Genomic DNA, 57,671 nt, shown 5'->3' with positions numbered 1-57,671 from the left:
TTGTGTTAACAATACCAAGATTATCTGTAAATCAGTTTGATCAAATTGGTATTGTAGGAAAGAATGGGACCGGTAAGAGTACCTTGCTAAAATTAATGGCAGGTAGGATTCCGACAGAGAAAGGACAAATAAATCGTTTTGTAGATTTCGCTTATTTTGATCAATTAAATTCACCTGAAACAAAGGAAGTTAAGTATGACTTAATCGGAAAACTTTCTATCCCTAAAACGAAAATAGAAAATTTTAGTGGGGAAAGTTAACGAGACTCAAAATAGCAGAGGGTTTCTCCAATTATCGAGAAGGCTTATTGTTAGATGAACCAACAACCCATTTAGATAAGTTAGGCAAACAATTCTTATTGGAAGAATTAGAGTACTATTATGGTGCGCTTATTCTTGTCAGTCATGACCGAAGTTTTCTTGATAAACTAGTGACGAAAATATGGGAAGTTGTGGATGGTATGGTGATTGAATATATTTAGATATTGATTGTATCGAAGCTTTAGAGCGATTTTTAAAAGCCTATGAAGGAACAGTCATTCTTGTTTCACATGATCAAGCATTTATAGAGCGTGTTGCAGATTATATTTATGAAATCGAAAATAAACAATTAGTTTTAAAGAAATTTCAATAGGACTTTAAACCATGATAAAAATTGTGTAAAAGAAATAGAATAGCTCGAAGCCATGTTTAAATAGAACAACAAAGGAGAAGAAGGTATTGAACTGTTCTCCTTTTCCTTTGTCTTATCTAATAGTCTAAATGCTTAAAATACAATAAATATTCTTTTTCGTTATGTTTTTTAATCTTATACTTGCGTAGGTCGTTTTCAAGTTTTTTTTGATCTTTGTTTTTATTACTAAGTTTTAAGACAAGCTGATAAAAAATTTCACTTAAAATGTATATAGTTCCAGCAGAACCTAATTCCAGCCCGAGTGTTTCCGTTTCTGAAAGCTGTGTTTTTGCTAGTTCCTCTATTTCTTTTTTATATTCCTCTTTAATTAAAATATGAGATTCTTTATTTGCAAAGGCCAGTAGTAAATCTTCTGTATTAAATACTTCAAAATAGGCATTTTCTTTTTCTAATTGTAAAAGTTCGTCCAACACTTTTCCTTCTGTTTTTGCAACTGTTTGGGCGATGGCTTGAATGGTTTTTACAGAATAGCTGCTAACTTTTTTTTTATTGACTGCAGAAAGTACTTGTTGGCTTAACCCAGTTTGTTTATAAACATCATAACGCTTTTTTTCATTTTTTTGTAAATAGACATCAAGTAAACTCATTATTAACCCCCTAAAGTACTAAAATATTATTTACTAAATAATATTTTAGTATAAATGGCTAATAATGTAAATGAATAATTGGAAAATTTAAGTTGTATAACCAAATTTTATTGTGATTACAATTTCCTTTGCTAAAATAAACAAATATAGGCATACAAGAAAAGATAACTTAAGAATTTTTTAGTAAAGGGGAATAAGAAGTGAAATTTGTTCTAATATTCGGGCCACAAGCAGTTGGGAAAATGACAGTTGGCCTAGAATTAGCAAAAATAACTGACTTAAAGCTATTCCATAATCATATGACAATCGATTTGGTTAGCACATTTTTCGATTATGGAACTACAGAGGGAAAGAGATTAGTTGAGCTGTTTCGTAATGAAATATTTGAAGCGGTATCAAAAAGTGATTTAGATGGCATCATCTTCACTTACGTATGGGCATTTGATATGAAAGAAGATTGGAATTATGTTAATCATGTATGCGAGCTGTTTGAATCAAGAGGAGGAACCATCTATTTCGTGGAGCTTGAAGCACAGATAGAAGAAAGAATCATACGAAATAAAAGTCCCCAACGATTAGAGCATAAACCAACTAAAAGAGATATCGTTTGGTCTGAAAATAACTTGAAAACTTCGATGGAAAGATACCGTTTAAATTCTTGGCCAGGAGAAATAAATCAAAGTAATTACTTACGAATCAATAATACAAACATAAGTGCTGAAGAGGCGGCAAAGCGGATAAAAGAACGATTTAATTTATGAATGCAATAGCAAAAGATGAGTTTAATAGAAAGAAGGAAATGCTTGGCTATTTTCCATCAATTTGGCATTATTGCCAATTTCGATAAACAAGAAGCATACATTCATTATGCCCCTGATCATTATAAGTGTATTGCAGTAAATGATGATATGATAGAAGAGCTAAAAGAGCAATTAGCGATGATGAAAACATACTTCCATACATATAATAGACCTGCAAATGGTTTAGCATACTGGGGGATAACACTCATTCCCCCTGAATCGTTACCACTTTTTTTAGAAATTGTTTTGTCCAATAAAAACAGAAGAAAATCTAAGGAACATACAGATTTAGCTATAAAAATACTAGAAGCACAAGAAACAAAAAAATACATGATACACTATGGAATTTAAACTATAATGCATCATGTATTTTCGCCGTATTTCTATTTTAATCTTTTTTTGTTTGGGATAATGTGGTGACGTCAAGAAAAGAAAGACCGAATGCAAAGCCAAGAGCTGTAAAAGAGAACGTAAAATCTTTATGCGAGGGAAGAAAAAAATAATTAAATAGATAACTAGTTAAGCTGAATAAGATAAATAGACAAACGAATTGCAATATTTTTCCCCTCAGTAATGACCAGCTAAATTTATTCTTCCACTTGATCGTCGCAATCCATAGTAAGTAAAAGATAAAACATATAATGAAAATAGAGTATCCAATAATAAAGTAATAGGTAAAAGTACTAGTAAAATCTTTATAGAAAATGAACAAAAGGATTCCCGTGCTTGCGAAAAATAAGAAATATAAAAAGACGGTTAACTTACTTGAAAATTTATTCATATTGCACCTTCTGATAGATTGTTTTTATCTTTTTCATTATTATTCATCCTTTTCTACCCAAAAAAATTCATCCAATGTTCAGTTAAGGACATAACAAAGATCAAGACAAAGATTTACTTAAAAAGGCAGAATCACTAAAAGACCCTCCCTTTTTAAGCAGATCTATATTTAGATTGTCTCGATTACTTCTTGCCATGTTGGAATGGAAGAAGCGGCTCCTTTTCGAGTTACTGCAATGGAAGCTGCCTTTGCTGCAATTTGCAAAGATTTTTTTATATCAGTATGCTGCGAAATTTGACTTAAAAAATAACCTAAGAAGGTGTCACCAGCAGCAGTAGTGTCGACTGCATCTACTTTATAGGATGGTTGTCTATGTTCTTGAACACTATCTTTATAAATCACGCCTTCTGTGCCTAAAGTTAACACTATTTTTAGCTGTTTGTTTAATGACAATAGTCTTTGAAAAATCTTGTCATTCATGTTTTCACCTGTAATTGCCTTTGCTTCTATTTCATTTAAAATTAAGTAATCAATTTTAGAAAAGCCTAGTTTGGTAATTGTTTCATTAATTGGAGATGGATTAAGGGCAATTTTTAATCCTTTTTTGTGTGCTTTTTCCACTATGTATTCTAAATCGTTGATTTCGTTTTGCAATAGCAGTAAATCGTCCTGCGAAAAATTCACTAGAACATCGTTAATTTGATCAATTGTTATTTCTTTATTTGCTCCGCCAAATAAAAGAATACAATTTTCCCCACTGGAAGAAACTTGAATAATCGCATGACCTGTTGTGGTCCCAGTTTCTTCAATCCAATCAATATTCACATTCGATTCAGATAAAATGTCTTTCAAGAATAGACCGTCTTTTCCAATCTTTCCCGTGTGGTAGACTTCTGCTCCAGCTTTAGCAAGCGCAATCGATTGATTTAACCCCTTGCCTCCAGGAAATTCTTCATAATTCGTCGAAGACAACGTCTCACCCGCAGAAACGAAATGAGGAACGGAATATACCTTATCAATATTTAAAGATCCAAAGTTTAAAATTTTCAAGCCATTCACCTCTGCATTTTAACTTATCTATAGAATAGCATTGATTTTACTTTATATAAATGGGAGAAGTTTGTTAAAGTTAGAAGTGAAGAGGAATTTTTAGGAAGTAATGTATAGTTCTTTACTTTATATGTATCTAGGAAAAGGAGTAATTATGCGAGTTGTCCGGCAATTTATAATAATAGCATTAATCTTTAGTATGTTAAGTGGATGTGAGACGAAGAAGATTGAATATGCTAGAAATGCTAATGTGATAACCATTAAAAATCAATCAAAAATGGCCGCTGAAACTTCAACCTTCTTATTAAAACGAGAAGAATCCAAGCTTACACTAAAGAGTGCAAATAATAATGTACAAATAGAATTACCCTCTAAGGAGTCTGAAATTAAGAGCGTACAATTATCCTACGATCAAAAATATGCAGCAATGGATATCTGGGATAAAAAAGGACTAAGTGTATATGTAGTTAATCTACAGTCGGGAGAAACACTTAATCTTATCGAAAAAATTGGAGATGAGGATAACTATATGGGGTATGATCCTCCATTTGGGATTGCATGGTCTCCTAATGAAAATATAATTACTATGATAGGTGGCTACCCAGAAAGTGCCAGAGTGTATATGTATCATCTGGAAATGGATGAATGGAAACAGTATTATACTGCTTCACTTATATACGAAAATATATATGGAGTGAAGTGGGGGCAGGATGGACAGAAATTATATTATCTAGTAGATTCTTTAGAAAATAAAAGTGAAAAAACAGTAAATAGTACAGAAATAGAAGTAGATCATACTTTAATTGGTGGAACTATAGAAGAATATGAGCTTAGTAACGAAGAAATTATGAATGATTGGTTAGATACTGAAAGGGAGTACCGATAAACGATTTAAAAGGGGGTAGCAGTGAAATGACGCATGTATTAATTATTGGCGGCACAGGAATGCTTGTTGAGGTATCTAGATGGCTAGCTGAACAAGAAGGCTACAAAACATCTATTGTTGGGAGAAACCCTGTTCCTATGAATAGATTAGTAGATAACTTGAATGCTAAAACGAAAATAACTCCATTATTGGTTGATTATACAAATTCTACTGTATTTAGAGAGATGTTAAGTTGGACCATTCAACAGAATGGGCCAATTGATTTGGTTGTTGCATGGGTTCATTCTATAGGGGAAAATACATTGAATATAGTAAAGGACGAAGTTTCTAAGGATGGACATAAATGGTGTTTATTCCACATTATTGGTAGTAGTTAAGATTTATCGGAAATAAAGAAGGAAATAGCCATTCCAGAAAATTGCAGCTATTATCAGATTCAACTAGGTTTCATTTTGGAAAAAGACCATTCAAGATGGCTAACACATGAAGAGATTTCAGATGGGGTAATCGAAGCCATAAAAAATAAAAGGGAGAGAAAAATAATAGGCGTAATCGACCCATGGGATAAAAGACCATAAAATTTATCCCACTCAAAAAGCTCAGTAAGACCAAACGGCAATCTGGAGAAAATCACTCTCTCGTAATGAATCGTCCGATAAATGCACTAATCATCAGTGGAGGAAGAGGAAAATCCAACTGATGGAAGTTCCGTTATTAAATAATAAACAGGAGGAACCAATATGACAGAAGATTTCTATTGTGACGAGGTTCTTAGCGGAAAAACAACGGTTAGAAAAGTTATGGAAACAGAAAATGTCTTAGCTTATTATCATACAAAACCCTTCTATCCAATCCATATCGTTACTATTCCGAAAAAACATATCGCTTCTCTAATTACTTTAGAAGAAGCGGATAATAATTTACTATTGGAGCTTTTTGGTGTTATAAAACAAGTGGCTGCTACAGTAACTCAAGAGCATGGTGCATGCAGAGTTATTACCAATATCGGGAAGTATCAAGATTCAAAACATTTACATTGGCATATTGTTCATGGTAACCCACTAAAATAAATAGAAAAATCTCAATAAATCTATAGGAAAAGGGCCTTTCTAAAAAGACCCCTTCTTTGTTAATCTAGTGTATAAATTGAATGGAATAGTTGGTGTTAAAAAAGGAGTCTCTTCCTTAAAAAATAAGGAAAAGGTGAATATTAGTGCGAAATAGAGGTTCTGTTGTCATTATAGAAGAGAATAAAGTTTGTTTAATAAAAAGAGTAAGAGAAAGTTCGACTTATTATGTTTTTCCAGGTGGAGGAATCGAAAAAGAATAGAAACCAGAGGAAGCAGCTATACGGGAAGCATTCGAAGAGTTAGGTGTAACGGTTGGAATAAGAGAATGTCTAGCGGAACTAGAGTATCAAGGAACTCAAAATTTTTTCTTAGCGAATGTAGTTAGTGGAACGATTGGATCAGGAAAAGGGGAAGAATTTACTGATCGTAATCAAGATCGCGGTACTTATTTGCCGATGTGGGTAAAAATAGAGGATTTAACGGCTATTGATGTAAAACCAAGAGTGACAGCAAACAAAGTGGAGGATTTATTTGCTAGAAAAAGATTTTTTTTGTAATAATGACCTTTATTTTAGAAGGTCATTATTACTATCAGTATCTTAATTGTTCAATTGGTTTTAAAGAGTTAATGCTATTATTTTTACGAATTTAACGGTGAGGTAATGGTTGACCGAGTCGCTAAAAATAATATACCAGGGCAAAAACTTCTAGTAGATTATGGATTTACTTATGAAGATGTTAGTGAGCCAGATATAGTTTTGGTTAAATTAACAAAAGAAGATTTTATAAAATTATCTATTTAAAATAAAGCAATCAGTAGGTGAATGACATGAAAGTAGAACTGCGTACATTTAAAGAGAAACAAATAAAAGCCAGTGAAGTGATGGAGCTTTATAAAGATGCTGGGTGGTGGAATGAAAGAACGGAGCGAGATATGGAAAAAATGTTATCCCAAGCATTAGCGGTAGGCGCATGGAAAAATAATACGCTTATAGGCTTTGCAAGAGCTATATCAGATGGGATTTTTAGAGCTTATATTGAAGATGTAGTTATTCATAGCTCTTACAATAGAAAAGGAATCGGTACTCAACTTATTGATAAATTATTAAAGGAATTGTCTGATATAGATGTAATTAGTTTATTTTGTGAGGAAGATTTAATTACCTTTTACAGCAAAAATGAGTTTAAGAAAAGCAAGTCACAGTTTGTATTGCATAAAGTTAAGCGATGAAAAGGTATAATTTTATTGTACTTATTCATTATCAGAATAATCGAAATTTTTTTTACAGAGAGCAGGACGGAAGAAATAAAGCATAAGTTATTAATCTATATTAGGAGATATATTAAACATGGACTGTCCAATATTTGATACACTAGATTATTTACGGTTAGGGAACGAAAAGCAACAACATGCCTATTTAGCATTAAAGAAACTAAATATATACGAAATTTTACATCCTTATACGCCTATCCTATGTGGAACGATTCCAATTGGCGTGGATATAGATAGTTCCGACTTAGATATAATCATGGAAGTCCATGAAGTTGAAACTTTTAAACAAATTGTAACCGAGCATTTTGGTAAAATGAGAAATTTCAGCTTAAAAAGTTTAATGATTAGAGAAGTGGAAGTAACAAAAGCAAATTTCTTTTTTGAAGGATTCGAATTTGAATTATTTGGTCAACCAATTCCTGTTAAACAGCAATATGCCTATCTACATATGATAATTGAACATGCGATTTTAAAACTGGATCCGTCAGTAAAAAAGGAAATCCTTTCACTAAAGAAACAGGGATACAAAACAGAACCGGCTTTTTGTAAGGTACTAGGGTTAAAAGGAGATCCTTATCTTTCACTGATCCAGTATGGGAAAGTGAAGAGGTTCATTTAAATATGGGCGAAAAAGGGAAGGGGACATACAGTGGAAAGACAAATGATCGGTGAATATAAGTTTTATGCATCTAGTAATGAACTACAAGATAAAGAGAAAATTGTAATTCTTTATCATGGGTGGGGTGGATCTTCAAAAGGTTACATGGAGTTGGCAGAAGAAATGGCCAAAGAAGGATTTATCGTTTTAATACCTGATATCATCTATCATGATGAAAGAAAACCATTGGAAAATCACTTTGATTCCATCGTTACACGAAAGTACTTTTGGAATACAGTTCTCCAGACTATTGATGAATTTGATGAGTTTGTGAGAGTAGTAGGGTTAAAGAAGAAAAATATTATTTTAGTAGGTAATTCTATGGGTGGGTTCATTGCAAATGGTATCTTTGCAATGAATCCAAACATAAGTGGCTTAGTAAGTATAAATGGATCTGGTTCATTTGTACTTACCGAAAAAACATTTCGCCTGCGGGATAAAAGAGAAGGGATGACTCAAGAAGAAGAGAATCAATTAAAGAAATATGATCCAATGGACAAACCGAGCAGTTTATCGCCTGTTCTTCTTATGCATGGGGATAGTGACACCATTATACCGATCGAGGGACAAGAAAACTACTATAAGTATCTTACTCAAGAAGAAAAACGCACTAATATAGAATGGGAAATTTTTAAGAAGGTAAATCATGAATTTACTCCAGCCATGATGGAGAAATTAATAGGTTGGTTAAAATCAATATAGTTTTTAAAGGAAGAGGGATCCGATGGAATTAATCTTTATACGTCACGGGGAGGCAGAACATACGCTTGATCTACCAACTAGTCTAAAAATGAGAAATCCTTCTCTCACCAAGAAAGGAATGGACCAAGCGAATGTGTTAAAGGAGAACTTTCCTTTAACACATGAGGATATTGTTTTCATTAGTCCTTTGGTACGAACTATGCAAACAGCATTGCTTTGGAGTGAGGGGATTCATTGTAGAAAAATAGTAACTCCTTATATTTCACCAAGAATGTTCCCTATCTTACCTAATAAGCAGACATTACCATGTGATGAAATGATGGGAAAGGAGAGAATAATAGATTTATTTCCTTCCTATGAACTAGATGTCAATGCTCCCTTTTCATTAGAGCATGAGGGATTTAATACTGTAGTAGAAGAAAAATTTAGAAAATATGCAGAAGAATTTTTATCAAATTGCAGCCAGTTACAAAAAGAGAAAATCTATATTGTATCTCATGATGGCACAATAACATCCTATCGCCAGTTACTATTAGGCAGAGAATTAAGCAGAGACGATTTTCCTAAAGAGGCCGGCTGGTTTCGGATAAATTGTTAAAATGGGATGTATGTGAAATGTCGATAAAAAGAAAATTCGGGAACTATAAAGGCGGGGATCGGATACTAGAAAAACAATATGCTCAAGAATTTATAAAAACAGAGGAGTTTACAGGTTATGTATCTTTATTTCACACAATTAAAATAATAGAACCATTACGGAAAAGATATAACCAAAAAGAGGTTTGTATTCTCGGAAATGGCTATATGTGGCTACACCAGTATCCTCTCCATAAAAATCACGCCATCACTATGATGTTTAATAAAGGCTGTTTTCTAAAGGATTGTTGTTTTTTCAATAGGAAAAATGAATTATTTGGAAAAATGGAGCAGCCGGAATACACGAAGACGCCTGTGGGATTAGCGAGACAGTCTGAGATCCAGCAGGCCAAGCGGCTCAGATTCTTGGTAGGAAGAAAAGAAGCATATTGGAGAATGCGGTAATTCCTCAAGGTATGCTAATGAAACCCGTATAACATTACAAGCGTTCTCAAGCTAATCAAGAAATAGGGAGGATGAGTTAAGGTGTCAGTTAATTTGGATACAGAAAAAAAACTGCAACAGTTTTTTTCTGAAATAGAGTATCAAACTATTGTTGACTTGAAAGTTAATTATCTTAAAGAAACTATTTCCCTTAAATTAATAAGTGTTAATAATGCTGAATTAATCAAAATTAATATTATATTTAATCAAGTCATGTCTTATTATATTTATCAAGAACCAGAGTATGATACGTATAGATTAAATGATTTTGATGAAAATTCCAATTTGCTACTAACTGAATCAAGCTATTTTCCACAAGGATTTGGTAAAATTAAGATTGAGAGTCTTAATAGTGAATTAAAAGAAATAGAAACACTTTCATCTACAACAAATTTCTATTTTCAAGTTAATAATAAGGACTACTTCTTTATCGAAGCAAACTCCGTAAGTATAAATGGTAAAGAGTATAGAAACTTGATTGTAGATGATAAAGAATTAAAGAAACCATTAGGTTGAAAAAATTTACCATTACTAGCTAGGAATGTTTAAATGACTCTAGCTTTTTCTCCTGCTAAATAAATGACCAACTTTCTTTTTGGGTTTAATCCAAAAGGAACAGGTTTCAGTATTTACTTGCTTGATCTATGGGTTGAAGATGTTGTAGAAAGAGAACGATATAACTCATTGATGACTTTCAGTTCAATAGCATCAACTTCCCCAGTTATTCGCATCCGCTGAGTTGTATAGGCGATAGCCATGCCTTCATAAAAGCGTTGCTTCTCTGCAGAATCACTGCTTTTTGCATGTTCTTCACAAACGGAAATTAACTGATCTAATTCTGCCAGCAAATCTTGAAAAGAATTATCTGTCATAATAAACACCTCTGTTTCAAATATATGGACGATAATATTTATAGAATGAATACAAGTGTACAAATTATTTAAAACGAACTAAATTCCTTTTTCTTGTTTAAGTTTGTTATTAATTGAGGGATTTCAATTAGTTCATCAATAATAAAATTAGTTTTCGCACCATTCCACTGGTCATTTCTTTTCCAGACTGTCTCCATTCCTGCTTGTTTTGCGGCAATAATATCATTTTTAGGATGGTCACCGATAAAGATACATTCTTTCGGTGTTATATTTAATTTCATCATAGCACGTTGAAATATTTGTTGATCTGGCTTTTTCATCCCTTCCCATTCTGAAATAAGAATCACCTCAAAATAGGATTTGATTCCAAGGGAGAGAATATTATCCATTTGAAATCTGCCATTTCCATTCGAAATAATTGCTAGCTTAAGATGATTTTGTTTTAGTTGCTCTAGCATTTCGACTAGCCTAGGAAAAGGGAGGCAATCTTCTTTAAAATAAGTGAGATAATCTTCAAGAAGGTCTTCTGAAGTTAATCCTTTTATCTGATAGTCTTCAACTAGTTGCGTATAAACTTTATCTTTCCAGACATAGCCATGGTTATCTAATTCAATAAATCGTTCACAATAAGTTCGTTTGGAAATAGGAGAAAGAAACTTCTCCAATCTGTCATATTGTTTTACTATAAACTGTTTTACCGATGCATCTCTATCAAGCATCGTTCCATCCAAATCAAAGAAAGCGGCTTTAATCACTGTTTTCATAACCCACCTTTCATCCTAGATAGTTATATTTTCTTTGAAAAAGAAAGAAAATCCTTCCTAATTAAAGGATTTTCATATGAGAAGGCGAGTTTGAATATATATATTTTAGTTTAGGCTGTTTTCTAAAGGAATGTTGTTTTTTAATAGGAAAAACAATTAGTTGGAAAAATGGAGCAGCCGGAATACACGAATGCTCCTGTTGGATTAGCGAGACAGTCTTAGACCCTGCAGAAATGTAGTGACCCCAAAAAATTAGACATATATTTTTTTGAAAATACTTTTAGTTATATTTTCTTCAAATAAACATAGCTTACTTTTTCATATTCCATCTTCTCTTCATAAAAACGATGGGCATCGATACGTTGTAAACCAGAAGATAAAGACACGATAGGATAGTCATTGTCGATGGCCCACTGTTGAACATAGTCTAATAATATTTTTCCATGACCTTTTGAACGATGTCTGCTATCTGTAATTAATTCACAAACCCATATAAATTTGCCATTGTATAAGGTGATCATGGGCATATATCCACAAAGGGCAACGATTTCCTTTTGATTGCAAAGGGCAATCATACGGTATCCTTCTTTTTGAACCGATTCAGACACTAATGCAAGATATGTGTCCAAATCTAATTGTGTTCTTAATTGCTTCATAACTGGAAATGCTGATTTCCATTCTTCCTCTGTAGTCAATTCTTTCATGAGTAATTGTTCATTTATCATATCTATTCCTCCATTTCTAATCTTTAATGTAATTGGAATTTGGTATAATCTAAAGTATCAGATTTTATCTTTTTAATGGTATCAGTTGAATAGGGGGGATTAGTTAGTGTTAGAATTAACACCCATTTTACAGAAAGATAGTAGGGAGCCGCTTTATATTCAATTAGCTGAATTTATTAAACAAGAAATTATGAATAAACATATTTTACCTAATGAAAAATTACCTTCAAAAAGAAAGTTATCAACTCATTTGCAGCTAAGTTTAAATACAGTTCAAGCAGCCTATGATCAATTATGCGCAGAAGGATATGTAGAAAGTATTCCGCGAAAAGGATTATTTGTTTTGAACATTGATGAAGAATATAGCTATCAACTAGGTAAAGAAATCCCGCATGTGGAAAAGAAGAAAGAACAAATGAAACAAGTTAAAATGGATTTCAACTCAGGTAAGGTGGATACTAAATGTTTTCCTTACAATAACTGGAGAAAACTATCCATGCAATCCATATATGAAGATCAAAATTCATGGTTTGCAAATGGAGATCCACAAGGAGAGCTAAACTTAAGAGAACAAATTGCCAAGCATTTGTATGAGGCAAGAGGGGTGCATTGTTATCCGAATCAAATTGTAATAGGGGCAGGTACGCAAGTATTAATTGGATTACTTGTTTTATTGTTAGGAAGGGATAAAATATTTGCACTTGAAAACCCTGGCTATCACCGAGTTAGAGTGGTTTTACAGGATATGGGGATATCAACAATCCCTATTCCTATTGATGAAAATGGTATGGAGGTTTCTCATCTCAATAAAAGTAAAGCAAATGTCGCCTACGTAACTCCGTCTCATCAATTCCCATATGGAATGATTATGCCAATTACACGCAGATTTGAATTATTAAATTGGGCAGAAAAAAATAATGGCTTTATTATAGAAGATGATTATGACGGAGAATATCGCTATAAAGGAAAGCCAATTCCAGCACTTCAAGGTCTGGATGGAAACAATCGGATTATTTATTTAGGAACCTTCTCAAAATCATTAATCCCTTCCTTGAGAATCAGCTATGCTGTTTTGCCAGAGCCCTTATCTAGTGTATATCAGAATCATTTCACGGTTTATAAGCAAACTGTTTCTCGTATGCATCAAGATACATTGTACCGGTTTATTAAAGAAGGCTATTGGAATAGCCATTTAAACAAAATGAGAACATTATATCGAAAAAAGCGGCAAGTATTACTCCAGGCTATTCATCGATATTTAGATAGAAATGTAGAAGTGATTGGAGAAAATGCTGGACTTCATATTGTTTTAGAAGTGAAGACTGATTGGAGTGAAGCTAGATTAATTGAAAAAGCATTGGATTTTGGAGTGAAAGTATATCCTATGTCTCCGTATTATTTTCAAAATAACTATCCCGGCAATCCTAAAGTAATTATAGGATATGGCGGATTGACAGAATTGGAAATAGAAGCAGGGGTAGAATTGTTAATGAAGGCTTGGGAGTTAGTCTAGAATAAGGAGCAATCTGTGTCTCCCCTAATCAAAGAAGGCTGGGACATAAGTATTTCAGCCCAAGTTAAAACCAAACAATTACACGAAATTTCGTACGATTGTTTGGTTTTTTAATTAACTTGTAAAAGCTGTTTCAGTTGTTATCACCCGCAGCCTGAATACACTCCGCTTTCCGTGGGGCTCGCGCTGAGCCGCTTCGGCCTTTGGCCTGCAGGGTCTCAGGCTTTCTCGCTATTCCTACAGGAGTCTCCGTGTATTCAGGCTGCTCCATATTTCCTACTAATTCATTTTTTTCTTGAAAAAACAATATTTTATTAGGAAATAGGCTTTAAAAACGGAGTGAAATGGAGCGGAAGACACTTGACTCCTGCGGGAAATAGAGGAAAGGCTGAGCCCCCGCAGCGCAGCGAGGAGGCTCAGCTTCCTCCCCGCGGAAAGCGAGTGACTGCAGCGCAATGGAACGAATTATTTTTTAAAACTTGATTATATTTAAAATCATAAATAACTAGTATCAAAACTTAGCCTTTATTTAAGAGCTACATTAGAGATTGTTCGTCTTTATAGAGTGGCTATTTAGTTTTGTCCCAGCCTTAATTACTATTTTTAATAGGATGAACTTTAAGCTTATTCCAAATAGATTGCCAATTCTTATTTCCTATTCGTGCCTCATAAATAGCAACCCGTTCGTTCGCTTCTGTAAAATAAGGAGTAGGTTTTAACACTAAGTTAATTACATCATCAATTCCACAAGGAGCAGTAAGTACTAAATTGTTATCATTATCTAGCATTACTCCAAGAGCGGTTGCCGTTTCTGGGAATTTGGAAATGGCATCTTCAGAGGATCGATAAGGTGGTAAATTATTAACGATATGCATTCTAGCTTGATTTTTGACAGACCAAGGGATTGCAGGCATTAAATAAAATAGCTTCTTCTCTAATTCCTTTTCGTACTTCTCATCTATTCTAGTAGGATCAAAATAAATCACATCTACATCAGGTATACTAGTCCGTTCATTAAAACCATGTAAGAAATCCCATATTTTTGATCGGACAAAACCAGCACATATCCACCAGTCAGGTAAATTTAAAGTACTAGTAGCTTTTATAATCTCCATCATTATTTTATCCTTTTTAATGATATGAAGGATCGATTCTTCACTCTGTAACATGCTAATTCCTCCTCTATTTATTTGCGAACGTATATTCTTATTTTGACATCCGTTTTTGAGAGGAGTTTTACTTTATCCCACACTTAATGGACAGTAAGACTCCCCCCTCAAGCTTATGAGAATACGAGGAAGATAGGTGGAAATCAACTGTCCGTAAAGGTCTTGGGTATGAAAGAAAACCTCCACTGATGGAAGTTTCATTTATGTTGTTTTTATCAAAGATTTTCCTTCTAGATTATTCTCATCATCCCATTCCGATTGTATGTTATAAAGGAGTATGAGTTAACTCTTTCTATCGATAACTATCATGAATAGGCGCAAACAAATCCTCAGCAGCTTCACGAACGATGGAAAAATGATCGACATTATAATGACCGTGTAATATCTTATTATGATGTTCAATGATTTTTTCTGCAGGAAGAATGGTAGAGTCAGTTGTGGAATGTCCGTTACCAACTAATGTTACATCCATCTTGTTTACTGTTGCTGTCCGGACAGCAGTATCAATACAATAAGGTGTTTCACAGCCCATAATAACAAGATGATTTATACTTTTTGATTGCAAATACTCTAATAATCCTGTCCCATAAAAGGCATTAGTAGCATATTTATCAAAGATTTTTGCTTCAACAGGGACATTCAAATCGGAATGAATTTGAAATCCAGGACCTTCCCCTCCAGCAACATCTTTATCTCTTACGAAAATAACTTCTACTTTTGTTTTATTTGCCTTTTCAATAACTAGATTAATTGTCTCTAATAATCCAGTTTTATTATAAATCTCATTTGTTTGCTCATTGCCATCAACAAGCTCTTGTTGCACATCAATAATTAATAATACTTGATTCAATCGAAAAACCCCTTTTTATATAAAATAATGGTAGATAATTTGAACCGCAGTTTCATTCTTAGATGTAGTATTCGTTATTGATGAGGGATTTTCCTTTTTTGGAATAGTAGAGATAGAAGAGTGAACGGCGAAATGGTTTTATAACTTCTTAAAGGTTACAAGCTCTTTATTCCTAATATTAATTTAATCGCATTTCGTTCTTTTTTCCCTTTTTTAAACCCTTCTTTTGAATCGATAATAATCACTGTTTTTCCAATCCAAATTCTAGTATAGAGAGAGTGAAGTTTAATAGGTCTCTTAATTCCTTTTTCTTCAAACTCTAATCCATTCTTTAATTCAGTTTCAGTGCGAATAAGCCATTTGTTGCCAATACCAAATTCGATGTATTTCAAAGAAATTCCTCGTTTCTATTATTCTCGTAAAATAAAGGAGCTTGTATAGACATGATTACTATTTTTCTAAAAGGCTAGGTGGAAATCGTTGTTCATAAGCAGAATAGAATGCCACTTTTTCGAAAGAAGAGGGCAAAACCAGTGTTCATAAACAAGATGAACGCCACTTTTCCGATAGAAGAGGGCAAAACCATCGTTCATGATCAAGATGAACGCCACTTTTTCAAAAGAAGAGGGCAAAACCATCGTTCATAAACAAGATGAACGCCACTTTTCCAAAAGAAGAGGGCAAAACTAGCGTTCATAAACAAGATGAACGCCACTTTTCCAAAAGAAGAGGGCAAAACTGGCGTTCATAAACAAGATGAACACCACTTTTTCAAGAGAAGAGAGTAAAACTAGCGTTCATAAACAAGATGAACACCACTTTTTCAAGAGAAGAGAGTAAAACTAGCGTTCATAAACAAGATGAACGCCACTTTTTCAAGAGAAGAGAGCAAAAGTAGCGTTCATAAATAAATAAATAAAAAACAATATAATTTACTCATCTCGATCTTTATACTAATTATACCAATTATAAGAGACATAACTAAATAGATACTTTGTAAAGACAAACAATCTCTCATTTAGCTAGTAAATAGCGGCTGCTTGCGCATACTTTTTACAAGAGGAAATATAATTAGTTCGGAAAACAGAGCAGCCGGAATATACGAAGACTCCTGTGGGATTAGCGAGACAGTCTGAGACCCTGGAGGCGAAACTGAGGAGGCTTAAGCCTAGCCCAGCGGAAAGCGAAGTTCATTCCGGCTGCGGGGAATTGCACCAAACTTCATGGAAACAACCTTTTAAAAATAATTAAAAAAACCAAACAATTATACGGAACTTTCATTAGTATGTTCGTATAATTGTTCGGATTTATCTTTGGCTGGAATACTTTTGTCCCAGTCTCTTCAAGCAACTTGTTTAGAAATAAACATATATTTTATTAACGATGTGCCTCATAAACCGATGCTTTCGAAACCTTTTGAATAAACGCTAATTCTTCCGCTGTTAATGGGGCACTATTCACGGCATTTGCATTGGCGTGAAGCTGTTCTACAGAGCTTGCACCTGCAATGATACTAGCAACAGCGGGCTGAGCTAAGTTGTATTGAATTGCTGCTTCTGTAAGTGTCCGCTTATCTAAGAATTTTTGTTCTAGTGTTTGCAAAACTTCTTTCAGTTCTTCACCAGAATAATTTAGATAGCCTTTTTCTGTTAGCTTATCACGGTACTTAGGGCTTAAAAGACCTTTTGCAACAGGTCCGCGCGTAACGACACTAATATTGTTTTCAGCGAGTAATGGTAGTACTTCTTCTTCTGGGCGTCTGTCTAAAATGCTAGATTGCATCATAACAGAAACAATAGAAGAACGTTTGACATATTCGCGAATGACATTGGGACGAATCGAAGAAATTCCGTAATAAAGAATAACTCCTTCGTCTTTTAATTCTTCAAATGCCTCAATCGTTTCCTCTATTGGATCTTCCATCGTGCCTCCGTGCAGCTGATATAAATCAATATAATCTGTGCCAAGGCGCTTTAGGCTTTGTTTTACTTGTTCTTTAATATAGGCTTTTCTTGCATCCCAAACCCAGCCTTCTTGTCCTTCTTCCCACTTATTGCCTACCTTTGTAGCAAGAATGACATCTTCGCGATTATTCTTGAAAAACTGACCGAGCAATTGCTCATTTTTTCCTTGATCATATAAATCGGCTGTGTCAAAATAATTAATTCCTTCTTCAAGTGCTGCTTCTAAAATCGGAAAAGCGGTTTTTTCATCGGTACCAAGACTCATACATCCCAGACCTAGTTTAGAAACAAATAAGTTAGAACTGCCTAATTGTGACTTTTGCAAAATGGAACACCTCTCCACTTAAGATATCTCTTATTGTACGAAAGATGAAGTTTATACACAAAGAAAATGGCTTATTTTTTCGAACTGTTCGAATTTGCGTTTATCCAATCTTTTACATAGGTAAATTCAGTTTGGTATTTTTTAAGAATATAGCGGATTTCCCAAGCCTTCCCTGTTAAAACAATTCCCTTTTCGCGAATATATACTTTCAAGCTTCCCCAATCCTTTCCATTGAACAGAAATGAAGTATAATAATCTATATGTGAGAGCTTTTGCTTAATAGAACAGGAGTGGGTTAAATGAGTACATTAGAAGAAAAAACGTTAAAAACAGAGCATATTTTTAGTGGGAGAATTATTCAAGTGCAAGTGGATGAGGTAGAATTGCCAAATGGAAAAACATCCACACGAGAATTAGTGAAGCATCCTGGAGCAGTTGCGGTAATAGCCATAACAGAAGATAACAAACTTGTAATGGTAGAACAATATCGCAAGCCCCTAGAAAAAGTAATTGTCGAAATCCCGGCTGGAAAATTAGAAAAAGGAGAAGAACCAGCTCTTTGTGCAAGAAGAGAATTAGAAGAAGAAACGGGATATGATTGCAAATCTTTAGAATTGGTAAGTTCCTTCTATACTTCACCAGGTTTTGCTGATGAAATCATTCATGTATATGTAGCAAAAGGTTTAACGAAAAAAGAAGATGCAGCTGGACTGGATGAAGATGAGTTTGTGAATGTATTGGAAATCACATTGGATGAAGCATTGGAACTAATCAAGGAGCAACGAATTTTTGATGCAAAAACGATTTTTGGGGTACAATATTTACAAATTGCCCAATTAAAGGAGTAAGAATGAAGTCTTTTTACACTGATTTACATATCCATATTGGTAGAACAAAGAGTGGTAAGCCGGTAAAAATTACAGCATCACGTAATCTTACCTTAACCTCTATCATTGAGTATGCAAGCAAACAAAAGGGGCTTGATATGATTGGCATTATTGACTGTCATTCCCCTGAAGTTATTTTGGAAATGGAAGAGTTAATAGAGCATGGGAAGATGATGGAATTGCCTAACGGTGGGGTTAGGATGGAAGAAATTACGATTATTCTTGGGTCAGAGCTCGAAATATACGATTCTTCTTGCAAGGGGCCAATCCATGTATTATGCTATCTCCCGACTTTAGCTAAAATGAAGGAATTCTCGAATTGGATCGCGCGCCATATGAAAAATGTAACATTAAGTTCTCAACGCCTTTATATCAGCGGAAAAGAACTACAGTCTAAAGTAAAAGAACTAAATGGGCTTTTCATCCCAGCGCATGTATTTACGCCATTTAAAAGTTTATATGGAAGCGGTGTTTATCGATCCTTAAAGGAAGTGTTGGATGAGCAAATGATTGATGGGATCGAGCTTGGTTTGAGCTCCGATACGGAGATGGCTGATCAAATTACAGAATTACACGCTTTTTCTTTTATAACAAATTCAGATGCCCATTCCTTAGAAAAAATTGCACGAGAATATCAAGTAATGGAGATGGAGGAAGCTTCTTTTTCGGAATTCGCAAAAGTCCTTCATCAAGTAGAAGGAAGACGAATCGTTGCGAATTTTGGGCTAGATCCGAAATTGGGTAAGTATCATGAAACAGTTTGTATGAAATGTTACGCTCCTTTTTCAGAAACGAAAGGCATATGTAGTGAATGTGGGAGTCATAAATGGGTGAAGGGGGTAGCTGCAAGAATTACTGATTTAACAGACGCTACTTCTACACCTAATAGACCACCCTATATTCATCAAATACCGTTAGAATATATACCTGGCTTAGGAAAAAAAACGCTACAAAAATTACTGGATTACTTTTCTACAGAAATGCAAATAATCCATGAAGCCCCATATGATAAGTTAGTGGAAATCATCCCAAAGAAAGTAGCAGATTATGTTGTTGCAGCAAGAACGGGAAGGTTAAACTTGCAAGTGGGCGGTGGCGGAAAATACGGCAAAATAAGGGTAGATAAATAGGGCAGATTTATTTTTCAATTAAGTTGTTTTCGTGAATTTAGGCTGCTCCGTATTTCTATATATTAAGTTTGCCTATTGAAAATATAATGTTCTTTTTGAAAACAGCTCTAAATTAAAAATCCCACAATCAAATATTCGTGGGATTTTTGGCATTATGTCAAAGAATATAGACAAATATCTCTTAATTCCAGCGTATCGGCACTAAGTGTTTCATTTTTCAATAGACCATCCAATGAAAAGCCGAGTTTTTCCGGAATAGCTCGGCTTTTTATGTTTGTAGAATCAACGCGAATCTCTATTCGATTAGCCTGAAGTGTTTCTTTTGCAAGCTTAATTAACGCTTTAGTACTTTCTGTAATATAACCATTTCCTGTATGGGCTGAATCGCACCAATAGCCAATTTCAAAAACGCGGACTTTCCAATCAATAGAATGCAGCCCAGTTGAACCGATAAACTCATTGGTTTCCTTTAAATAAATATGTAATCGTAAATCCTCTCTTAAAATATATTTAGCATACGATTCTCGTACACCTGCTTCGACTTCCTCTAATGATTGCTCCTTGTTAGCAAAAACCATCCAAGGTCTAAAGGAATCCTTTGACCGCTGAATGCTTTCATAGACTTCCTTGCCATCTCCAGGCATACATGGACGTAACATTAATCTTTCTGTTTCGATTGTTTCTGGTAAATCTATTAAAATCGGTTTCATTCCTCTCACCTCAGATGTTAATCTATCATATCTTCGCTATAAAAAACATAATAATCGGATAATTTTTTCATTTCTATTAATAATAGATTTGTAGTCATATGCCTACCTTTCGTGCATAAACATAAACTAACAGACTTGGCGGGAGGAAAGGCAATGAAAAAGAAAAAATATCAGAATATCCTAGTGACTCATATCCGTGATCATTCCTCAATTTATTTATTTATCATTGTATTGTTTTTAATGGGGGTTATTTTTGGAGCAATTGTAGTGAATAGTTTGTCGCTCTCCCAAAAGGAAGATCTCTACTATTATTTGACACAGTTTTTTGGACAGGTATCAAATGGACAAGTAGCGGACAGCAAAAATTTATTTTTTCAAAGCTTTTCGCATAATAGTAAATACATTGGCTTTATTTGGCTTTTAGGGATTTCTATCATCGGGCTGCCCATTATTTTAATCCTCCTATTTATTAAAGGGATGGTAGTTGGTTTCACCGTTGGCTTTTTGGTCAATCAGATGGGCTGGCATGGCTTTTTACTGTCATTTGTGTCTGTTTTGCCACAAAATCTAATTGTTATTCCAATTTTTATAATTTCTGCTACACTATCAGTAGCGTTCTCTTTTAAAATGATTCGCCAACAATTCATGAAGAAAAAGGGAGAACCAATGTTGCCACTGTTTGCTAGATATACATTTCTCCTTATGATTGCATTTGTGGTAATTGGAATAGCAGCCGCAGTCGAGGCGTATATTTCACCACTTTTAATGAAAGCAGTCATTAATATGGTACAATCGAGTATTATCGTGGTGCCTTTTATATAGAGAAGCTTGTTCACTCGTTCATTTAGAATGGTTAAAAAAACCGACGAGAGTTATTGTAAGTTAATAATTATTATTAATTGTTATTTATAATAATTTTTATTAGGATTCTTTTCCTACTTCTGTTATAATGAGATGGACAGTGGCTAGGGAGGGACTTTCGGAATGGAAAGTAGATTAGATAGAATAAAAAAGCTGTTGCATTCTTCGAGCTATAAATTAACTCCCCAAAGGGAAGCAACAGTTAGAGTGTTATTAGAAAATGAAGAAGACCATCTTAGTGCAGAAGATGTTTACTTACTCGTTAAAGAGAAATCTCCTGAGATTGGATTGGCAACCGTATATCGCACACTAGAACTACTAACGGAATTGAAAATTGTTGATAAAATAAATTTTGGTGACGGCGTTTCTAGATATGACTTGAGACAAGAAGGTGCTGCTCACTTTCATCACCATTTAGTATGTATTGAATGTGGAGCAGTGGATGAAATTCAAGAAGATTTACTAGGAGATGTAGAAAAATTAGTAGAGCGTGACTGGAATTTTAAAATTAAAGATCATCGTTTAACATTTCATGGTATTTGCCATCGTTGTACGGAAAAAAGTGAGGATGTTTCATCCGCAGAATAAACCTTTTCAAATGAGAAGGTTTTTTATTTTGCTCGTATATTCTAATTAATGATTTATCTATTTATGATTCTAAATCATTGGTTCAAAGAACGATGTCTCTTGTAACAGTTCTAAGTGTATTTACAGTAGTAATTACTATTCTAGTATTAATTTTTATCAATAGACGAGTATCTCAAATTTAAGAAAAGTAATCAAAGTGAGCAATTCTGTTGCAAAAGGTAGATTGACTGAGGAGTCCTTGGAAGAAATTCTCAAGCTGAAATTGGGTTGTTATCAAAGTCTATCAATAAAAATAGAGGAAACCGTTATTAAAGACCAATTCATAAAAAAAAAAGAGTTAAAATAAATAATGAACGGAAAGAAAGATTTGTACTAGAGTTAGGAGTAGAATTAGAATTAACTCTGTAAAAAGAGCCACTAAAAAAACCGAACTGCTCCGGTCATGGAGACTGTCAAATAAGATATGGTCTAAGCGATTTTCCCTATATTGTATAGGAAAAGGACGTTTAGACCATTTTGCTTTTTTTGTTCTTAAAATATTTCTATTGGTCATAATCCTTAAGTTAAATTACATCTGATTCAGGATAGCTACCGTTTTACAAGGATAGTGAAAGATTAGCTGGAGATTCAGGACATAACGCTTTAAATTATATTTAATTCCATTATAATAAGAATAATAGGTCCATTAGGTATATTAATTGTCCAACCTGGCATAGCTTGTATTAGAGAAGCTATGGAGGGATTTTGGATGAGACGATGGACAAGAGCAATGCTAAATACATTAAAAGTGTTTCTCCTGTTTACAGGATGTACGATTCTTTTTTATTATGCAATTGTTTGGTTTAATCAAGAATATCAACAGCTGCATCGCTATGATGAGCCATCTGGTTCTGCTGTCAAGGTGAATGCTGATAATAGTCTAAAAACAGAAAAATATTCATGGAGGGATCGAATATTCCTGTTTTACTTAAATGGGGAGTAATCCTATGGAAGATCAATTAAAAGATTTTATGCATTATTTATTAGTTGAAAAGGGTTTGGCGAGCAATACACTTGTATCATATGAAAGAGACCTAAAAAGTTATATGAAGTATATGAAAAATGTGGAACGATGTGGTATACAAGAAATACAACGCTCTCACATCATTCGTTTTTTGGGATTTTTAAAAGACCAAGGGAAATCATCAAAAACGATTGCACGTCATATTGCCTCTATTCGTGCGTTCCATCAATTTCTTTTTCGCGATCGTGTGCTTGATGAGGATCCAACTGTACATATTGAGACACCGCAGGCAGAAAGGACATTGCCCAAAATTTTATCCATGGAGGAAGTGGAAGCACTTCTTGATTTTCCACATAAAAATGACCACTATGGACTAAGAGATAAAGCAATGCTTGAGCTTCTCTATGCAACCGGAATTCGGGTGAGTGAGTTAATAAATTTGAATATGGATGATGTCCATCTCACAATGGGATTTATCCGCTGTATCGGCAAAGGGAATAAAGAAAGAATTATCCCAATTGGAGGAGCAGCGACAAGAGCATTAGATGCATATTTAACTGAGGCGAGACCGGCGTTTTTGCAACAGAAAAAGTCAACAGAAAATTCCTTGTTCTTAAATCATCATGGCAATCGATTAACAAGACAAGGATTTTGGAAAATCCTAAAACGATTAGGCAAGGAAGCACATATTGAAAAAGAAATAACGCCACATACATTAAGACATTCTTTTGCAACACACTTATTGGAAAATGGTGCTGATTTAAGGGCGGTTCAGGAAATGCTTGGACATGCAGATATATCGACAACCCAAATATATACGCATGTAACAAAAACTAGATTGAAGGATGTATATAGTCAATTTCATCCTCGCGCATAAGGAAGTAATAGGCAATCTTGTAGTTGGATGAGATAGAACTTGATAGAGGCTGGGACAAAACTAAATAGCCAATCTGTAAAGACGAACAATCTCTAATTTATCTCTTAAATAAAGGTTTCTTTTATACAATGGTTATTTATGTTTTTAAATATAGTCAAGTGTAAAAACTAATTCGTTCCATTAAACTACAGAAACACGATTCGCCGGGGAGTAACCTAAGCCTCCTCGGCTAAAGCCTGTGGGGTCTAAAGATTGCTCTACTTCCCGCAGGAGTCGAGTGTCTTCCGCTCCATTCCACTCTGTTTTTAAAGGCAATTCCCTAAAAAATATTGTTTTTTTAGAAAAAATGAATTAGTAGGAAATATGGAGCAGCCTGAATACACGTAGACTCCTATGGGAGCTGCGAGAAAGTCCGAGACCCTGCAGGCCAGAGGCCGAAGCGGCTCGGCGCTCGCCCCGTGGAAAGCGAAGTGTATTCAGGCTGCGGATATTAACACTAACTGTACTGAAACAACCTTTTATAAAACTAATAAAACCCGAACAACCATTTAGGATTCTTTGATAGTTGTTCGGGTTTATCTATGGATGGAATACTTATGTCCCAGCCTTTTATTTTTGAATTTAAAAAAGGTATAATAAAGAAGTGAAATAGAAAGCGATTTAAATATTTCTTAAATTAATGAAAATGATGTCAGACTTCTGACGATTATGCTATAATTTTTAAGGTTAATAAGAATATATACTGTAGGGTAAAATAGGGTGATTGAAACGGTAAAAGGAGGATATAAATGTCTACATATAAATACAATCGTGTTTTCTTAATTGTAATGGATTCAGTTGGAATTGGCGAAGCTCCAGATGCAAAAAAATTCGATGATGAAGGAGCGCATACATTAGGGCATATTGCAGAGCGAATGAACGGCTTGCATATGCCGAATATGGCGAAACTAGGGTTAAGTAATATTGATAAAATTAAAGGTGTAGAGCCTAGCACACAGCCACTGGCCTATTATACAAAAATGCAGGAAGCATCAAATGGAAAAGATACAATGACTGGTCATTGGGAGATAATGGGGTTGAACGTAGAAACACCATTTCGTGTTTTCCCTGAAGGATTCCCAGATGAACTATTAAATGAAATCGAGGAAAAATCAGGCCGTAAAATTATCGGAAATAAACCAGCGAGTGGGACAGAAATTCTTGATGAACTAGGCGAAGAGCATATGAAAACTGGTGCACTAATTGTTTATACATCTGCAGATTCTGTGCTGCAAATTGCTGCACATGAAGAAATTGTTCCATTAGATGAACTGTATCGCATTTGTGAATTAGCGAGAGAATTAACATTGGACGAGAAATACATGGTTGGACGTATTATTGCAAGACCGTTTGTTGGCGAGCCAGGAAACTTTAAACGTACAGCAAACCGCCATGACTATACACTAAAACCATTTGATCGTACGGTAATGAATGAGTTGAAAGATAATCAAATAGAAAGTATCGCTATTGGAAAAATCTCTGACATTTATGATGGTGAAGGAGTTACAAAATCATTAAGAACGGTCTCCAATATGGATGGCATGGACAAGCTAGTAGATACATTGAAAATGGATTTTACTGGTTTAAGCTTTTTGAATTTAGTAGATTTTGATGCTTTATATGGACATAGAAGAGATCCAATTGGATACGGAAAAGCTTTAGAAGAGTATGATGCAAGACTGCCAGAAGTGTTTGAATTACTTAAGGAAGATGATTTATTAATCATTACTGCAGACCACGGAAATGATCCAATCCATCATGGAACAGATCATACGAGAGAGTATGTACCATTGTTAGTGTATAGCAAAGCACTAAAAGAACCGAAGGAATTGCCACTTCGCAAAACCTTTGCTGATATTGGTGCAACGGTTGCAGAAAATTTTGCCGTAAAGCTACCGAAGCATGGAACAAGCTTCTTAAATGACTTAAAATAAGGGGAATAAAAATGAATTATAATGTGATAAAGCAATCAGCAGATTTTTTAAAGCAAAAATATGAAAATACACCGAAAATAGGTCTAATTCTTGGATCTGGATTAGGGGTTCTTGCAGAAGAAATTGAAAATCCAGTAAAAATACCATATGAAGATATACCAGAATTCCCTGTATCAACAGTGGAAGGACATGCAGGTCAATTAGTGTTCGGTTCAATTAATGGAATGGAAGTAGTAGCAATGCAAGGTCGTTTTCATTTCTATGAAGGTTATGCTTTTGATAAAGTAACTTTCCCAGTGCGCGTAATGAAGGAGCTAGGAGTAGAAAAATTAATCGTAACAAATGCAGCAGGCGGGGTGAACGAAACCTTTGCACCTGGTGATTTAATGCTAATTTCTGATCATATTAATAATATGGGAACAAATCCGTTAATCGGACCAAATGACAGCAACTTAGGCGTAAGATTCCCTGATATGTCAGAAGCATACTGCAAAAACCTTCGTGAAAAAGCACGTACAGTAGCAAGCAAAATTGGGCTAAAAGTTCAAGAGGGTGTCTATGTTGGCAACACAGGTCCATCTTATGAAACGCCTGCAGAAGTAAGAATGCTTCGTGTATTAGGAGGCGATGCTGTAGGGATGTCAACTGTACCAGAAGTAATCGTTGCTCGTCATGCAGGACTTAAAGTATTAGGAATTTCTTGTATTTCCAATATGGCCGCAGGTATTCTAGATCAACCACTTAATCATGAAGAAGTAATGGAAACAACAGAAAAAGTAAAAGTAAACTTTCTTCAATACGTTAAAGAATTAATTAAAGAAATAGGCGCATAATTAGCTTGACTATAATAGAGAGTTACCATTTGAACCTTACCGTTTTTATTTGGTAACTCTTTAGAATATATATTTTATACATCGCTTACATAAATCAAAGCCCTTGAAAAAGCAGTAATGTGACTTCTATTTTTGCAATTTAAAGAAAAAGATTTCCAATACAAAACGAAGGAGATTCTATTATGGCATTAAGAATGGTTGATTTAATTGAGAAAAAAAGGGACGGATTAGAATTAACGAAAGAAGAAATTTCTTTTATCATTCAAGGTTATACAGATGGCAGTATTCCTGATTATCAAATGAGTGCTTTTGCTATGGCTGTATTTTTTCGAGATATGACAGAATCAGAGCGTGCCGAGCTTACAATGGCAATGGTTCATTCAGGTGATGTCATTGATTTATCTGCAATTGAAGGAATTAAAGTTGATAAACATTCTACTGGAGGAGTTGGCGATACAACTACGTTAGTGTTAGGACCCCTTGTTGCTGCAGTAGGTGTTCCGGTGGCCAAAATGAGTGGAAGAGGGCTTGGACATACTGGTGGAACGATTGATAAATTGGAATCTGTAAAAGGATTTCATGTAGAGATAGAAAAAGAGGAGTTTATTAACTTAGTAAATAAAAATAAAGTAGCGGTAATTGGTCAAAGTGGTAATCTAACCCCTGCGGATAAGAAATTATATGGTTTAAGAGATGTAACAGCTACCGTTAACAGTATTCCTTTAATTGCTAGCAGTATCATGAGTAAAAAAATTGCAGCAGGTGCAGATGCTATTTGTTTAGACGTTAAAACTGGTGCTGGAGCATTTATGAAGACATTAGATGCCTCAAGAGAGCTTGCAGAAGCAATGGTACAAATAGGAAATAATGTTGGCAGGAAAACGATGGCTGTTATTTCTGATATGAGTCAGCCTTTAGGCTACGCAATTGGTAATGCATTAGAAGTAAAAGAGGCAATTGATACTTTAAATGGTAATGGACCAGAGGATTTAACAGAATTATGTTTAACATTAGGCAGCCATATGGTTTACTTAGCTGGTAAAGCGGAATCTACAAATGTAGCGAGAGAAATGCTGCAAGAGGTAATAGATAATGGTAAAGCGCTTGAAACATTTAAACTTTTCTTAAGTTCCCAAGGCGGCGATGTAACGGTTGTTGACAATCCGGATTTATTGCCAACTGCTAAATTTGTAATCGAATTGCCAGCAAAAGAATCTGGCTATGTCGCAGAAATAATTGCTGACAGCATTGGTACTGCTGCCATGCTGTTAGGTGCTGGTCGAGCAACGAAAGAGTCAGAAATTGATCTAGCAGTAGGCTTAGTTTTACGCAAGAAAATTGGCGACAAAGTGGAAGCGGGAGAATCACTTGTTACGATCTACAGCAATACAGAAGATATTGACGATGTGACAAAAAAATTGTATGAAAATATTAAACTTTCCCCAAATGAAGTAAAAGCTCCTACTTTAATTTATGAAGTAATTACAGAATAATAAAAAAGACCCACAAGGTAGGGAAGATAGCTATTTTTAGTTTAATAGCTGATACTTTGTGGGTCTTTTTGTTTTCTTTATTTAATGGGGATATCTATTTTTTTATGATACTCTTTTACATAATGCAATCCACCAATATGAAGTTCTAGCGGTTTGGTTTTGGAATCAAATACCAATGTTCGTTCATTTATTATTGTTTCATCATTGCTTGTTGTTAAGTGGTGATTCGTTGTCGTTTTTAAAGGAATCTTTTTTTTCTCCTCATTTATAATACTTACTTTATCCAATAAAATGGAATCATTTGTTGAGATGCTTATATTTACTGCATTATTTAATTGTATGTTATTTATCATTAAATTTGCATCCTCTAATGTTATCACTTTATTTTTCTCTATTCCTGTAAGAGAAATGGATTTATTTACTTCCTTATATCCTATAAAGTCTTTTATTTGGATTTCGAGTGAATCCACATCTTCTGGTAGGCCACCATATTCGATGGAAAAAGTATTATTTTTTCTAAAGGTTGAAGAACTACCATATCCTTCTAATGGGAGGGGCTGGCCATTTGCGATTAGCTTCACTCCGTCAAATCCGTGACTGAGACGGTCATAATTCTCCACATTAAACACGCCTTCTATTACCGTTTGGGTAGGGGTAGCCGTAATACTTTTGAAAGAAATTGTACCTTTATCTACTTTTATTTTTTTATTAATGGATTGCTTCATTTTTGTTTGTAATGCTTCCTTATGATTATAGGGAAAGATGATATCAGTTGAACCCTCGATTACTTCATAATCATTTTTCCAGTAAACATAGTGTAGCTGAAGTTTTTTGGAAAAAGCATTAATGGGATCAAAATTTAAAATTCCCGTCATTTTTGTTTCATCGTCGCTTATTTCAAAAACAGAGCTATTTATTCTGGCATTCGTAAAAAAACCAGTAATGCTCCGAGGAGTAAAAATACGATCTAAATCATCTGGCAAGCCTTTGTCATTTGCTAATGTAAAATAAACAACCAATCTATTTTCATCGGACATAAGTCCATTGATGGTTAATTCAGTCCCATTTTCTAATAAATAAGATTGCTCTATATTTTGTCCGAATCCTTTTTCGTTTAAATCTTTTAAGGATTGGGTCATAATCGTATCAAATCCTAATAGTTTTTTACCATAATAAGCAAATGTACTTGATTGATAAGTAATAAAAATCAATAAAATAATAGCAGCGGATAATGGGAACCATCGCTTAAAAGGAAAAGGTTTAGTGCGTTTAGTATAAAGTGCTTTCGTTAGTCTTTGTTCTATCTCGGAAGGCGCGGTTATTTCTGCTAACTTCTTTTTTTCTTCAAATAGTTTTTGTTCAATAGGATTCATTCTTCTTTCCTCCCATACACCCTCTTTATTAGGTTTAATCCATTGTGAATTCTTGATTTTACTGTTCCAACAGAGCTTGTTTATAAGAGTATTATAGCGTTTAAAAAGTTCATTTTTTTCTAGAAAAATTAAAAGGGAGGGGCACGTTTGTCTAAAAAGAGACCCAATGGAAAAATGGAAGCCATTGGGTGTGTGTTTAGTTTATTGTTTTGTTAAAATAATTGGTCCATTTTTAGTAATGGCCAAAGTATGCTCGTATTGTGCAGACAGACTTCCATCAACAGTACGTGCTGTCCATCCATCTAAGTCTACTTTTGCATGATACATACCGATATTCAACATCGGTTCAATGGTGATAACCATGCCTTCTTTAAGTTGAGTACCTACGTGAGGAGGGCCGTAGTGAGGAATCTGCGGCAACTCGTGCATTTCTCTCCCAATTGCATGACCTACAAAATCACGGACGACCCCATAGCCTTTTGCTTCCGCATATGTTTGAATAGCATGCGAGATATCCCCAACTTGGTTTCCGATTACTGCTTGTTCTATGCCTATGTATAATGCTTCTTCTGTCGTTTTTAATAGGTTTTTCGCATCTTCTGAGACATTGCCTACTGAGTATGACCAAGCAGAATCAGCGAGCCATCCATCTAAGTTAACTACCATATCTATTGTAACAATATCGCCATCTTTTAAAGGCGTTTTGGAAGGGAAACCGTGACAGATGACATCATTAACAGATGCGCAAGTAGCAAAAGGGTATCCATGATAACCTTTCTGTTCAGGTGTAGCCCCTCTCTGTAACATGAAGTTTTCCACAAATATATCGATATCTTCAGTAGTAATGCCAGGTTTAATTAATTTTCTAATTTCCTTATGACAATCTGCAAGGATTTCTCCTGCTTTTTTCATTTTTTCAATTTGCTCTGGTGTTTTTAAATGAATCAAAATATAACCTCCTTTTACCTTTATCCCACCCATACTGTCCGTAAAGGTCTGATTGGTTCAACTAACCACCAGTGGGGGATGAAGGAAAACCCCCACTGATGGAAGTTTCACTTTATTCATTATAACCTACCCGTACATACAAGCCTAACTATTCATACAGGATATGTTTCTTTTCTTACTCGTATAGAGCTATTCAAATTATTTTATGAATATTCCACATTGGCTGTATAAACTTGTCTTTTTTGGAAAAAATGGAGGCTATATAGAATGGAGGGTCAATAGATGAAACGCATCATATCAATGTTAATCATTACCTGTTTTATAACATCAATTTTGGCGCCAAGCACATTAGCTGCTGAGAAAAAACAAGAATTAGTTGATAATGTAAAATCAGCCATTTTAATTGATCGAGATACAGGAACTATTATGTATGAAAAAAATAGTGAGGAACAGCTTCCACCAGCAAGTATGACAAAAATTATGACTATGCTTCTTATTATGGAAGCTATTGATCAAGGCAAATTAAAGTTAGATGAAAAAATACGTACAAGTGAGCATGCAGCTTCTATGGGAGGCTCACAAATTTTCCTAGAACCTGGAGAGGAAATGACGACAGAGGAAATGTTAAAAGGAATTGCTATCGGTTCAGGAAATGATGCAGCTGTCGCGGTTGCAGAAAGATTAGCAGGTTCTGAAGAAGAATTTGTGAATTTAATGAATAAAAAAGCACAAGAATTAGGTTTGAAAAGTACTAAATTTCAAAATGTAACAGGATTACCAGTAGTCGATCATTACAGTTCAGCAAAAGATATGGCTTTAATGGCAAAGGAACTATTGAAGTATGAAGATATAACGAAATTTACTGGTACGTATGAAGATTATTTAAGAGAAGATACGGATAAAAAGTTTTGGCTTGTAAATACAAACCGTCTAGTTAAGTTTTATCCAGGAGTAGATGGATTAAAAACTGGATTTACAGCAGAAGCGAAATACTGTTTGACAGCAACTGCTATGAAAAATGGAATGAGGGTGATTGCAGTTGTTTTCGGTGCGCCAACATCGAAAGAAAGAAATGCTCAGGTAACGAAATTACTTGATTATGCATTTAGTCAATATGAAACACATCCATTGCATAAGCGAGAAGAAGCAATTGGCAAAGTAAAGGTAAGTAAAGGTTCAGAAAAAGAAGTGACTGCAGTCACAAGCGAATCAATTTCTATCCTCACAAAAAAAGGGGAGCAAATTGATAAATTAGAAAAAGAAATCACCATGAATAAAAATTTAAAAGCTCCAATTGAAAAAGGTCAGGAAATTGGAGAAATTACGTATAAGCAAGATGGAAAAACGCTTGTTACAAGTCCATTAGTTGCACAAAAAGAAGTGAAATCAGCTAAATGGTGGACATTATTTAAACGTTCTGCAGGTATGTTCACAAAAACCGAATAGTATTTTTTCATTTTGTCGAATCCGTTAATATTCCTTCTGTTTTTAGCGAATGAACACTAGTTTTGTCTGTGGAGAAGGAAATGTCATCAAAATCTAGAATAGTTTCTTTAAACCAAATAAGGAGGCTATTCTAGTGAGTCTTAATATTGAGTTGGAAGTAAAAAACAATGTACTTTGTATACGCTTATCTGGGGAACTGGATCATCACTATGCAGAAGAGTTGCGTACAAAAGCAACCACTGCCATAGAGAGCTATAATATTCGTCACATCGTGTTAAATCTTGAACATTTATCCTTTATGGATAGTTCTGGCTTAGGAGTTATTTTGGGAAGATATAAACAAATAAAACAGCTTGGAGGAGAAATGGTTATTTGTGCTATTTCCCCTAGTGTACAGCGTTTATTTGATATGTCTGGCATGTTTAAAATTATGAAGCTGGAAACAAATGAAGAATTTGCCCTACAACGATTGGGGGTAGCTTAAGATGAGAAACGAAATGCATATTCAATTTAGCGCACTTAGCCAGAATGAATCATTTGCACGTGTAACGGTAGCAGCTTTTATTGCACAGCTTGATCCAACAATGGATGAATTAACAGAAATTAAAACAGTAGTATCAGAAGCAGTAACAAATTGCATCATACACGGTTATGAAAATGATCCGAGTGGAATTGTTTATATTTCTGTTATATTAGAAGATTCATTTATTGATTTAACCATCAGGGATGAAGGGAAAGGAATTTTCGATGTAGAAGAAGCAAGACAGCCATTATTTACGACAAAGCCAGAACTTGAACGATCTGGTATGGGATTTACCATCATGGAAAACTTTATGGATGAAATCGAAATTCAGTCAAGTCCAGATAGCGGAACAGAGATTCGTCTGCGTAAGCATTTAATGAATAGCAAAATGCTAAGCAATTAAGGAGAATCGTCTATGGATGTGGAGGTAAAGAAAGACAAGAAGGAAACGTATCTAAAAGACCATGAAGTCAAGGACTTAATAAAACGAAGCCAAGATGGAGATCAATCAGCAAGAGATACTATCGTTCAGAAAAATATGCGTCTTGTTTGGTCAGTAGTGCAAAGATTTTTAAATAGAGGATATGATCCAGATGATTTATTTCAAATTGGATGTATCGGTCTATTAAAATCAGTTGATAAATTTGATTTAAGCTATGATGTGAAATTTTCTACCTATGCTGTTCCTATGATCATTGGAGAGATCCAACGATTTATTCGTGATGACGGAACAGTAAAGGTTAGTAGATCGTTAAAAGAATTAAGTAACAAAATTCGTAAGGCGAAGGACGAGTTATCTAAGCAATTTGGCAGAACACCAACAGTCGGGGAACTTTCCGAGTTTTTAGAGATACCTCCAGAAGATATCGTTCTCGCACAAGAAGCTGCAAGAACACCATCCTCAATTCATGAGACTGTTTATGAAAATGACGGTGATCCGATTACTTTATTGGATCAAATTGATGATGGTAATGAAGGCAAATGGTTTGATAAAATTGCCTTGCAAGAAGCCATTCGCGAATTGGATGAAAGAGAACGTCTGATTGTATATTTACGATACTATAAAGATCAGACTCAATCAGAAGTGGCAACAAGGCTTGGTATATCTCAGGTTCAAGTTTCGAGGCTTGAGAAAAAAATATTATTACAGATGAAAGAACAGATGGATCTTTAAATGAAAAGAGCTGCTAATCCTTTTTAAAAGGATTAGCAGCTCTTTTTTTGATAGCTAATTATTCATTTGTTTTTTGGAGAAAAAATTACCATTTAGCAGACTTTCATATTTTTATAAAGATAATCGAATACTACAGTCATGAAGAAAACAACGTGTGTTAGGACGTGAAACTTTTGGCAGAGACTATATATCTTCGCATGAGACATCGCATTCAAAAAAAGTCAAATGATCGGATTTTCCTAAAAGATCTTGCACAAATTATTGCAACAGATGAATTGCTGTCAACACTAAAAAATGTATGTCTATACCATATTTCAGCACAAGATAAAAACATTATCATAATTGATAGTACACAAGTTATTCGTGAGATAAAAAGATTAGATAAGGAAGTAGATATCCAATTAATTGGACCACCCCAAACAATTATTGAGGTTGTTTTTGAGAAGAGAAAAGTGACACTTCCATTTTTTATATTAGTTTGGCTCCTGCTGTTTATTGGTTCAGGATTAACAATAATGAACTTTCATGAAGATGTAAGCATGCAAACAGTTCATCAACGAGTTTATAAAATGATAACAGGGAAAGAAGTAGAAAAACCGTTAATCTTTCAGATTCCATATACCATTGGATTAGGTCTTGGTATGGTCATATTTTTTAACCATGTGTTTAAAAAACGGCTTAATGAAGAGCCAAGTCCATTGGAAGTGGAAGTATTTAATTATCAGCAGTCCTTGGATCAATATATGATTATGCATGAAAATAAAGAAAGTATAAAAAAATTAGATGATCATTAATATATTATTTGTCATCTTTGTAGGGTTAGCATGGGGGATTACCGTTGGTGCTGGTTATGTTGCTTTTCTAACAGTGTTCGGTATTATTCCAAGGCTAACACAACTAACAAAAACTTTTAGTAAAATTTATGCATATGAATGGGCTGCTGTGTTAGGAGCTGTATTAGGAACACTTGCTTTTTTGAGAGAACCGAGTTTTTCCTTACCTGCTTTTCTGCTTATCCTAATGGGATTAGCAGATGGTATCTATGTTGGAATGATTGCAGCAGCATTAACGGAGGTGCTAGATGTCTTCCCTCTTTTAGCAAAGAGAATTGGTATTGATGACCGACTATTAATATTAATGATGGCTCTTGTTTTTGGTAAGATCTTTGGCTCCTTGTTTCATTGGATATATTTTATTCCGTGATGGCAAATGTAATGGAAGCAGAAAGGAAGTATGGAAAATGGAAAATAGGAGAAGGGTAATTCTTATAACAGATGGAGATGAGTATGCCAAAAGAGCCGTTGAGATAGTAGCAAAAGAAATAGGAGGGAGATGTATTTCTACTTCCTTTGGCAACCCTAGCCACCATAGTGGAGAAGAAATTCTTTCCCTTATAAAACGAGCAAAAAATGACCCAGTATTAGTTATGTTTGACGATAGTGGTTTTGTCGGAGAAGGTATTGGTGAAAAAGCGCTTAAATACATAGCTACACATCCTGATTTAGAAGTTTTAGGGGTTATTGCTGTGGCAAGCAGAACGAGAAGGGAGGAATGGACGAAAATTGATGTTGCAATAGATCAAGATGGAGAATTAACGCCTTATGGTGTTGATAAATACGGAATTCCAGAAATGGAGTTAGGAAGAGTAAATGGAGATACAGTGTACATCTTAGACGAGCTAAATCTCCCTCTTGTTGTTGGCATCGGAGACATTGGAAAGATGGGAAAAAAGGACTCTTATGAAAAAGGTGCCCCGATTACTCGGAAAGCCGTAGAATATATTTTAGAAAGAAGTGGTTTTTATGAGCAGCAAGACTGAAAAGAAGATCCAAATATACGAGGATTTAGATAAAATAGAAAAGTATATGAAGGATCGGGTTGGACTCGGAACTAGCTTTGATCTAGGTGTTCGTAAAATAAAAGTAATGCGAAAAGAAGTCAATTTATATTATGTGAATGGGCTATGCGATAGTGTATTGATTGCTGAATTATTGGAGCAGCTCTTATTTTTAAATGACATTGATCGAAAATCACAAGCAAACAATATATTTGATATCGTTCAAAATCAATTAGTGCATCAAAGTGTCCAAAAGATTGAAAAAATGGACGAATTGGTTGACCAAGTCCTTTCAGGGTTGATTGCCGTTGTAATTGAAGGGTATGACCATGGTCTTATTGTTGATGTAAGAAGCTATCCAGGAAGAATGCCAGAAGAGCCAGATACAGAAAAGGTAATACGGGGTTCACGGGATGGCTTTGTGGAAAATATAATTGTAAACACGGCAATTACTAGAAGAAGAATTAGAGATGAACGCTTGCGCTTTGAAATAATGAGAATAGGAGAGCGTTCGAAAACAGATATTGCCGTTGGATATATTGATGGAGTTGCAGATCCAGATTTAATTAATATAGTCAAAAAGGAAATAAAAAACATAAAAACAGATGGAATGACAATGGCAGACAAAACAATAGAAGAGTATTTATTAAAGCAAGGCTATAATCCATACCCACTCGTAAGATATACAGAACGAGCAGATGTAGCTGCGACTCATTTATTAGAAGGTCATGTCATTATATATGTAGATACATCCCCGAGTGTAATTATTACACCAGCAACCTTTTTTCATCATCTGCAGCATGCAGAAGAATATAGACAAGCTCCAATGGTCGGAACTTTTGTAAGATGGGTAAGATTTTTAGGTGTTATCGCTTCGATATTTTTCCTGCCATTGTGGTTTTTAGTGGTATTAGAACCATCTCTTTTGCCTGAGCGGATTGCGTTTATCGGCCCAAATGAAACGACCAATATTCCAATTGTGGTCCAAATCTTTATTGCAGACCTAGGACTTGAATTTTTGCGGATTGCGGCGATTCATACCCCAACACCATTATCAACCGCAATGGGATTAATAGCAGCTGTACTCATTGGACAAATTGCAATAGATGTCGGTTTATTTGTTCCAGAAGTAATCCTTTATGTGTCAGTTGCTGCCATCGGTAACTTTGCTACCCCAAGTTATGAATTGGGGATTGCCAACAAAATTGTTCGACTGATTTTGTTGATCGTTGTAGCATTCTTCCATACGCCTGGATTTGTGATTGGCATGACGCTGTATCTTTTATTCCTAATCCGGACTAGAACACTAAATGTTCCTTATTTATGGCCATTTATTCCGTTTTATCCACTCGCTTTAGGACAAATTCTTGTTCGTCGTGCAGTTCCAGGCAACAAAGTAAGACCAAGTCATTTGCATCCGGGAGATCGTTATAAGCAGCGGTAAGCGCTTTAAGACGACCAAGGCACTATTACTATTTGACAGGCAGATTACTTTTCTTTTAGGAGAGGAGATAATTCTGCCTTTCTCCCGTTATATTAGGTGAGTATGAGTAAAATGTTTGTGGGAGAATAAATAATATCCTTTTTGTCTAGTTGGGGGACGAGTCCCAATGTCATCAAGTTAAGAAACCAGTAATTACCAGTGGTAAACCAAAATTGATGTTTATAATATTCTGATAACTAAAAAAGCCAATAGGATGCCCGGGAAGTGCCTATTTAATTTTTTTGGCATTTCCCTGATTTTCCTATTTGTTCGTTTTGTTAGATAGCTGGTCGTTGTCCAAATCCATGTTTATTCGCATTTAGCCCTCTGGAACGTTTAAATTTCCTTCCAGGTCTAATTGGGACTCTATTTCGCTGAACTTCGTTCAGTAGGTCTTTATACATCTTTTTTCTTCGCCTTTGACTTGGTTCAATGATTAAACAAATGAGCTTATCTTTTAGTGCGCCAATTAAAATATTGGTGTTAGTTTTATATTTGTGCTTTAAGTCTTTATCCTTCTGATCCTCGGCGATGATCACATCTGACTCATGCTTTAGTAGGGAAGCCATGTTGCTTAAAAATAAAGCAGCATAAAACTCTTGTTCAATCGTCTGTTTTGTTTCGCCTGAGAATCTTTCAATCTGTATTTTGTTTTTTAAGACATCGTATTTTGTTTCGATTGACCATCGTTTAAAGTACAACTCTTTAAAAGCCGGAATATCAAAAGACTCATCTAATATATTCGTTATAAGTAATTCATCTTCTCCAGAGCCTAATGGGATACGGACCGCACGCAAACGCATGACGTTGCTTTTATACTTGAGTTCAATGACCTGATCAGGGATCCCTTCTTTTATAGCGGCTCGGTAAAAATTAACTGGCGTTCTAACAACAAAATTCACTTTATTCTTCAAAAGATAGTGAAAGAAATATTGAGATGGATACCCACGGTCAAAAAGAAAAAGGTCGTGGTTAGAACGCAGTTCTAGGAAACTATCAATTAATTCTATCGCTACTGTGCGCTCGCTATCTGTACATTTTGTGATTATCCCCTTTACAAATAAATCATTTCCGATATCATAAATAGTAGATACCATGGCTCTGGCAAGTTCCTTGCCATTGCCCTTTGATGCGCCGAAGGTATCTCTTAGCCTTTGGGAATTGGCTATTTCTATGATAGACGCATCAATCGCATATAACCGGAAGCCCTTATATTTAAAGGAGTTATTTGTCTGATAAAACCACGTCGTAATGGTGTCAAATAACGTCTTGAAGGCTTCTGGTTTTATTTTTTTTCGCGCTTGTGAAAATCCCTGTTTACTTATAATTTCTCCTTCTTTTTTAATCAACTCAAAAAAGTCATTCAACTCAATCTGCAAGCTTCTCGTTACTAGATTTAGCACAAACAAAATTGTTTCTGGGAAAGTCAATTTGCCTCCTTTACGTGTAAAGTAGGTTGATTTCATGCGGGAATCGCACATGAAATGGAAATCGTACAATACCTCCCTACATACTTCAATCGCTTCTAAAAACTTGCTTTTTTTCAACAAAAAAACCCCATTTCGTACGAGATATACCAAGAACTGGTATTCACGCTGATTATGGAGGTGTTTCTGAAAAGTCAAGGGGTTTTTTCAATTTTATACAACAATTTTATGAATCTTTTTTAATATTTACATATTTTTACAATTTAGGTTTATGACATTGGGACGAGTCCCCCAACTAGACAAAAAGGCCACCAAGCGAAAGCGCGGTAGCTGGAAAAAATTAAGTATTAAAAAAGAGAGCTTCCTTTTGTAAAGTAGAGTTTGACTAGAAAACTACGAAAAGGAGAGGCTCTCATGAATCAATGTAACATAAAAATGCCATCATTAAAAGAATTGGAAAAAACTTTATTTCGAACACTACAAATGACGTTTCAAGAAATCCTTATTCAAACGTTAGAAAATTGGGATCAAGAGATTGCCAAGCAACGAGACAAAAGAAGATTTGCTTTACGTGATAAACGAGAAATACGATTAGATACAGCGTTTGGAGCTGTGGAGCTGAAGCGTAATTATTATTTTGATCGTGTGACTAAAAAATATATTTGTCTATTAGATCACTATTTACAGTTTCAGAGGAATAAGGGATTTAGTCCGCTACTAGAAGAATGGGGGTTAGAATCAGCTATTGAGAATTGTCTCCATTTATGATACATTTGGATAATTAAAGTGGAACTTTAACGATTGAAGAGAACTACAATTATTAATTTGTGGGATAAATAGGTAACGAAAACAGACAAGTGCTTCCACAATAGACTGTCTGTTTTTAATAGGGGACATATTTTATAGAGAATAGAGGGGAATTAATGCACTATTACGGAACTTCAAAAGTGAATGATGCAGGTCATCTTGAAATCGGTGGTGTAGATACGCTGCAATTAGTCGAAAAATTTGGAACACCAGTATATGTATATGATGTGGAATTGATTAGGGAAAGAGCTAGGGGATTTAAGCACACCTTTGATCAACTTGGAGTAAAGGCACAAGTTGCTTATGCAAGTAAAGCTTTTTCAACTATTGCAATGGTTCAATTAGCAGAAGAAGAAGGCTTGTCATTAGATGTTGTTTCTGGTGGTGAGTTATATACAGCAATAGCTGCTGATTTTCCTGTAGATAGAATTCATTTTCATGGGAATAACAAAAGTAAAGAAGAACTGTTGATGGCGATTAACTATCAGATTGGCTGTATTGTTGTCGATAATTTTTATGAACTAGAGATGCTTCAGCAATTATGTGAAGAAAAAAAGACAAAAATGTCTATTCTTTTAAGGGTAACGCCAGGTATTGAAGCTCATACGCATGATTATATTTTAACAGGACAAGAAGATTCAAAGTTTGGATTCGACTTGCAAAATGGTCAAGCAGAGAAAGCTTTGTTAAAGGCTACTAAGTCTCCTTTTGTGGAAGTTTTAGGACTGCATTGCCATATTGGCTCACAAATCTTTGACACAACAGGATTTGTCCTAGCTGCTCAAAAAATAATGGCGCATTTAATAGATTGGAAAGTAAAACATGCATTTGAATCAAAGGTATTAAATTTAGGTGGGGGCTTTGGCATTCGGTACACGTCGGAAGACCATCCAATTCAGCCAGCTGAATATGTGGAAGTGATTATAAAGGAAGTAAAAGAACAAGTAAGCAATCTCGAAATGACGATGCCTGAAATATGGATTGAGCCAGGGAGATCACTCGTAGGAGATGCAGGAACGACTTTATATAAAATTGGATCACGAAAAGAAGTACCTAACGTGCGGAATTATTTAGCTATAGATGGAGGTATGAGTGATAATATTCGTCCAGCTCTATATCAAGCTAAATATGAAGCAGTTCTTGCGAATAAACCTTTACAAGCTCCAGATGAAACAGTTTCGATTGCAGGAAAATGCTGTGAATCAGGAGATATGCTTATTTGGGATTTGCCTTTACCAAAAGCGGGAGACAACGATGTACTTGCCGTATTCTGTACAGGCGCTTACGGTTATTCTATGGCAAATAATTATAATCGTATCCCAAGGCCACCAGTTGTGTTCGTGGAAAATGGCGAAACAAAATTAGTGGTGAAAAGAGAATCGTTTGAAGATTTATTACGATTAGATTTACCTTTTAAAGAAGCAGCTTCATTAAAAAAATAAGTATTAAAAAAGGGAGTCAATGAGACTCCCTTTTTTAATAGTGGATAGTTAAGCAAATTAAGAAAAGAAAGATTTGATTGCATCCACAATGCTTGCAAAAACTTCTTTAATCTTTGCTAAAAATCCTTGTCCTTCTTCGCTATCCAAGTAGCCAGTTAACTTATCTTTCGCTTCGTTTAATTGATTACCGACTTGATTCCAATCGATGTTAAGTTCTTTCAGCTTATTAAAGAAAGAAATAAGACTCTGTAATTGTTCTTCGGTTAGTGTGATATTTAGTTCCTTTGCTGAATCTTGAACAATTGTTTGAACCTCTTCTACTGTTTTTGGTTTTTGCTCTGCTATTTGCTCTTTAATTTTAGCCATTAAAGCAGTGGCTTCTTCTTGTCCAATATCTTCTCCTAAATTTGCTGTTTCTACCATCTCTTCATTAGCAGCTTGCTTTACGTCTTCTGGGATAACTGTATCAGTTGACACTTCATATGCTTTGATAATTCCTGTCAGTGCTGCAGTACCTGAAACTTCAATAGGTGCTGTGATATAAATTTTTGCATCTTTTACCCCTGCAGTAATGAGGGCATTAATATACATCTCATCGGTAACCCAGTTTATATTTTTGGTTGTTACTTGAATACCGGTACCTTTGTCCCCTATTGTAATGGCAGAGGAAGAGATTGCTCTAGTACCAATTAACGATTTTGAAATATAGTTTCCTAAGTATTGATGCTCTTCTTGATTGGAAACAGTAATAATTTCTGCATTTTCTGGTGCTTTCATTTCAGTTAATAAAAGCTGCTTTTGTTCCTCTGTTAGGTTTTCTCCAAGGGTAATAATCATATCTCCAGCGGCGACATCCGCATAAGCTGGAATCGGTATTAATAGTAAGAATGCAAGTACCATAAGTAAAAGTTTATTTTTTTTCATTCAATTCCCTCCTGTTTTTCCGACTGCTGTACTAGTGTAAAAGTAGTGCCTATACAATCTTTTTAAAGTAGGACAATATAACGTCATGTAAAGTAACTACACCTAATAGACGTATCTTAACGGTAATAGGTTTCCTATTTATCATAATGTTTTCTTTCCCTTTATTATTCACCATAACTCCTAAAAAAATAAAGATTTGTGTAGCTTTTTGTGTTTATATGCATATTTTATATAGTAGTAAATAGATTTTATTTTGAAGAAGTATTGATTGGAGCTTGTTTTAGGTAGAATAATGTGAGATTCTCTTTGTAAAAATATACTTGCATGAATAATGGCGAGGAGGAACGAGCAGAGATCGAAGATAGGTCCTTTAAAACGAATTATTCTCTCCATTTATCCTAGATTTGAGTAATAGGATGCAAAATATTGATCCTTACTTTTTGTACCTTTTAGGGTATTTTGACCTAGGAAGCGATGAATCCTAAAGCGGATAAGATTTTCATTGAAGAATATCGCTAATTTATGTATGATAGAACCAATAACATATCTCCTATTTTTTCGGGGCGGTCCTAATAATTCTTACAAAAAGGGAAGAGGATGATAAAAAATTCGTTTCAGTTTCGTTGCAGATGAATATTTTTTTATTTAACATCAAGAAAGATTGATTGAATCTTATTTTGAATGGGAAAACTGTTAGTGAATATGTTTTAAAAATGATGAGGGATATTAATGATTATTCGATATAAAAAGGCATTTGAAAAGATTGCAATGGGTTTACTATCTTTTATGCCTGCAGAAAAGGATTTAAAAGTATTACAACAAACAATTAAACAATATGAGTCGGAAGAAAATTGGCAGTTATTTTTATGGAAAGATGAAGAAGATATTATTGGTTTAATCGGTGTTATTTTTGAAGATGAATCTTCTATCACCATTCAGCATATATCTGTCAATCCCTCTCATAGGCATCAAGGGGTTGGGAAGGCTATGGTACAGGCGGTAAAAGGGCTTTATCCTAATCGAACGATGAAATCAAATGAGTTAATTGTAAATTTTTTATCTAAGTGTAATGACGGAGTTCAAGTAGATAAATAGAAATAAGAGGCTTTTTCTAGGTGGATTAAACCAATTACATTGGTTTCCCCAAGGAAAAGCCTCTTTTTACTGTAGAACCAATGAATAAATCTTACCATTGTCTTTTCTTTTTCTCGAGTGCTTGTTCGCGCTCTTTTATAACGATACTTCTATCACGCATAACATGTCGGTGAACGATTTCCAAAGGAATTGGCTCACTTTTTTTCCATTTCATCCCCATGGAATGTGCTAATTGAGCACATTTTCTTTCTAACTGTGGGTCAGAAATAGGTAAATGATATGGAAAGAAGACCTGCTTATTTTTAATACAATCCTCTTGATTCTTTAATAAAAGGATTATTCTTGTATCATCAAGACCTAATTCTCTTATTGCCTCTTTTTTCTTTTCCAATAGTTTTCTGCTCTTTTGTATCGTTTTTTCGGCGCCCATAAAATTTTCTCTGCGGTGATGGTAGCAAGAGACTGCTATAAGAATAAATCCTACCCAAATAGACTCTTTGTTACGACTATCAACCTTTTTCCAAAAATCTTCTAAGATCTCATGACATTCGAAAAAGTCTTGATCACCATGAAAATGAACAAGAAATTGCATATATTCCGTTGGATACATATTCTTCTCCTTTTTCTTTTCCAATAGTTTTTATTAACAACCGATTATATGTTTGTTATTATAGCGATAAATGCTAAAAAAAGTAATGATAACACTTAAATAGTGAATTGGTTGATTTTTCTGTTTGATAACTATTGTTTTTCTTTAATATTAATACTATCATTATTAAGTTAAGGGTATTCTAATAGGATTTGGTGAGAATGATGCATTATAATGTGAAAATTGATAGTTTTGAAGGACCACTAGATTTGCTTCTTCATTTAATCAATAAATTGGAAATTGATATTTATGATATTAACGTGGCAGAAATTACAGAACAATATTTAGATTATGTTCATGCTATGCAAGTGTTACAATTGGATGTAGCAAGTGAATTTTTGGTGATGGCAGCGACTCTTTTAGCCATTAAGAGTAAAATGCTCCTACCAAAGCATGAAGAAGATTTACTTGATGACGATTTAATGTATGAGCCAGAAGAAGATTCACGGGAAGAACTAATTGAAAGATTAGTAGAATATCGTAAATTTAAAGAGGCGGCAGACGATTTAAAAGAGATGGAATTAGAAAGAGGTCTTATTTTTACAAAACCTCCAAGTGATTTATCGGATTTCAGCTTAAATAAGGAAGAAAATGCAAAACAAGAGTTAGATGTTTCTTTATATGACATGTTAGCAGCTTTTCAAAAATTACTGAAACGAAAAAAATTACAGGTGCCATTAGCGACAAAAATCACAAGACAAGAAATACCAATAGAAAATCGCATGGAAGAAATTGTTGGGTTCTTAAGAAATAAAAAAGGGAGAATATCCTTTGATGAACTTTTTCCAATTGCGACAAAATCACATATCGTAGTGACATTTTTGGCAATTTTAGAACTTTTAAAGCGCCGGCAAGTATTTGTGGAACAGGAAGGAAACTTCGCAGATATTTTTGTAATGGGAAAGGAAGTTGAATAAAAGGTTGAAAGTGAATGACTGGAAAGCAATCGTTGAAAGTCTCTTATTTGCTGCAGGAGATGAAGGATTAACAATTAAGCAATTGATGCATGTGTTAGAAATGGAACAATTAGAGGTAGAACAATTAATAGATGAGCTAATTAAAAGTTATCGTAAAGATAAAACAAGAGGAATTTCTATTATTGAAATTGCTGGTACGTATCAATTTGCAACGAAGAAAGAGCATTCTGATTATCTGAAAAAATTAGTGGAATCTCCGCATGCTTCGACTTTATCACAAGCTGCTTTAGAAACGTTGGCAATCATTGCATATAAGCAGCCAATTACACGTGCTGAAATCGAAGAAATTAGAGGCGTTAAAACAGAAAGACCGCTTCATACCCTATCAGCAAAGGCACTAATTAAAGAAGTTGGTAGAGCAGAAGGAGCAGGCAGAGCAATACTTTATGGAACAACAAAAGAGTTTTTGGACCATTTCGGTTTAAAGAATTTAGGGGAACTGCCTCCGTTAGCAGAAAAAGAGGAAGAATTTAATCAAGAAGAGGCTGATTTATTTTTTGAATCTTTTCAGCAAATAGAAGAGTAAGAAGGAGTATCTAGGCAATAGCTTAGATACTTTTTTATTTGTATTGCTATTGTCCAACTAATTTTATTAACGAGTTTAGGGATGCATCCATTTTAAAGACATGATGCTCATCCTTTTGTCATACCTTTTATAAGAACGATTTTGGAAAGAATGGAGTTGACATATAGATGAGTAGTTATAATGAATATGTTAGAAATGTGTTGATTTGGAATCAGGAATTAAAAAGTTTATTAGAAGCGGAAGCAGTTCAAAAGGAAGAAAGTATTTGGAAAAGGCTTGATAAGTTTTCACAGTTAATGGAAGGTGTACAGAGACGACCAATTGAAACAGAAGAATTAATTAGAATACAGCATGAAGCAGAAAATCTTCACGAACAGATGGAAAGCTATTTTGCACAGAGGCAGCAGATTGGAACGATATTTATGAAGGAACCAAACGTTGCAGCAGGGAAGCACCAATTACCTAAGTTACCTTACGCCTATGATGCTCTAGAACCTTATATCTCCAAAGAAATTATGGAGTTACATCATCAAAAGCATCATCAATCCTATGTAACAGGACTAAATAATGCAGAAGAAAAGCTGAAAGCAGCAAGAAAGAATAAGGACTATGCACTTGTAAAACATTGGTCTAGAGAACTTGCTTTCCATGGTTCGGGGCATTATCTTCATACTATCTTTTGGAATAACATGAGTCCAAAAGGTGGTGGCGAACCTAAAGGGATATTGATGGAGGAAATAAACAATTATTTTGGGAGCTTTACAGCATTTAAGGAGCATTTTACAGAGGCTGCTAAAGCAGTAGAGGGCGTTGGTTGGGCACTTCTAGTATGGTCTCCAAGAGCAAGGCATTTAGAAGTTCTTCAATCTGAACGACATATGCTGTTAACCCAGTGGGACACGATTCCCCTATTAGTACTTGATGTTTGGGAACATGCTTACTATTTGCAATACAAAAACAATAGGGGAGAATATGTAGATAATTGGTGGGATATCGTAAACTGGAAAGATGTTGAAAATAGATTTTTAAAAGCAAGTGAACTGAAGTGGAGACCTTATTAAAAGAAACAAATAATCAAAAAAAATAGTTTGATTATCTTCATCTTTCAGATGCAGCCATATTATATGGGCTGCATATTTTGTTTTACAAGTGAAGTGTTAATTTATCCGACTCTTAACGGACAGTAAGACTCCCTCCTCAAACTTAAGTAAAGGTCCGATTAGTTCAACTAACCATGAGTGGGGGAGGAAGGAAAACACCCACTCGTGGAAGTTTCACTTTATTAGTCATATGTCTGTCTTTTTTTTCATAAACTTGTACAAACCATAAAAGGAGACGAGGTTGTGTTAAATGAAATTACGTAAACTTATTATTCTTACGATCATTACCTCCATTCTGTTTCTTGCTGTTCCACAAAAAAGCAGTGCACAAATGTACGTCAATGCGCAAAGTGCTATCTTAATGGAACAAGATTCTGGACGAGTTATTTTTGAGAAGGATGCACATACGGAGCGAAGAATTGCTAGTATTACAAAAATAATGACAGCATTACTTGCAGTCGAGTCGGGGAAATTAGATGAAACCGTGACTGTTAGTAACAATGCAATAAAAACGGAAGGGTCGTCCATCTATTTAGAGGCAGGAGAAAAAATAAAACTAGAAGATCTTGTATATGGATTAATGCTCCGTTCTGGAAATGATGCTGCAGTTGCAATCGCAGAAACAGTGGGTGGAAGCTTAGATGGTTTTGTCTATTTAATGAATCAAAAGGCAGAAGAAATTGGTATGAAGCACACTCATTTTGCTAATCCTCACGGACTTGACGATCATGAAGACCATTATTCCTCAGCGTATGATATGGCTTTGCTTACCCGTTATGCAATGAATAATGATACATATAAAAAAATTGCTGGCACAGAAAGCTATCGTTCGGAAAGTTCAAATAATAAGTGGGATCGTGTTTGGAGAAATAAGAACAAACTATTAACGAGTCTTTATGAATATTCGACTGGGGGCAAAACTGGCTATACAAAGAGAGCGAAAAGAACGTTAGTTAGCACAGCTGAAAAAGATGGAGTTGAATATATAGCAGTAACTTTAAATGATCCAGATGACTGGGATGATCATATAAATATGTTTGAAACAGCCTTTAAAGAGTATAAAAAAGTTCAGGTTCTGGAGGAAGGGAAAATAAAATCGGTTAAAAATAAATTTTATAAGAATAAAGTTTATATCAAATCCGACATAGAATACCCTGTTACAGACAAGGAAGAAGATCTATTTAAAGTAGAATACAGTCTGTTAAAAGTTAAAAAAAATTGGCAAAAGAATCAAGAGTATGTGCCTGAAATTGTTGGAGAAGCAAAAATCTATTTAGATGGTAAGCTTGTTGATCGTACACCGATACATTTTAAGCATGATAAGGCAAAGGAATCAAAAAGCTTTTTAGATTATTTTAAGAACATGTTTTTGGCAATGACTGGGGTTGGCAAGGATGGTTAATTATATTTGGGCAGCCCTAGCTATTATCGGTATTGTGTTCGCAGCAATAAACGGAACGATGGATGAAGTCAACAAAGCAATATTCTCAGGAGCTAAAGAAGCAGTAACCATATGTATTGGGCTGATTAGTGTTCTTGTCTTCTGGCTCGGAATGATGAAAATAGCAGAGCAGGCAGGATTATTGCGAAAGCTTACTAACTTATTTAGACCATTTGTAGCAAGACTTTTTCCAGAGATACCAAAGAATCACCCTGCAATGGGATATATCTTGTCAAATATGATGGCAAATATCTTTGGGTTGGGAAATGCAGCAACACCGTTAGGAATTAAAGCAATGGAGGAATTGAAACGATTGAATGGGGGCAAGAATACTGCAAGCAATAGTATGATTACCTTTCTTGCCCTAAATACTTCAAGTATTACATTAATTCCAACAACAGTAATTGCAATCAGGATGAATTACCATTCTGCGTCTCCGACAGATATAGTAGGACCAACCATTATTGCCACCATTTTCTCTTGTATAAGTGGAATTTTGATTGATCGCTATTTTTATCATAAGAGAATGAGAAAAGGGTGACATGAGATGGAGATTGTATCATTAATTTCATTGTGGATGATTCCTTCCCTCATAGGGTTTATTTTGTTGTACGGAACATTTAAAAAGGTACCCACATATGAAAGTTTTGTAGAAGGTGGGAAAGAAGGAATACAGATTGCTTTCTCTATTATCCCTTATTTAGTAGGAATGCTTGTTTCCATATCTATATTTCGAGCATCTGGAGCATTAGAATATTTTATGAGTTTTCTTAAGCCAGTCTTAGATTTTATCGGTGTTCCGTCGGAAGTAGCACCACTTGCGATCATTAGACCAATATCCGGAAATGCAGCATTGGGGATGACAAGCGATTTAATTGCTACCTATGGACCAGACTCGTTTATAGGAAGGCTCGCCTCTGTTATACAAGGAAGTACCGATACCACCCTTTATGTATTAACCGTCTATTTTGGAGCAGTAGGAATCAAGAAAATGGGAGACGCCTTAAAAGTAGGATTACTAGCAGATCTCGTAGGATTTATTGCAGCAATAATAGTAGTAACTTTAATGTTTGGAAAATAACTAGCCCGTGTCTTAGGATAAAGTTTGTAAGTAAACTTTATCCTAAGACATTTTTTGTTTTTTTCATTGAGCATTTTTTTCGATTAGCACTAAAAAAAGGTTTGCGACAGAGAAAATACTCAGCAAATTGGATCCATGAAGACTCCTACGGGAATAGCAAAAAAGGCGAGGTTGCCGCAAAAATATTCAGGTTTCAGGTTAGAATGATAAATAAAATGTAAAGAGTCTTTGGAAGGGAAAATCGTTAAATGTAAATCAATTGCCTCTTAAATCAAAGATTTCTTTGAAATTTCATCAATTTATGTCATAATTCATAGGAATGGCAAAAAAAGAACGATCAAGCGTTTTGAATTAGTCTGTTTTCTAATAAATTGTTACTAATAGAAGAGGGTATATAACTTTAGAAATATGTTATAAAAAACGATCAATCATTTTTTACTGTTGAGAAATTGGATGAGGTGATATAGATGGAAAGACTACAAAAAGTAATTGCCCATGCGGGAATTGCATCAAGAAGAAAAGCAGAGGAATTAATTGTTGAAGGAAAAGTAAAAGTAAATGGAAAAACAGTGAAAGAATTAGGGGTGAAAGTAGGTTCTAATGATAAAATTGAAGTAAATGGCATCCCTGTTGAGAGAGAAGAACCGGTTTATTTTATTCTATATAAACCAAGAGGCGTAATCTCAAGTGTTAATGATGATAAAGGACGAAAAGTTGTCACTGATTATTTTTCTGAAATTGAAGCAAGAATTTATCCGATAGGACGCTTAGACTATGATACATCAGGCATTATTCTTTTAACGAATGACGGAGAATTTGCAAATATTATGATGCATCCAAAAGGAGAAATTGAAAAGGTATACGTTGCAAAAGTAAAAGGTATTCCTGCTCGTGAGAAAGTAAAACAACTTGAAAGAGGAATTATGCTAGAGGACGGTAAAACTGCGCCTGCCAAAGCAAAAATTCTTTCTGTCGATAAGAAAAAAGGAACAAGCATTGTGGAATTAAAAATTCATGAAGGAAGAAACCGTCAAGTAAGAAGAATGTTTGAAGCAATTGGAACACCTGTTATGAAATTAAAAAGGGAGAGATACTCTTTCTTAAACTTAAATGGCTTACAGCCTGGTGACGCTCGTGAACTCACTGCACATGAAGTGAAATTGTTAAGAGCAGAAGCTCAAAAGAAAAAGGGCTAAGGTACAATTTTAATATTTGCAATATGATAACAACAGAAATATACGAAAAGTTCATAAAAGTGTCACATTTGCTTATGGATGATAACAATATCTACATGATAATAATGCTATAATAATTGTGTCAGATAAGATAAATTCACTTATATAAATTACTATTTAACTGGAAAAAACGCAGTATAAATATGAGTCCATTTGATGAATAAGCAAAAGAAATTAAGATTTATTTATACATGCACCAAGCGAAACAACAAGTCGATTACAAGTTTCGTGTATTTTTGTTAGGAGGTATGAACGATGGAGAAAGAAATTAAAATCCTTGTGGTAGATGACGAAGAAAGAATTAGACGTCTTCTAAAAATGTACTTAGAAAGAGAAGAGTTTGTGGTGGAAGAAGCGGAAGATGGAATGAGCGCCCTTTCTAAGGCATTAAACACAGATTATGATGTTATCTTACTCGATCTGATGATGCCTGGGAAAGATGGTATGGAGGTATGTAAGGAGTTAAGAGAAAAGAAAACTACTCCTGTAATCATGCTTACTGCTAAAGGAGAAGAAGTAAATAGAGTTCAAGGATTTGAAGTTGGAACGGATGATTATATCGTAAAGCCATTTAGTCCAAGAGAAGTAGTTTTGCGAGTGAAAGCTCTGTTGCGTCGCTCTACAAAAACGACATTTGAACAAAGTGATAGTTCTTCAAAGGATGTTATCATCTTTCCAGCTTTAACAATAGATCATGATGCACATCGCGTATTGGCAAGTGGGAAGGAAGTGGGCCTAACTCCAAAGGAATATGAATTGTTGTATTTCTTAGCTAAATCACCAGATAAAGTATTTGACCGGGAATTATTATTAAAAGAAGTATGGCATTATGAATTTTTCGGTGATTTAAGAACAGTAGATACACATGTGAAACGATTAAGAGAAAAACTCAATCGTGTTTCAGAAGAAGCGGCTAGCATGATTGTAACTGTTTGGGGAGTAGGCTATAAGTTTGAGGTTAACAATGGATGAAATTTTGGCGAAGCGTAGTATTTAAGCTTTGGATCACCTTTTTATTACTAGTTTCCGTAGTACTAACGATTTTAACAATCATGCTTCTTGAGTATTTTGAACAATACTATAAGGAGCAAACAGAAACGGAATTAACCAATACAGCCACAAAAATATCCGAAATTATGAAAGAGCATAATAATCAAACTAGATTGGAAATTGTGCGGGAACTTTTGGATCCTTCAACAGGAGCAATTATTGTTTCCGCTCCAGATCAAGTCTATTATTACCCAGAGAGTCGCATGCAGGAACTTTCCTATTCTTTCATTAAGGGAAATGAAGCTTTAAATAACGTGATAACAAGTAATAAGACAGCGGTCGTTATGACAAAATTAAACAATAAAGACAATATACCTGAACAGGTAGCAATTGTGGGGTCTCCTCTTCATGTGAATGGGGAGGACGGAGCTGTTTTTATCTATCAGTCCTTACAATCGATGAATGAATCTAAACAATCCACAGCAAAATTCATTGTTTTAGCTGCCGTAATTGCCATTATTTTAACGACGATATTTGCCTTTTTCTTATTAACAAGAATCACTGCCCCGTTAAGAAAGATGCGAGAAGCGGCATTTGAAGTAGCTCAAGGTAATTTTGCGGCAAAAGTTCCTATCATGGCTCAGGATGAAATTGGTGAACTTTCGATTGCATTCAATGAAATGGCTAGAAAATTAAATTTTAATATGAATGCCTTAAGCCAAGAAAAGGAACAGCTAGACAATATTTTAAGTGGAATGGCAGATGGTGTGCTAACACTTAATCGAAATGGCGGTTTATTGCTTACCAATCCGCCTGCTGAAAAATTTCTACAGCATTGGTATTATGAAAAAGGCGAATTGAGCGATATGCAAGCTCAAATACCGGATGAATTGCGGAAATTATTTCAGCTTGCAGTTCATACAGGTAATGAACAAATAGATGAAGTAACTTTACAAGGTAGGAACTGGGTCATGATTGTTAGTCCTCTTTATAACAAAAAGGATATTAGAGGAGCAATTGTTGTTATTCGCGATATGACAGAAGAGCGTAAGCTAGATAAACTTCGAATTGATTTTATTGCAAATATATCTCATGAACTCAGAACGCCGATAAGTATGTTACAAGGGTATAGTGAGGCAATTGTGGATGATATTGCTGAATCAGAGGAAGAAAAAAGAGAAATGGCTCGGGTAATCTATGATGAGTCCTTACGAATGGGGCGTCTAGTTAACGAATTTTTAGATTTAGCCCGAATGGAAACTGGCTATATTGAGCTGAGAAAGGAACCAATTGATCTATATCCATTTATCAACCGAGTAGCTAGAAAGTTTAATGCAGTCGCTAAAGAGAAAGAAATAACGCTTACTGTCTCTGTTACCGAAGATATTGGAGAATATGACCTTGATCCAGATCGTGTCGAGCAAGTTTTAACCAATATAATGGATAATAGTATGCGACATACGCCAAGTGATGGAACTGTCTTTTTACGAGGTAGATCGGATGATTATGGAGTATATATAGAGATTGAAGATACGGGTTCTGGTATTCCTGAGGAGGATTTACCATATGTGTTTGAGCGTTTTTATAAAGCGGATAAAGCAAGAACAAGAGGGAATGCTGGGACAGGCTTAGGATTAGCTATTGTCAAAAATATTATTGATGCACATGGTGGCGATATTTCTGTTTATAGTAAATATGGTCGAGGAACGACATTTTTTATCTTTTTACCTCGAAATAGAGAAGAAAATTAGAGAAAGTGCCGATTCTTCTTGATTCACGCGAAACAATTTAACATAATAGAACGTATGGGGTGTCTTAAAAAGATTTTGACCCTACAAGCTATTTTTCCATTTTGTATGTATAATGTTTTTGCATACAGGTATAACTTGTGAGGTCAAACTTTTCTGGACTCCTTTTTTATTGTGTTTTTACGAAGGGATAAAAGAAAAGTAGAATATACATACGAATGAATGAAACTAATTAAATTAAAATACGACTAATATATTGAACGGGGGAGGGAATAAGATGAACTCCGTTTTTGATGAAATCTATAATAAGTATCATCATGACGTTTTTCAATTTTTATTTTACATGGTAAATCATAAAGAAACGGCGGAAGATCTAGTGCAAGAAGTATATATTCGTGTCCTGAAATCTTATCATCGCTTTGAGGGGAAAAGTACCGAGAAAACATGGTTGTTTAGTATTGCCAGAAATGTTGCAATAGACCATTTTCGTAAACAAAAAAATTGGAAAGAACGTATCATGGATAAGTTTGACTGGTCCAAACAGGAAATCAAAGCGGATGGGTTTCTTCCTGAAGAAATCGCACTGCAGGCTGAAGAAGTGAAAGGTGTTTATCATGCATTACAATATTGTACAGTAGACCAGCGCATGGTTATTGTATTTAGGTATATTCAAGAACTATCCATTTCTGAAACTGCCAAAGCATTAGGGTGGACTGAAAGTAAAGTGAAAACTACACAGCATCGAGCATTAAAGGCACTACGTACCATTTTAGAAGACGATGGAAAGGAGGATCCTTATGCAGAAACAAAAATGGAATGATGAAAAAATCATACATGTACTTAAGCATATGCCATCTATAAAAGATGAGCGAAGCGCGGAGTTTATCTATCGTACTATTCAAACAAAAAAGAAATTTGAGCGAAAATCGAGAAGACTCATGCCTATATTGGCTACAATAGGTACGATTATGCTTCTATTTATAATTAGTCAAAGTTTCTTTGATAGCAATAGTATCAATTCATTTAATAGTGAAAAGAAATCTGCAGAAAACTCTGTGATGATAAAAACAGAAAGCGCAGAGGAGGCAGAAAAGAAGGCAGATCAAAATTTTGATATAGCAGATCAACAAGCAGAAATGGTAACATCACCCACCTCAACGGCTATTTATAAGGAAGATGTAGGCGATCTGGAATTGTTAACTTATCCGATTCCTGATGTAAATGTCCAAGTAGTTGTTCCAATTAGTATTTTAGTGGCCAATCCAAACCATTTATCTAGGTTTGACCTATATGTACAAAATGTGAAGAAAGTGATAGGCGTAAATAAACAGTTAAGTGGTTCTTTACCTATTAGTCCAGAGCTATTATCCTACGATTTTAGTGAAAATAATATTGAAGTTAATGTAAAACAAGAATTTTCAAACTTTGGTTCTCACTCTGAAGACTTTTTTAATACAATGGTTCAGCAACAATTGCAAACAATTGGTGCGAAGAAAATGGAGTTTTATACAAATGGAAAGCGCGGGGCAGTACTAGGAAACAGGGAAGAAACAACGATAGAATATCAACCTTTAGAAAATAGAGCTTACTTTCTGTTAAATGGTGAATCAGACAACCAACCATTATATGTCCCTTGGGAAAAACCTTATGATTCAATTGAAAATGCTTTTGAGGCAATGGAAGATGATATTGAAACACATGGTTTAACGGCATCAATTCCTGATACTATTGATATTGATAAGGTTTCAAAAGATGAGAATAAGGGACAATTAATTGTCCATCTCTCAAATGAAAGTAATATGCAAGAAGATCAAAAAACGTTACATGCTATTGAATCGATACTTTTAACAGCAAAGGAATTTAAATATTCTTCGGTTAAGTTTGAGAATACCAAGGTTAAAGAAGTAGGTGGACTATCACTAACAAACGAATTAGCTGTTCCACTTGCTGCTAATAAAGTAGACATAGAGCAATAATAAAAAGGAGTATCCAATATATAACGGATGCCCCTTTTTGATATTTTTTAAAGATAAAAAAATAGAATAAAAAGAGTATAAATACATAAAATAAATTTTGTTATTTTTGTTGATAAATCTTCTTAGCTTTATTTGAATAAATGGAAATTACATTTTATCACGCTCTTAACGGACAGTAAGACTCTCCCCTCAAGCATAGGTGGGAGATGAACTGTCCGTAAAGGTCCGATTGGTTCAACTAACCATCAGTGGGGAAGGAAAGCCTCCACTGATGGAAGTTTCACTTTATTCCTGAATATTCTATAGTTCTAACAATTAACATGTACTCATAAGTTGAAAGAGAAGATGGGAGTGGGGACAGTTTTTTTAGAAGTACGCATTTTACATACTAAAATCATGGAGCGAATCTGTATTCCTGTAAGGAAGAAGGAGATTTTTCTATTTTTAAGGAGCAGTGAAGGAGGAATTCACTTCAATTCCTGCTCTTAAAGGCAAGAAATGATCTTTTTAATACAAGCGGAATAGGAGGATAACTAAATGGGAGACTATATTAGGAGAATACTTATAGCAGCTATAATGTTATTGTTTATTAGTTTATTATTTATAGGGGGGAAACATTCACAAGCACAATCGATCTCCCTATCAGAACGAACAAAGGCCTGGACTTGGCCAAGTGAAGGGATCATAACGGATACCTTTAATACAAGGAACGGTACACATAAAGGAATAGATATTGCTGGAGAACTAGGTTCTGAAGTGTATGCTGTAGATGAAGGGATTGTAACAAGGTCTTATTACTCTCAATCGTATGGAAATGTTATTTTTGTGAAGCACGAAAATGATTTGGAAACAGTCTATGCACATTTAAACAAACGATTTGTAGAAGAAAAGCAATTGGTGAAAAAGGGTGAGTTAATAGGTGAAATGGGCAATACAGGATATTCATCGGGAGTCCATTTACATTTTGAAATACATAATAAAGAATGGACTGTTGCAAAAGAAAATGCAATCAATCCAATTTTGGTGTTAGGAGATGTTGAGGTAGGACAGACTGTAAAAATAGCAGAGCAGGAAGAAGAAATAGAGGAAGTAGTATCAGAACCAATAGAAGAGCCTATTCATTCTCCTATGGCGGACTTGGTGCAAGAGGAAGAAAAAAAATGGGAAGAGGAATACATAAGGAGAAGTATGAAAGAAATGGAAATAAACTTGGAAGAGGATGAGTCTGAATTTACAACCATCCCATATAAAAAAGCAAGTATTTATTTAAAAAGTAGTAAGCATCTTATAGAGGAAAAAAGTGAGGATTATACATAGAAGCCGATAAGGGAAGAAACGTATATTATGTAGGTAAATAGGTTAAGTGTTGGAAGAATTTTCTGCGAAAAGAGTTCACAAGATACTATCGAGTAATGCAAGTGTAATAGTATTTTGTGAACTCTTTTTGAAAGACTGTTTTCTAAAGGATTGTTGTTTTTCAATAGGAAAAAAGAATTAGTTGGGAAAATGGAGCAGCCGGAATACACGAAGATGCCACGGGGATTAGCGAGACAGTCTGATACCCCGGAGGCGAAGTGAGGAGGCTCAAGCTTAGCCCCACGGAAAGCGAAGTGTATTCCGGCTGTGGGTAATCGCAACAAACTTTACGAAAACAGCCTTTTGAAATGAATGTATATTATAATGTGAAAATGTGAACAATGTATGAAGTTATAAGCAAACTTCTTCACAAATCGTTATTGTTTAATGTATAATAACTAATGTAAACAAATTAATATTGGTCTATCTTCGGGGCAGGGTGAAATTCCCGACCGACGGTGATGAGTTATATACTCAAAGTCCGTGACCCTACTACGGTAGGTTGATTTGGTGAAATTCCAAAACCGACAGTAAAGTCTGGATGGGAGAAGATGGAGGTTCTGCAATCGTTCAAAATATTCTATAAGAACGTTTATTAAGTGTGCGTACCTTTAAACTACTCCCTCAAGTATAATATGGCTTGAGGGTTTTTATTTGCCGCATCTTAATAAATTGCTGAATCTTTCTTCTTAGGTAGATGGATCCTAAAAAGAAGGAGAGAAGAAAATGAAGAAAAAAATGAACGTAAGAAAGTATGTTTTAATAGGAATGATGAGTAGCTTAGCTTATGTGCTGATGATGCTTAAATTTCCAATTCCACCGTTTCCAAGCTATTTAAAAGTTGATTTTAGTGATATTCCTGCCTTAGTTGCTGCGCTTATCTTAGGTCCAGCAGCGGGAATCTTAGTAGAGTTGATAAAAAATATATTAGATTATTTAATTACAGGAAGTGATACTGGAGTTCCAGTAGGTCATTTCGCAAACTTTATAGCAGGGATTTCATTTATTTTACCGACTTACTTTATTTATAATAAAATTAAATCCAAAAAAGGCATGGTAATTGGTTTAGGGTTAAGTGTTTTAATAATGACCGCGTTGTTAAGTCTGTTTAATTACTTTATCATGTTGCCATTTTATAATGCATTAATGAATATACCGACTGACACTACAATATTGAAAAAAACAATTCTTTCTGCCATTATTCCATTTAATTTGTTAAAGGGAATAATCATTTCTTTAATTTTTGCACTAGTATTCTCAAAAATGGGTGTCTGGATTAATAAACAAATCCCATCTAGAAATGTATAACATAATAGGAGAAAGGCAGTTCAGTAATTTCTGAACTGCCTTTCTTGTTTTGTTAGTTGTAAAAGTTGAATTGAAAAGAGCAGAAAGGAATCCTTTCTGCTCTGTTTATGATAAAGAGGGATTATTCGTATTTTAGTGCATCACCATCAAAGGACTCGTCTGCAACTTTAATCGAATCTGTTGGACAACCTTCAAAAGCATCTAACATATCATCGAGTAATACTTCAGGAACTTCAACAGTTCCTTGATTATCATCTAACATAACGAAAGCAATACCTTCGTCATCGTAGTCGTAAATATCAGGTGCTGCTGCTCCACAAGCTCCACATGCAATACATGTGTCTTTATCAACAATTGTATATTTTGCCATGAGTAAAAAAACCTCCAGTGTTATTCATACGGAGTATATACATGACTAGCATACTCCTTACTATTATCTTATTGTAAGACTGAATCTTTAACTTTTCAATATAAAAGACAGATAAAAAGTAGAAAGTCGGAGTTACTTTTCTTAAAATAGTCAAAAACTCAACCGTTTTCTATCTTGAAAATCAACATATTATATGATTACAAAGTTCACTAAAAATAAAATTCATGGTAAAATAAAAGAAATGTTACAAACAAACTTCAACAAAATGTGTCAAACGACAGAGGAAGATGAAAATATGTCCTTTATAAAAATATTAAT

67 protein-coding genes and 1 riboswitch (2 of these 68 running past the window's edge) are annotated in these 57,671 nt (G+C 34.7%); of the genes, 50 read left to right on the top strand and 17 right to left on the bottom strand.

Features of this window, described 5'->3' with window-relative positions; all coding sequences use genetic code 11:
• Window positions 1–260, top strand: partial view of an ATP-binding cassette domain-containing protein gene (locus tag NKG37_RS26415; RefSeq protein WP_051993935.1) — the 3' portion only. Its footprint begins 55 nt before the window's first position; 260 of the gene's 315 nt are visible here — the last part of the coding sequence; its start codon lies beyond the left edge, outside the window; it ends in the stop codon at window positions 258–260.
• 47 nt (window positions 261–307) lie between these two features.
• Window positions 308–481: a P-loop NTPase family protein gene (locus NKG37_RS26410; RefSeq protein WP_319005189.1), complete on the top strand. Its 174-nt coding sequence runs from the start codon at window positions 308–310 to the stop codon at window positions 479–481.
• Between the two features lie 268 nt (window positions 482–749).
• Here NKG37_RS26410 and NKG37_RS22760 read toward each other — a convergent pair whose 3' ends face one another.
• Entirely contained in the window at window positions 750–1,280 is a 531-nt protein-coding gene (locus NKG37_RS22760) for a helix-turn-helix domain-containing protein (RefSeq protein WP_016203221.1), read from the bottom strand.
• A 200-nt stretch (window positions 1,281–1,480) separates the two neighbouring features.
• Here NKG37_RS22760 and NKG37_RS22755 point away from each other — a divergent pair, with 200 nt between their 5' ends.
• Entirely contained in the window at window positions 1,481–2,041 is a 561-nt protein-coding gene (locus tag NKG37_RS22755; RefSeq protein ID WP_254415380.1) for an AAA family ATPase, read from the top strand.
• 42 nt (window positions 2,042–2,083) lie between these two features.
• Window positions 2,084–2,431, top strand: coding sequence for a hypothetical protein (locus NKG37_RS22750; protein WP_016203219.1), 348 nt, complete (start codon window positions 2,084–2,086; stop codon window positions 2,429–2,431).
• Window positions 2,432–3,029: 598 nt separating this feature from the next.
• On the opposite strand, the gene NKG37_RS22745 is transcribed toward NKG37_RS22750, so the two are convergent.
• Window positions 3,030–3,920, bottom strand: coding sequence for a ribokinase (locus NKG37_RS22745; RefSeq protein WP_254415379.1), 891 nt, complete (start codon window positions 3,918–3,920; stop codon window positions 3,030–3,032).
• A 100-nt stretch (window positions 3,921–4,020) separates the two neighbouring features.
• On the opposite strand from NKG37_RS22745, the gene NKG37_RS22740 reads away from it, so the two are divergent.
• The 11 genes from NKG37_RS22740 to NKG37_RS22690 all read left to right on the top strand — a co-directional run bounded on the left by NKG37_RS22740 (window position 4,021) and on the right by NKG37_RS22690 (window position 10,096).
• Window positions 4,021–4,797, top strand: coding sequence for a hypothetical protein (locus NKG37_RS22740; RefSeq protein WP_254415378.1), 777 nt, complete (start codon window positions 4,021–4,023; stop codon window positions 4,795–4,797).
• Between the two features lie 26 nt (window positions 4,798–4,823).
• Window positions 4,824–5,174: a Rossmann-fold NAD(P)-binding domain-containing protein gene (locus tag NKG37_RS22735; RefSeq protein ID WP_254415377.1), complete on the top strand. Its 351-nt coding sequence runs from the start codon at window positions 4,824–4,826 to the stop codon at window positions 5,172–5,174.
• A 363-nt stretch (window positions 5,175–5,537) separates the two neighbouring features.
• Entirely contained in the window at window positions 5,538–5,867 is a 330-nt protein-coding gene (locus tag NKG37_RS22730) for an HIT domain-containing protein (RefSeq protein WP_169188805.1), read from the top strand.
• A gap of 278 nt (window positions 5,868–6,145) precedes the next feature.
• On the top strand, window positions 6,146–6,424 hold the full coding sequence (locus NKG37_RS22725; protein WP_367976439.1) for an NUDIX hydrolase: 279 nt from the start codon (window positions 6,146–6,148) through the stop codon (window positions 6,422–6,424).
• Window positions 6,425–6,529: 105 nt separating this feature from the next.
• Window positions 6,530–6,670 carry a hypothetical protein gene (locus NKG37_RS22720; RefSeq protein ID WP_254415376.1) on the top strand — a complete coding sequence of 47 codons (141 nt, stop codon included), beginning with the start codon at window positions 6,530–6,532 and terminating at the stop codon, window positions 6,668–6,670.
• Between the two features lie 38 nt (window positions 6,671–6,708).
• Window positions 6,709–7,098, top strand: coding sequence for a GNAT family N-acetyltransferase (locus tag NKG37_RS22715; protein WP_254416434.1), 390 nt, complete (start codon window positions 6,709–6,711; stop codon window positions 7,096–7,098).
• A 118-nt stretch (window positions 7,099–7,216) separates the two neighbouring features.
• A complete protein-coding gene (locus NKG37_RS22710) occupies window positions 7,217–7,759 on the top strand; it encodes a DUF4269 domain-containing protein (RefSeq protein ID WP_016203206.1) in 543 nt (180 codons plus the stop codon).
• 30 nt (window positions 7,760–7,789) lie between these two features.
• Window positions 7,790–8,500 carry an alpha/beta hydrolase family protein gene (locus NKG37_RS22705; protein ID WP_254415375.1) on the top strand — a complete coding sequence of 237 codons (711 nt, stop codon included), beginning with the start codon at window positions 7,790–7,792 and terminating at the stop codon, window positions 8,498–8,500.
• 22 nt (window positions 8,501–8,522) lie between these two features.
• Window positions 8,523–9,098, top strand: coding sequence for a histidine phosphatase family protein (locus tag NKG37_RS22700; RefSeq protein WP_254415374.1), 576 nt, complete (start codon window positions 8,523–8,525; stop codon window positions 9,096–9,098).
• A 17-nt stretch (window positions 9,099–9,115) separates the two neighbouring features.
• Window positions 9,116–9,541: a hypothetical protein gene (locus NKG37_RS22695; RefSeq protein WP_254415373.1), complete on the top strand. Its 426-nt coding sequence runs from the start codon at window positions 9,116–9,118 to the stop codon at window positions 9,539–9,541.
• Window positions 9,542–9,622: 81 nt separating this feature from the next.
• Entirely contained in the window at window positions 9,623–10,096 is a 474-nt protein-coding gene (locus NKG37_RS22690; protein WP_101730925.1) for a YxiG family protein, read from the top strand.
• A gap of 113 nt (window positions 10,097–10,209) precedes the next feature.
• Here the strand turns inward: NKG37_RS22690 and NKG37_RS22685 are convergent, their stop codons facing one another.
• From NKG37_RS22685 to NKG37_RS22675, 3 genes are all read right to left on the bottom strand, one after another.
• Window positions 10,210–10,452, bottom strand: coding sequence for a hypothetical protein (locus NKG37_RS22685; protein WP_205835624.1), 243 nt, complete (start codon window positions 10,450–10,452; stop codon window positions 10,210–10,212).
• A gap of 68 nt (window positions 10,453–10,520) precedes the next feature.
• Complete coding sequence (locus tag NKG37_RS22680) at window positions 10,521–11,216, bottom strand: HAD family hydrolase (protein WP_254415372.1); 696 nt, start codon at window positions 11,214–11,216, stop codon at window positions 10,521–10,523.
• Between the two features lie 284 nt (window positions 11,217–11,500).
• The gene (locus NKG37_RS22675; protein WP_040343393.1) at window positions 11,501–11,920 is read right to left on the bottom strand and encodes a GNAT family N-acetyltransferase; all 420 of its coding nucleotides are present in this window, start codon (window positions 11,918–11,920) and stop codon (window positions 11,501–11,503) included.
• Window positions 11,921–12,047: 127 nt separating this feature from the next.
• Between NKG37_RS22675 and NKG37_RS22670 the strand changes: the two genes are divergently transcribed.
• Window positions 12,048–13,454: a MocR-like pyridoxine biosynthesis transcription factor PdxR gene (locus NKG37_RS22670; protein ID WP_254415371.1), complete on the top strand. Its 1,407-nt coding sequence runs from the start codon at window positions 12,048–12,050 to the stop codon at window positions 13,452–13,454.
• A 590-nt stretch (window positions 13,455–14,044) separates the two neighbouring features.
• Here NKG37_RS22670 and NKG37_RS22665 read toward each other — a convergent pair.
• The 5 genes from NKG37_RS22665 to mciZ all read right to left on the bottom strand — a co-directional run bounded on the left by NKG37_RS22665 (window position 14,045) and on the right by mciZ (window position 17,974).
• Complete coding sequence (locus tag NKG37_RS22665; protein ID WP_254415370.1) at window positions 14,045–14,623, bottom strand: nucleotidyltransferase family protein; 579 nt, start codon at window positions 14,621–14,623, stop codon at window positions 14,045–14,047.
• Between the two features lie 292 nt (window positions 14,624–14,915).
• The gene (locus tag NKG37_RS22660) at window positions 14,916–15,473 is read right to left on the bottom strand and encodes a cysteine hydrolase family protein (RefSeq protein ID WP_254415369.1); all 558 of its coding nucleotides are present in this window, start codon (window positions 15,471–15,473) and stop codon (window positions 14,916–14,918) included.
• 155 nt (window positions 15,474–15,628) lie between these two features.
• Window positions 15,629–15,865 (bottom strand): DUF3977 family protein, encoded by a 237-nt coding sequence (locus NKG37_RS22655; RefSeq protein ID WP_016203195.1) that lies wholly within the window; start codon window positions 15,863–15,865, stop codon window positions 15,629–15,631.
• Between the two features lie 985 nt (window positions 15,866–16,850).
• Window positions 16,851–17,762, bottom strand: a complete 912-nt coding sequence (locus NKG37_RS22650) for an aldo/keto reductase (RefSeq protein WP_254415368.1) — start codon at window positions 17,760–17,762, stop codon at window positions 16,851–16,853.
• A gap of 71 nt (window positions 17,763–17,833) precedes the next feature.
• The gene (gene mciZ, locus NKG37_RS22645) at window positions 17,834–17,974 is read right to left on the bottom strand and encodes a Z-ring formation inhibitor MciZ (protein WP_212120097.1); all 141 of its coding nucleotides are present in this window, start codon (window positions 17,972–17,974) and stop codon (window positions 17,834–17,836) included.
• Window positions 17,975–18,061: 87 nt separating this feature from the next.
• Between mciZ and NKG37_RS22640 the strand changes: the two genes are divergently transcribed.
• A complete protein-coding gene (locus tag NKG37_RS22640; protein WP_016203193.1) occupies window positions 18,062–18,610 on the top strand; it encodes an NUDIX domain-containing protein in 549 nt (182 codons plus the stop codon).
• Between the two features lie 2 nt (window positions 18,611–18,612).
• Window positions 18,613–19,779 carry an endonuclease Q family protein gene (locus NKG37_RS22635; protein WP_254415367.1) on the top strand — a complete coding sequence of 389 codons (1,167 nt, stop codon included), beginning with the start codon at window positions 18,613–18,615 and terminating at the stop codon, window positions 19,777–19,779.
• 152 nt (window positions 19,780–19,931) lie between these two features.
• Here NKG37_RS22635 and NKG37_RS22630 read toward each other — a convergent pair whose 3' ends face one another.
• Window positions 19,932–20,489: a GNAT family N-acetyltransferase gene (locus NKG37_RS22630; protein WP_254415366.1), complete on the bottom strand. Its 558-nt coding sequence runs from the start codon at window positions 20,487–20,489 to the stop codon at window positions 19,932–19,934.
• A gap of 153 nt (window positions 20,490–20,642) precedes the next feature.
• On the opposite strand from NKG37_RS22630, the gene spoIIM reads away from it, so the two are divergent.
• From spoIIM to NKG37_RS22595, 7 genes are all read left to right on the top strand, one after another.
• Entirely contained in the window at window positions 20,643–21,311 is a 669-nt protein-coding gene (gene spoIIM / locus NKG37_RS22625) for a stage II sporulation protein M (protein ID WP_254415365.1), read from the top strand.
• A gap of 162 nt (window positions 21,312–21,473) precedes the next feature.
• Window positions 21,474–21,938 carry a ferric iron uptake transcriptional regulator gene (locus tag NKG37_RS22620; RefSeq protein ID WP_016203189.1) on the top strand — a complete coding sequence of 155 codons (465 nt, stop codon included), beginning with the start codon at window positions 21,474–21,476 and terminating at the stop codon, window positions 21,936–21,938.
• Between the two features lie 748 nt (window positions 21,939–22,686).
• Window positions 22,687–22,920: a YqzK family protein gene (locus NKG37_RS22615; protein ID WP_254415364.1), complete on the top strand. Its 234-nt coding sequence runs from the start codon at window positions 22,687–22,689 to the stop codon at window positions 22,918–22,920.
• 4 nt (window positions 22,921–22,924) lie between these two features.
• Complete coding sequence (gene xerD / locus NKG37_RS22610) at window positions 22,925–23,818, top strand: site-specific tyrosine recombinase XerD (RefSeq protein ID WP_212120104.1); 894 nt, start codon at window positions 22,925–22,927, stop codon at window positions 23,816–23,818.
• Window positions 23,819–24,606: 788 nt separating this feature from the next.
• Complete coding sequence (gene deoB, locus NKG37_RS22605) at window positions 24,607–25,791, top strand: phosphopentomutase (protein WP_254415363.1); 1,185 nt, start codon at window positions 24,607–24,609, stop codon at window positions 25,789–25,791.
• A gap of 11 nt (window positions 25,792–25,802) precedes the next feature.
• Window positions 25,803–26,624 carry a purine-nucleoside phosphorylase gene (locus tag NKG37_RS22600; protein ID WP_224428508.1) on the top strand — a complete coding sequence of 274 codons (822 nt, stop codon included), beginning with the start codon at window positions 25,803–25,805 and terminating at the stop codon, window positions 26,622–26,624.
• A 182-nt stretch (window positions 26,625–26,806) separates the two neighbouring features.
• Entirely contained in the window at window positions 26,807–28,117 is a 1,311-nt protein-coding gene (locus tag NKG37_RS22595) for a pyrimidine-nucleoside phosphorylase (protein ID WP_169188795.1), read from the top strand.
• 77 nt (window positions 28,118–28,194) lie between these two features.
• Here the strand turns inward: NKG37_RS22595 and NKG37_RS22590 are convergent, their stop codons facing one another.
• Entirely contained in the window at window positions 28,195–29,490 is a 1,296-nt protein-coding gene (locus tag NKG37_RS22590; RefSeq protein WP_016203183.1) for a DUF4179 domain-containing protein, read from the bottom strand.
• Between the two features lie 201 nt (window positions 29,491–29,691).
• On the bottom strand, window positions 29,692–30,438 hold the full coding sequence (gene map, locus NKG37_RS22585) for a type I methionyl aminopeptidase (protein WP_254415362.1): 747 nt from the start codon (window positions 30,436–30,438) through the stop codon (window positions 29,692–29,694).
• Between the two features lie 282 nt (window positions 30,439–30,720).
• Between map and NKG37_RS22580 the strand changes: the two genes are divergently transcribed.
• From NKG37_RS22580 to NKG37_RS22545, 8 genes are all read left to right on the top strand, one after another.
• Entirely contained in the window at window positions 30,721–31,884 is a 1,164-nt protein-coding gene (locus tag NKG37_RS22580; RefSeq protein WP_254415361.1) for a D-alanyl-D-alanine carboxypeptidase family protein, read from the top strand.
• A gap of 133 nt (window positions 31,885–32,017) precedes the next feature.
• Window positions 32,018–32,368, top strand: a complete 351-nt coding sequence (spoIIAA, locus tag NKG37_RS22575) for an anti-sigma F factor antagonist (protein ID WP_016203181.1) — start codon at window positions 32,018–32,020, stop codon at window positions 32,366–32,368.
• A gap of 1 nt (window position 32,369) precedes the next feature.
• Complete coding sequence (gene spoIIAB / locus NKG37_RS22570; RefSeq protein ID WP_016203180.1) at window positions 32,370–32,810, top strand: anti-sigma F factor; 441 nt, start codon at window positions 32,370–32,372, stop codon at window positions 32,808–32,810.
• 12 nt (window positions 32,811–32,822) lie between these two features.
• Complete coding sequence (gene sigF / locus NKG37_RS22565; protein WP_016203179.1) at window positions 32,823–33,581, top strand: RNA polymerase sporulation sigma factor SigF; 759 nt, start codon at window positions 32,823–32,825, stop codon at window positions 33,579–33,581.
• A 173-nt stretch (window positions 33,582–33,754) separates the two neighbouring features.
• Complete coding sequence (locus NKG37_RS22560; RefSeq protein WP_254415360.1) at window positions 33,755–34,375, top strand: stage V sporulation protein AA; 621 nt, start codon at window positions 33,755–33,757, stop codon at window positions 34,373–34,375.
• Window positions 34,365–34,784 (top strand): stage V sporulation protein AB, encoded by a 420-nt coding sequence (locus tag NKG37_RS22555; RefSeq protein WP_016203177.1) that lies wholly within the window; start codon window positions 34,365–34,367, stop codon window positions 34,782–34,784. The genes NKG37_RS22560 and NKG37_RS22555 overlap by 11 nt, the downstream gene beginning before the upstream one ends.
• A 37-nt stretch (window positions 34,785–34,821) precedes the next feature.
• Window positions 34,822–35,400 carry a stage V sporulation protein SpoVABEA gene (locus tag NKG37_RS22550; protein ID WP_016203176.1) on the top strand — a complete coding sequence of 193 codons (579 nt, stop codon included), beginning with the start codon at window positions 34,822–34,824 and terminating at the stop codon, window positions 35,398–35,400.
• Complete coding sequence (locus tag NKG37_RS22545) at window positions 35,384–36,862, top strand: spore germination protein (RefSeq protein ID WP_254415359.1); 1,479 nt, start codon at window positions 35,384–35,386, stop codon at window positions 36,860–36,862. Before NKG37_RS22550 ends, NKG37_RS22545 begins: the two co-directional genes overlap by 17 nt.
• Before the next feature lie 317 nt (window positions 36,863–37,179).
• Here NKG37_RS22545 and NKG37_RS22540 read toward each other — a convergent pair whose 3' ends face one another.
• Complete coding sequence (locus NKG37_RS22540) at window positions 37,180–38,367, bottom strand: IS4 family transposase (RefSeq protein ID WP_254414795.1); 1,188 nt, start codon at window positions 38,365–38,367, stop codon at window positions 37,180–37,182.
• Between the two features lie 396 nt (window positions 38,368–38,763).
• On the opposite strand from NKG37_RS22540, the gene NKG37_RS22535 reads away from it, so the two are divergent.
• Complete coding sequence (locus NKG37_RS22535; protein WP_254415358.1) at window positions 38,764–39,096, top strand: UPF0236 family transposase-like protein; 333 nt, start codon at window positions 38,764–38,766, stop codon at window positions 39,094–39,096.
• A 155-nt stretch (window positions 39,097–39,251) separates the two neighbouring features.
• A complete protein-coding gene (gene lysA / locus NKG37_RS22530; RefSeq protein WP_254415357.1) occupies window positions 39,252–40,577 on the top strand; it encodes a diaminopimelate decarboxylase in 1,326 nt (441 codons plus the stop codon).
• A gap of 57 nt (window positions 40,578–40,634) precedes the next feature.
• Here the strand turns inward: lysA and NKG37_RS22525 are convergent, their stop codons facing one another.
• Complete coding sequence (locus tag NKG37_RS22525) at window positions 40,635–41,501, bottom strand: DUF1002 domain-containing protein (protein WP_169188791.1); 867 nt, start codon at window positions 41,499–41,501, stop codon at window positions 40,635–40,637.
• Between the two features lie 729 nt (window positions 41,502–42,230).
• Here NKG37_RS22525 and NKG37_RS22520 point away from each other — a divergent pair.
• Window positions 42,231–42,596, top strand: a complete 366-nt coding sequence (locus NKG37_RS22520) for a GNAT family N-acetyltransferase (RefSeq protein ID WP_016203172.1) — start codon at window positions 42,231–42,233, stop codon at window positions 42,594–42,596.
• Window positions 42,597–42,687: 91 nt separating this feature from the next.
• Here NKG37_RS22520 and NKG37_RS22515 read toward each other — a convergent pair whose 3' ends face one another.
• Window positions 42,688–43,206: a DUF309 domain-containing protein gene (locus NKG37_RS22515; protein ID WP_169189697.1), complete on the bottom strand. Its 519-nt coding sequence runs from the start codon at window positions 43,204–43,206 to the stop codon at window positions 42,688–42,690.
• Window positions 43,207–43,409: 203 nt separating this feature from the next.
• Here NKG37_RS22515 and NKG37_RS22510 point away from each other — a divergent pair, with 203 nt between their 5' ends.
• The 13 genes from NKG37_RS22510 (at window position 43,410) to NKG37_RS22450 (ending at window position 56,983) form a co-directional block, all read left to right on the top strand.
• Window positions 43,410–44,162 (top strand): segregation/condensation protein A, encoded by a 753-nt coding sequence (locus tag NKG37_RS22510; protein WP_169189696.1) that lies wholly within the window; start codon window positions 43,410–43,412, stop codon window positions 44,160–44,162.
• 4 nt (window positions 44,163–44,166) lie between these two features.
• Window positions 44,167–44,748, top strand: coding sequence for an SMC-Scp complex subunit ScpB (scpB, locus tag NKG37_RS22505; RefSeq protein WP_101730939.1), 582 nt, complete (start codon window positions 44,167–44,169; stop codon window positions 44,746–44,748).
• Window positions 44,749–44,915: 167 nt separating this feature from the next.
• A complete protein-coding gene (locus tag NKG37_RS22500; protein ID WP_016203169.1) occupies window positions 44,916–45,809 on the top strand; it encodes a superoxide dismutase in 894 nt (297 codons plus the stop codon).
• A gap of 289 nt (window positions 45,810–46,098) precedes the next feature.
• On the top strand, window positions 46,099–47,250 hold the full coding sequence (locus NKG37_RS22495; RefSeq protein WP_016203168.1) for a D-alanyl-D-alanine carboxypeptidase family protein: 1,152 nt from the start codon (window positions 46,099–46,101) through the stop codon (window positions 47,248–47,250).
• Window positions 47,243–47,830, top strand: coding sequence for a nucleoside recognition domain-containing protein (locus NKG37_RS22490; protein WP_016203167.1), 588 nt, complete (start codon window positions 47,243–47,245; stop codon window positions 47,828–47,830). The genes NKG37_RS22495 and NKG37_RS22490 overlap by 8 nt, the downstream gene beginning before the upstream one ends.
• Before the next feature lie 6 nt (window positions 47,831–47,836).
• On the top strand, window positions 47,837–48,370 hold the full coding sequence (locus NKG37_RS22485; protein ID WP_016203166.1) for a spore maturation protein: 534 nt from the start codon (window positions 47,837–47,839) through the stop codon (window positions 48,368–48,370).
• A 467-nt stretch (window positions 48,371–48,837) separates the two neighbouring features.
• Entirely contained in the window at window positions 48,838–49,566 is a 729-nt protein-coding gene (gene rluB, locus NKG37_RS22480) for a 23S rRNA pseudouridine(2605) synthase RluB (RefSeq protein WP_016203165.1), read from the top strand.
• Between the two features lie 294 nt (window positions 49,567–49,860).
• Complete coding sequence (locus NKG37_RS22475; protein ID WP_016203164.1) at window positions 49,861–50,577, top strand: response regulator transcription factor; 717 nt, start codon at window positions 49,861–49,863, stop codon at window positions 50,575–50,577.
• Window positions 50,574–52,346 (top strand): ATP-binding protein, encoded by a 1,773-nt coding sequence (locus NKG37_RS22470; RefSeq protein ID WP_169188790.1) that lies wholly within the window; start codon window positions 50,574–50,576, stop codon window positions 52,344–52,346. Before NKG37_RS22475 ends, NKG37_RS22470 begins: the two co-directional genes overlap by 4 nt.
• A 274-nt stretch (window positions 52,347–52,620) precedes the next feature.
• A complete protein-coding gene (gene sigX / locus NKG37_RS22465; protein ID WP_016203161.1) occupies window positions 52,621–53,163 on the top strand; it encodes an RNA polymerase sigma factor SigX in 543 nt (180 codons plus the stop codon).
• Entirely contained in the window at window positions 53,141–54,319 is a 1,179-nt protein-coding gene (locus NKG37_RS22460; RefSeq protein ID WP_101730942.1) for a GerMN domain-containing protein, read from the top strand. The genes sigX and NKG37_RS22460 overlap by 23 nt, the downstream gene beginning before the upstream one ends.
• Before the next feature lie 537 nt (window positions 54,320–54,856).
• Window positions 54,857–55,636, top strand: coding sequence for a M23 family metallopeptidase (locus NKG37_RS22455; protein ID WP_169188789.1), 780 nt, complete (start codon window positions 54,857–54,859; stop codon window positions 55,634–55,636).
• A 460-nt stretch (window positions 55,637–56,096) separates the two neighbouring features.
• Window positions 56,097–56,232: riboswitch (FMN riboswitch) on the top strand.
• A 169-nt stretch (window positions 56,233–56,401) separates the two neighbouring features.
• Window positions 56,402–56,983 carry an ECF transporter S component gene (locus NKG37_RS22450; protein ID WP_101730944.1) on the top strand — a complete coding sequence of 194 codons (582 nt, stop codon included), beginning with the start codon at window positions 56,402–56,404 and terminating at the stop codon, window positions 56,981–56,983.
• 121 nt (window positions 56,984–57,104) lie between these two features.
• On the opposite strand, the gene NKG37_RS22445 is transcribed toward NKG37_RS22450, so the two are convergent.
• Window positions 57,105–57,353, bottom strand: coding sequence for a ferredoxin (locus tag NKG37_RS22445; protein WP_016203156.1), 249 nt, complete (start codon window positions 57,351–57,353; stop codon window positions 57,105–57,107).
• A gap of 193 nt (window positions 57,354–57,546) precedes the next feature.
• Here NKG37_RS22445 and NKG37_RS22440 point away from each other — a divergent pair, with 193 nt between their 5' ends.
• Window positions 57,547–57,671, top strand: partial view of a YpbB family protein gene (locus NKG37_RS22440; protein WP_254415356.1) — the 5' end (the start) only. 1,027 nt of this gene lie beyond the right edge of the window; 125 of the gene's 1,152 nt are visible here — the first part of the coding sequence; the start codon lies at window positions 57,547–57,549; its stop codon lies beyond the right edge, outside the window.

Source organism: Niallia sp. RD1 (assembly GCF_024219955.1).
In the GTDB taxonomy this organism is placed as follows: Bacteria; Bacillota; Bacilli; order Bacillales; family Cytobacillaceae; genus Niallia; species Niallia alba.
This window is presented reverse-complemented; position numbering and strand designations above follow the sequence as displayed.

Excerpts from the sequence above, each read along its gene's own strand:
- sigF (WP_016203179.1), top strand. The coding sequence starts at position 32,823 with ATGGATGTGGAGGTAAAGAAAGACAAGAAGGAAACGTATCTAAAAGAC.
- NKG37_RS22555 (WP_016203177.1), top strand. The coding sequence starts at position 34,365 with ATGATCATTAATATATTATTTGTCATCTTTGTAGGGTTAGCATGGGGG.
- NKG37_RS22515 (WP_169189697.1), bottom strand. The coding sequence starts at position 43,206 with ATGTATCCAACGGAATATATGCAATTTCTTGTTCATTTTCATGGTGAT.
- NKG37_RS22665 (WP_254415370.1), bottom strand. The coding sequence starts at position 14,623 with ATGTTACAGAGTGAAGAATCGATCCTTCATATCATTAAAAAGGATAAA.
- NKG37_RS22545 (WP_254415359.1), top strand. The coding sequence starts at position 35,384 with ATGAGCAGCAAGACTGAAAAGAAGATCCAAATATACGAGGATTTAGAT.
- spoIIAB (WP_016203180.1), top strand. The coding sequence starts at position 32,370 with ATGAGAAACGAAATGCATATTCAATTTAGCGCACTTAGCCAGAATGAA.
- NKG37_RS22700 (WP_254415374.1), top strand. The coding sequence starts at position 8,523 with ATGGAATTAATCTTTATACGTCACGGGGAGGCAGAACATACGCTTGAT.
- NKG37_RS22525 (WP_169188791.1), bottom strand. The coding sequence starts at position 41,501 with ATGAAAAAAAATAAACTTTTACTTATGGTACTTGCATTCTTACTATTA.
- rluB (WP_016203165.1), top strand. The coding sequence starts at position 48,838 with ATGGAAAGACTACAAAAAGTAATTGCCCATGCGGGAATTGCATCAAGA.
- NKG37_RS22710 (WP_016203206.1), top strand. The coding sequence starts at position 7,217 with ATGGACTGTCCAATATTTGATACACTAGATTATTTACGGTTAGGGAAC.
- NKG37_RS22460 (WP_101730942.1), top strand. The coding sequence starts at position 53,141 with ATGCAGAAACAAAAATGGAATGATGAAAAAATCATACATGTACTTAAG.
- NKG37_RS22580 (WP_254415361.1), top strand. The coding sequence starts at position 30,721 with ATGAAACGCATCATATCAATGTTAATCATTACCTGTTTTATAACATCA.
- NKG37_RS22500 (WP_016203169.1), top strand. The coding sequence starts at position 44,916 with ATGAGTAGTTATAATGAATATGTTAGAAATGTGTTGATTTGGAATCAG.
- lysA (WP_254415357.1), top strand. The coding sequence starts at position 39,252 with ATGCACTATTACGGAACTTCAAAAGTGAATGATGCAGGTCATCTTGAA.
- NKG37_RS22520 (WP_016203172.1), top strand. The coding sequence starts at position 42,231 with ATGATTATTCGATATAAAAAGGCATTTGAAAAGATTGCAATGGGTTTA.
- NKG37_RS22510 (WP_169189696.1), top strand. The coding sequence starts at position 43,410 with ATGCATTATAATGTGAAAATTGATAGTTTTGAAGGACCACTAGATTTG.
- NKG37_RS22685 (WP_205835624.1), bottom strand. The coding sequence starts at position 10,452 with ATGACAGATAATTCTTTTCAAGATTTGCTGGCAGAATTAGATCAGTTA.
- NKG37_RS22675 (WP_040343393.1), bottom strand. The coding sequence starts at position 11,920 with ATGAAAGAATTGACTACAGAGGAAGAATGGAAATCAGCATTTCCAGTT.
- NKG37_RS22735 (WP_254415377.1), top strand. The coding sequence starts at position 4,824 with ATGACGCATGTATTAATTATTGGCGGCACAGGAATGCTTGTTGAGGTA.
- NKG37_RS22620 (WP_016203189.1), top strand. The coding sequence starts at position 21,474 with ATGGAAAGTAGATTAGATAGAATAAAAAAGCTGTTGCATTCTTCGAGC.
- NKG37_RS22550 (WP_016203176.1), top strand. The coding sequence starts at position 34,822 with ATGGAAAATAGGAGAAGGGTAATTCTTATAACAGATGGAGATGAGTAT.
- NKG37_RS22540 (WP_254414795.1), bottom strand. The coding sequence starts at position 38,367 with ATGAAATCAACCTACTTTACACGTAAAGGAGGCAAATTGACTTTCCCA.
- sigX (WP_016203161.1), top strand. The coding sequence starts at position 52,621 with ATGAACTCCGTTTTTGATGAAATCTATAATAAGTATCATCATGACGTT.
- NKG37_RS22600 (WP_224428508.1), top strand. The coding sequence starts at position 25,803 with ATGAATTATAATGTGATAAAGCAATCAGCAGATTTTTTAAAGCAAAAA.
- NKG37_RS22760 (WP_016203221.1), bottom strand. The coding sequence starts at position 1,280 with ATGAGTTTACTTGATGTCTATTTACAAAAAAATGAAAAAAAGCGTTAT.
- NKG37_RS22635 (WP_254415367.1), top strand. The coding sequence starts at position 18,613 with ATGAAGTCTTTTTACACTGATTTACATATCCATATTGGTAGAACAAAG.
- NKG37_RS22455 (WP_169188789.1), top strand. The coding sequence starts at position 54,857 with ATGGGAGACTATATTAGGAGAATACTTATAGCAGCTATAATGTTATTG.
- NKG37_RS22740 (WP_254415378.1), top strand. The coding sequence starts at position 4,021 with ATGTATAGTTCTTTACTTTATATGTATCTAGGAAAAGGAGTAATTATG.
- NKG37_RS22475 (WP_016203164.1), top strand. The coding sequence starts at position 49,861 with ATGGAGAAAGAAATTAAAATCCTTGTGGTAGATGACGAAGAAAGAATT.
- NKG37_RS22445 (WP_016203156.1), bottom strand. The coding sequence starts at position 57,353 with ATGGCAAAATATACAATTGTTGATAAAGACACATGTATTGCATGTGGA.
- spoIIM (WP_254415365.1), top strand. The coding sequence starts at position 20,643 with ATGAAAAAGAAAAAATATCAGAATATCCTAGTGACTCATATCCGTGAT.
- NKG37_RS22695 (WP_254415373.1), top strand. The coding sequence starts at position 9,116 with ATGTCGATAAAAAGAAAATTCGGGAACTATAAAGGCGGGGATCGGATA.
- NKG37_RS22495 (WP_016203168.1), top strand. The coding sequence starts at position 46,099 with ATGAAATTACGTAAACTTATTATTCTTACGATCATTACCTCCATTCTG.
- NKG37_RS22470 (WP_169188790.1), top strand. The coding sequence starts at position 50,574 with ATGAAATTTTGGCGAAGCGTAGTATTTAAGCTTTGGATCACCTTTTTA.
- NKG37_RS22595 (WP_169188795.1), top strand. The coding sequence starts at position 26,807 with ATGGCATTAAGAATGGTTGATTTAATTGAGAAAAAAAGGGACGGATTA.
- NKG37_RS22535 (WP_254415358.1), top strand. The coding sequence starts at position 38,764 with ATGCCATCATTAAAAGAATTGGAAAAAACTTTATTTCGAACACTACAA.
- NKG37_RS22680 (WP_254415372.1), bottom strand. The coding sequence starts at position 11,216 with ATGAAAACAGTGATTAAAGCCGCTTTCTTTGATTTGGATGGAACGATG.
- NKG37_RS22720 (WP_254415376.1), top strand. The coding sequence starts at position 6,530 with ATGGTTGACCGAGTCGCTAAAAATAATATACCAGGGCAAAAACTTCTA.
- NKG37_RS22450 (WP_101730944.1), top strand. The coding sequence starts at position 56,402 with ATGAAGAAAAAAATGAACGTAAGAAAGTATGTTTTAATAGGAATGATG.
- NKG37_RS22630 (WP_254415366.1), bottom strand. The coding sequence starts at position 20,489 with ATGAAACCGATTTTAATAGATTTACCAGAAACAATCGAAACAGAAAGA.
- NKG37_RS22730 (WP_169188805.1), top strand. The coding sequence starts at position 5,538 with ATGACAGAAGATTTCTATTGTGACGAGGTTCTTAGCGGAAAAACAACG.
- NKG37_RS22590 (WP_016203183.1), bottom strand. The coding sequence starts at position 29,490 with ATGAATCCTATTGAACAAAAACTATTTGAAGAAAAAAAGAAGTTAGCA.
- NKG37_RS22640 (WP_016203193.1), top strand. The coding sequence starts at position 18,062 with ATGAGTACATTAGAAGAAAAAACGTTAAAAACAGAGCATATTTTTAGT.
- xerD (WP_212120104.1), top strand. The coding sequence starts at position 22,925 with ATGGAAGATCAATTAAAAGATTTTATGCATTATTTATTAGTTGAAAAG.
- deoB (WP_254415363.1), top strand. The coding sequence starts at position 24,607 with ATGTCTACATATAAATACAATCGTGTTTTCTTAATTGTAATGGATTCA.
- NKG37_RS22485 (WP_016203166.1), top strand. The coding sequence starts at position 47,837 with ATGGAGATTGTATCATTAATTTCATTGTGGATGATTCCTTCCCTCATA.
- NKG37_RS22490 (WP_016203167.1), top strand. The coding sequence starts at position 47,243 with ATGGTTAATTATATTTGGGCAGCCCTAGCTATTATCGGTATTGTGTTC.
- NKG37_RS22615 (WP_254415364.1), top strand. The coding sequence starts at position 22,687 with ATGAGACGATGGACAAGAGCAATGCTAAATACATTAAAAGTGTTTCTC.